Annotated in this window: 45 protein-coding genes (1 of these 45 running past the window's edge); 33 read left to right on the forward strand and 12 right to left on the reverse strand. The window is 57.0% G+C overall.

The genetic code is table 11. The features are described 5' to 3' along the window. Positions 1–36 precede the first annotated feature (36 nt). On the reverse strand, positions 37–1,251 hold the full coding sequence (alaA, locus tag B498_RS16735) for an alanine transaminase AlaA (RefSeq protein ID WP_008500204.1): 1,215 nt from the start codon (positions 1,249–1,251) through the stop codon (positions 37–39). 938 nt (positions 1,252–2,189) lie between these two features. Between alaA and lrhA the strand changes: the two genes are divergently transcribed. The 14 genes from lrhA (at position 2,190) to nuoN (ending at position 18,699) form a co-directional block, all read left to right on the forward strand. Further along, positions 2,190–3,128, forward strand: coding sequence for a transcriptional regulator LrhA (gene lrhA / locus B498_RS16730; protein WP_021241557.1), 939 nt, complete (start codon positions 2,190–2,192; stop codon positions 3,126–3,128). Positions 3,129–3,758: 630 nt separating this feature from the next. Further along, entirely contained in the window at positions 3,759–4,199 is a 441-nt protein-coding gene (gene nuoA / locus B498_RS16725; RefSeq protein ID WP_006176516.1) for an NADH-quinone oxidoreductase subunit NuoA, read from the forward strand. Between the two features lie 15 nt (positions 4,200–4,214). Then, positions 4,215–4,889, forward strand: a complete 675-nt coding sequence (nuoB, locus tag B498_RS16720; protein ID WP_003861482.1) for an NADH-quinone oxidoreductase subunit NuoB — start codon at positions 4,215–4,217, stop codon at positions 4,887–4,889. 89 nt (positions 4,890–4,978) lie between these two features. Further along, the gene (nuoC, locus tag B498_RS16715; RefSeq protein WP_008500207.1) at positions 4,979–6,781 is read left to right on the forward strand and encodes an NADH-quinone oxidoreductase subunit C/D; all 1,803 of its coding nucleotides are present in this window, start codon (positions 4,979–4,981) and stop codon (positions 6,779–6,781) included. Positions 6,782–6,783: 2 nt separating this feature from the next. Next, a complete protein-coding gene (nuoE, locus tag B498_RS16710; RefSeq protein WP_008500208.1) occupies positions 6,784–7,284 on the forward strand; it encodes an NADH-quinone oxidoreductase subunit NuoE in 501 nt (166 codons plus the stop codon). Further along, complete coding sequence (gene nuoF / locus B498_RS16705) at positions 7,281–8,618, forward strand: NADH-quinone oxidoreductase subunit NuoF (RefSeq protein WP_008500209.1); 1,338 nt, start codon at positions 7,281–7,283, stop codon at positions 8,616–8,618. The genes nuoE and nuoF overlap by 4 nt, the downstream gene beginning before the upstream one ends. A gap of 55 nt (positions 8,619–8,673) precedes the next feature. Continuing rightward, the gene (gene nuoG / locus B498_RS16700) at positions 8,674–11,397 is read left to right on the forward strand and encodes an NADH-quinone oxidoreductase subunit NuoG (protein ID WP_008500210.1); all 2,724 of its coding nucleotides are present in this window, start codon (positions 8,674–8,676) and stop codon (positions 11,395–11,397) included. Beyond that, positions 11,394–12,371 (forward strand): NADH-quinone oxidoreductase subunit NuoH, encoded by a 978-nt coding sequence (nuoH, locus tag B498_RS16695; protein WP_008500211.1) that lies wholly within the window; start codon positions 11,394–11,396, stop codon positions 12,369–12,371. Before nuoG ends, nuoH begins: the two co-directional genes overlap by 4 nt. 13 nt (positions 12,372–12,384) lie before the next feature. After that, a complete protein-coding gene (gene nuoI, locus B498_RS16690; protein ID WP_003861491.1) occupies positions 12,385–12,927 on the forward strand; it encodes an NADH-quinone oxidoreductase subunit NuoI in 543 nt (180 codons plus the stop codon). Positions 12,928–12,937: 10 nt separating this feature from the next. Further along, the gene (gene nuoJ, locus B498_RS16685) at positions 12,938–13,492 is read left to right on the forward strand and encodes an NADH-quinone oxidoreductase subunit J (protein ID WP_008500212.1); all 555 of its coding nucleotides are present in this window, start codon (positions 12,938–12,940) and stop codon (positions 13,490–13,492) included. Beyond that, positions 13,489–13,791: an NADH-quinone oxidoreductase subunit NuoK gene (nuoK, locus tag B498_RS16680; protein WP_003861496.1), complete on the forward strand. Its 303-nt coding sequence runs from the start codon at positions 13,489–13,491 to the stop codon at positions 13,789–13,791. Before nuoJ ends, nuoK begins: the two co-directional genes overlap by 4 nt. Beyond that, the gene (nuoL, locus tag B498_RS16675; RefSeq protein WP_008500213.1) at positions 13,788–15,629 is read left to right on the forward strand and encodes an NADH-quinone oxidoreductase subunit L; all 1,842 of its coding nucleotides are present in this window, start codon (positions 13,788–13,790) and stop codon (positions 15,627–15,629) included. The genes nuoK and nuoL overlap by 4 nt, the downstream gene beginning before the upstream one ends. Positions 15,630–15,705: 76 nt before the next feature. Continuing rightward, positions 15,706–17,235: an NADH-quinone oxidoreductase subunit M gene (gene nuoM, locus B498_RS16670; protein ID WP_008500214.1), complete on the forward strand. Its 1,530-nt coding sequence runs from the start codon at positions 15,706–15,708 to the stop codon at positions 17,233–17,235. A gap of 6 nt (positions 17,236–17,241) precedes the next feature. Continuing rightward, positions 17,242–18,699, forward strand: coding sequence for an NADH-quinone oxidoreductase subunit NuoN (gene nuoN / locus B498_RS16665; RefSeq protein WP_008500215.1), 1,458 nt, complete (start codon positions 17,242–17,244; stop codon positions 18,697–18,699). 98 nt (positions 18,700–18,797) lie between these two features. On the opposite strand, the gene B498_RS16660 is transcribed toward nuoN, so the two are convergent. Both B498_RS16660 and rbn read right to left on the reverse strand, forming a co-directional pair. Then, the gene (locus tag B498_RS16660) at positions 18,798–19,802 is read right to left on the reverse strand and encodes a chemotaxis protein (protein ID WP_008500216.1); all 1,005 of its coding nucleotides are present in this window, start codon (positions 19,800–19,802) and stop codon (positions 18,798–18,800) included. A gap of 64 nt (positions 19,803–19,866) precedes the next feature. Further along, positions 19,867–20,784, reverse strand: coding sequence for a ribonuclease BN (gene rbn / locus B498_RS16655; protein WP_008500217.1), 918 nt, complete (start codon positions 20,782–20,784; stop codon positions 19,867–19,869). A 71-nt stretch (positions 20,785–20,855) separates the two neighbouring features. On the opposite strand from rbn, the gene B498_RS16650 reads away from it, so the two are divergent. The 10 genes from B498_RS16650 (at position 20,856) to B498_RS16605 (ending at position 30,725) form a co-directional block, all read left to right on the forward strand. Continuing rightward, positions 20,856–21,317 (forward strand): GNAT family N-acetyltransferase, encoded by a 462-nt coding sequence (locus B498_RS16650; protein WP_008500218.1) that lies wholly within the window; start codon positions 20,856–20,858, stop codon positions 21,315–21,317. A 53-nt stretch (positions 21,318–21,370) separates the two neighbouring features. Continuing rightward, positions 21,371–21,676, forward strand: a complete 306-nt coding sequence (gene elaB, locus B498_RS16645; protein ID WP_008500219.1) for a stress response protein ElaB — start codon at positions 21,371–21,373, stop codon at positions 21,674–21,676. 86 nt (positions 21,677–21,762) lie between these two features. Next, positions 21,763–23,058, forward strand: a complete 1,296-nt coding sequence (menF, locus tag B498_RS16640; protein ID WP_008500220.1) for an isochorismate synthase MenF — start codon at positions 21,763–21,765, stop codon at positions 23,056–23,058. 88 nt (positions 23,059–23,146) lie between these two features. Continuing rightward, positions 23,147–24,817, forward strand: a complete 1,671-nt coding sequence (menD, locus tag B498_RS16635) for a 2-succinyl-5-enolpyruvyl-6-hydroxy-3-cyclohexene-1-carboxylic-acid synthase (RefSeq protein ID WP_008500221.1) — start codon at positions 23,147–23,149, stop codon at positions 24,815–24,817. After that, on the forward strand, positions 24,814–25,590 hold the full coding sequence (menH, locus tag B498_RS16630; protein ID WP_008500222.1) for a 2-succinyl-6-hydroxy-2,4-cyclohexadiene-1-carboxylate synthase: 777 nt from the start codon (positions 24,814–24,816) through the stop codon (positions 25,588–25,590). The genes menD and menH overlap by 4 nt, the downstream gene beginning before the upstream one ends. Continuing rightward, the gene (gene menB / locus B498_RS16625; protein WP_008500223.1) at positions 25,587–26,444 is read left to right on the forward strand and encodes a 1,4-dihydroxy-2-naphthoyl-CoA synthase; all 858 of its coding nucleotides are present in this window, start codon (positions 25,587–25,589) and stop codon (positions 26,442–26,444) included. The genes menH and menB overlap by 4 nt, the downstream gene beginning before the upstream one ends. Then, on the forward strand, positions 26,444–27,409 hold the full coding sequence (gene menC / locus B498_RS16620) for an o-succinylbenzoate synthase (protein WP_008500224.1): 966 nt from the start codon (positions 26,444–26,446) through the stop codon (positions 27,407–27,409). Before menB ends, menC begins: the two co-directional genes overlap by 1 nt. After that, positions 27,406–28,767, forward strand: coding sequence for an o-succinylbenzoate--CoA ligase (gene menE / locus B498_RS16615; RefSeq protein ID WP_008500225.1), 1,362 nt, complete (start codon positions 27,406–27,408; stop codon positions 28,765–28,767). The genes menC and menE overlap by 4 nt, the downstream gene beginning before the upstream one ends. A 124-nt stretch (positions 28,768–28,891) precedes the next feature. Further along, complete coding sequence (locus tag B498_RS16610; protein WP_008500226.1) at positions 28,892–29,431, forward strand: YfaZ family outer membrane protein; 540 nt, start codon at positions 28,892–28,894, stop codon at positions 29,429–29,431. A gap of 94 nt (positions 29,432–29,525) precedes the next feature. Beyond that, on the forward strand, positions 29,526–30,725 hold the full coding sequence (locus B498_RS16605) for a nicotinamide mononucleotide deamidase-related protein YfaY (protein ID WP_008500227.1): 1,200 nt from the start codon (positions 29,526–29,528) through the stop codon (positions 30,723–30,725). Between the two features lie 33 nt (positions 30,726–30,758). On the opposite strand, the gene glpC is transcribed toward B498_RS16605, so the two are convergent. From glpC to glpA, 3 genes are read right to left on the reverse strand one after another with little or no spacing between them, the layout of a single operon-like run. Then, positions 30,759–31,949, reverse strand: coding sequence for an anaerobic glycerol-3-phosphate dehydrogenase subunit GlpC (gene glpC, locus B498_RS16600; RefSeq protein ID WP_008500228.1), 1,191 nt, complete (start codon positions 31,947–31,949; stop codon positions 30,759–30,761). After that, entirely contained in the window at positions 31,946–33,163 is a 1,218-nt protein-coding gene (gene glpB / locus B498_RS16595) for a glycerol-3-phosphate dehydrogenase subunit GlpB (RefSeq protein ID WP_008500229.1), read from the reverse strand. The genes glpC and glpB overlap by 4 nt, the downstream gene beginning before the upstream one ends. Then, positions 33,153–34,781, reverse strand: coding sequence for an anaerobic glycerol-3-phosphate dehydrogenase subunit A (gene glpA, locus B498_RS16590; protein WP_008500230.1), 1,629 nt, complete (start codon positions 34,779–34,781; stop codon positions 33,153–33,155). Before glpA ends, glpB begins: the two co-directional genes overlap by 11 nt. Positions 34,782–35,032: 251 nt before the next feature. Here glpA and glpT point away from each other — a divergent pair, with 251 nt between their 5' ends. Beyond that, positions 35,033–36,385 (forward strand): glycerol-3-phosphate transporter, encoded by a 1,353-nt coding sequence (glpT, locus tag B498_RS16585; RefSeq protein ID WP_008500232.1) that lies wholly within the window; start codon positions 35,033–35,035, stop codon positions 36,383–36,385. An 11-nt stretch (positions 36,386–36,396) separates the two neighbouring features. After that, entirely contained in the window at positions 36,397–37,452 is a 1,056-nt protein-coding gene (gene glpQ / locus B498_RS16580; RefSeq protein WP_008500233.1) for a glycerophosphodiester phosphodiesterase, read from the forward strand. Between the two features lie 89 nt (positions 37,453–37,541). Here glpQ and yfaE read toward each other — a convergent pair whose 3' ends face one another. The 4 genes from yfaE to ubiG form a co-directional block, all read right to left on the reverse strand. Next, complete coding sequence (gene yfaE / locus B498_RS16575; RefSeq protein WP_008500234.1) at positions 37,542–37,796, reverse strand: class I ribonucleotide reductase maintenance protein YfaE; 255 nt, start codon at positions 37,794–37,796, stop codon at positions 37,542–37,544. Beyond that, positions 37,796–38,926: a class Ia ribonucleoside-diphosphate reductase subunit beta gene (gene nrdB / locus B498_RS16570; RefSeq protein ID WP_008500235.1), complete on the reverse strand. Its 1,131-nt coding sequence runs from the start codon at positions 38,924–38,926 to the stop codon at positions 37,796–37,798. The genes yfaE and nrdB overlap by 1 nt, the downstream gene beginning before the upstream one ends. Positions 38,927–38,980: 54 nt before the next feature. Next, positions 38,981–41,266 (reverse strand): class 1a ribonucleoside-diphosphate reductase subunit alpha, encoded by a 2,286-nt coding sequence (gene nrdA / locus B498_RS16565; RefSeq protein WP_008500237.1) that lies wholly within the window; start codon positions 41,264–41,266, stop codon positions 38,981–38,983. Positions 41,267–41,614: 348 nt separating this feature from the next. Next, the gene (ubiG, locus tag B498_RS16560; RefSeq protein ID WP_008500238.1) at positions 41,615–42,343 is read right to left on the reverse strand and encodes a bifunctional 2-polyprenyl-6-hydroxyphenol methylase/3-demethylubiquinol 3-O-methyltransferase UbiG; all 729 of its coding nucleotides are present in this window, start codon (positions 42,341–42,343) and stop codon (positions 41,615–41,617) included. Between the two features lie 146 nt (positions 42,344–42,489). Between ubiG and gyrA the strand changes: the two genes are divergently transcribed. Both gyrA and rcsC read left to right on the forward strand, forming a co-directional pair. Next, entirely contained in the window at positions 42,490–45,126 is a 2,637-nt protein-coding gene (gene gyrA, locus B498_RS16555; RefSeq protein WP_008500239.1) for a DNA topoisomerase (ATP-hydrolyzing) subunit A, read from the forward strand. Positions 45,127–45,261: 135 nt separating this feature from the next. Continuing rightward, positions 45,262–48,108, forward strand: a complete 2,847-nt coding sequence (gene rcsC, locus B498_RS16550; protein WP_008500240.1) for a two-component system sensor histidine kinase RcsC — start codon at positions 45,262–45,264, stop codon at positions 48,106–48,108. Between the two features lie 111 nt (positions 48,109–48,219). On the opposite strand, the gene rcsB is transcribed toward rcsC, so the two are convergent. Beyond that, on the reverse strand, positions 48,220–48,870 hold the full coding sequence (gene rcsB, locus B498_RS16545; RefSeq protein ID WP_003859405.1) for a response regulator transcription factor RcsB: 651 nt from the start codon (positions 48,868–48,870) through the stop codon (positions 48,220–48,222). 16 nt (positions 48,871–48,886) lie between these two features. Further along, positions 48,887–51,559, reverse strand: coding sequence for a phosphotransferase RcsD (rcsD, locus tag B498_RS16540; RefSeq protein ID WP_008500241.1), 2,673 nt, complete (start codon positions 51,557–51,559; stop codon positions 48,887–48,889). 743 nt (positions 51,560–52,302) lie between these two features. On the opposite strand from rcsD, the gene B498_RS16535 reads away from it, so the two are divergent. From B498_RS16535 to B498_RS16515, 5 genes are all read left to right on the forward strand, one after another. Then, the gene (locus tag B498_RS16535) at positions 52,303–53,415 is read left to right on the forward strand and encodes a porin OmpC (RefSeq protein WP_008500242.1); all 1,113 of its coding nucleotides are present in this window, start codon (positions 52,303–52,305) and stop codon (positions 53,413–53,415) included. Positions 53,416–53,530: 115 nt separating this feature from the next. Then, positions 53,531–54,586, forward strand: coding sequence for an FAD:protein FMN transferase ApbE (gene apbE / locus B498_RS16530; protein WP_008500243.1), 1,056 nt, complete (start codon positions 53,531–53,533; stop codon positions 54,584–54,586). 72 nt (positions 54,587–54,658) lie between these two features. Continuing rightward, complete coding sequence (ada, locus tag B498_RS16525) at positions 54,659–55,717, forward strand: bifunctional DNA-binding transcriptional regulator/O6-methylguanine-DNA methyltransferase Ada (RefSeq protein ID WP_008500244.1); 1,059 nt, start codon at positions 54,659–54,661, stop codon at positions 55,715–55,717. After that, entirely contained in the window at positions 55,717–56,373 is a 657-nt protein-coding gene (gene alkB / locus B498_RS16520; RefSeq protein ID WP_008500246.1) for a DNA oxidative demethylase AlkB, read from the forward strand. Before ada ends, alkB begins: the two co-directional genes overlap by 1 nt. 69 nt (positions 56,374–56,442) lie before the next feature. Further along, on the forward strand, positions 56,443–57,671 hold the 5' portion of the coding sequence (locus B498_RS16515; protein ID WP_008500247.1) for a multidrug ABC transporter permease/ATP-binding protein. Its footprint extends 415 nt past the window's final position; the window shows 1,229 of its 1,644 coding nt (coding positions 1–1,229); it begins with the start codon at positions 56,443–56,445; its stop codon lies beyond the right edge, outside the window.

Below are 57,671 nucleotides of genomic sequence, written 5' to 3' on the forward strand. Positions count from 1 at the left end.
CGGGTAAGCGCAGCGCCACCCGGCAGAAAGGCAACGTTACTGATGGTATCCGGAGAGGAAGCGGCCGAAACGGCTGATGGCCATTTCCAGGTCATCTTCGCGCGGCAGCGTCACGATACGCACGTGATCCGGCCACGGCCAGTTAAACGCCGTGCCCTGAACCAGCAGCACTTTTTCCTGCAGCAGGAAATCGAGCACCATTTTCTGGTCGTCGTGGATATTGAAGCGCTTTGCGTCAATTTTCGGGAACATATAGAGCGCCCCGTTCGGCTTCACGCAGGAGACGCCCGGAATATCGTTAATCAGTTCCCACGCGCGGTTACGCTGTTCGTACAGGCGACCGCCGGGCACGATAAACTCGCTGATGCTCTGATAGCCGCCGAGCGCGGTCTGGATCGCGTGCTGCGCCGGCACGTTGGCGCATAAACGCATGGAGGCCAGCATCTCCAGCCCTTCAATATAACCTTTGGCGTGCTTTTTCGGACCGTTTAACACCATCCAGCCCTGGCGGAAACCAGCCACGCGGTAGGTTTTGGACAGGCCGTTAAAGGTGACGGTCAGCAGGTCCGGGGCCAGCGCGGCGATGGAATGGTGCTGCGCCGCGTCGTAGAGGATCTTGTCGTAAATTTCGTCTGCAAAGATGATCAGGTTGTGCTGGCGGGCCAGCTCGACGATCTCCATCAGCAGCTCTTTTGAGTAGACCGCGCCTGTCGGGTTGTTGGGGTTAATAATGACGATACCGCGCGTGCGGGGCGTAATTTTTGCGCGTATATCATCCAGGTCCGGGAACCAGTCAGAGGATTCGTCGCACAGATAATGCACTGCTTTACCGCTGGACAGTGATACGGCAGCCGTCCACAGCGGATAGTCCGGCGCGGGTACCAGCATTTCGTCCCCGCTGTTCAGCAGGGCCTGCATTGCCTGCACAATCAGTTCGGAGACGCCGTTGCCGATATAGATATCTTCAACGGTAACATCACGCATACCGCGTGCCTGGTAGTGCTGCATAATGGCTTTACGTGCGGAGTAAAGTCCTTTTGAATCGCAATAGCCTTGTGCAGTCGGAAGGTTGCGGATCACATCAACCAGAATTTCATCCGGCGCTTCAAAACCAAATGGCGCAGGGTTACCAATGTTGAGTTTCAGTACCTTGTTGCCTTCTTCTTCAAGGCGTTTTGCCTCTTTCAGAACCGGGCCGCGGATGTCATAACAGACGTTATCTAGCTTGCTGGATTTTTCGATAGGGGACATGAACCTTTAACCTTTTCGCTATTATTGCCGCTCCCTGCCGTGGAAGTCAGCACGGAATAATGTACTCCCCCCTCGCTTCGTTTTGAAGGGTGTGCAGGAGAAGATTTTGTGCCCGGAGCAAATTATTGATGAATCTTTTTCGCTGCGCGTGCGCTTTTTCACTGTCTTAAAGTTGCGCGCTTAGCGAGAGGTTGGGTTAAATGTGCTATCCATTTGCCAAAATACTGTATAATGTGCTGTTAAAAATAAGTGGTAAGCTGGACAGAGGTGGCAATCACTCTGAGTGACTTTTCGTAAAACCTGAATGCTTGATACCTGTTTCTGTAATAGCATACTGTGGATAAAAGTTACTCATGTGAAATTAATGTTAAGTGCCATTAATGAATAGTCTTAATCTAAATTAAAATTTATTTATTATTAACCTATAAAATGCAACTTTAGTTAATTTTAATAAAATTAGTTTAGAAGCTTAACATTCTTCTTTAATCCTTAATATTGCAATAAGACTTATAAATAAAGTGGATTTGGGTTAAGATGTCTTCAAGGAAAGCAGAGGACAGATGCACGTTTTTTGTATATCTGACACTGGTTTTCTGAATTAATTGATTGTTATTGTTAGAGTTATCTCTGGCTGGAATGTGTCGCACATCTCCTGCTACGTTGACAGCGCTGCGATACAGATGGCAGAAAAGGTGTTATACCTTTAATGTAATTTACATAAACCTGCGAACATCTAAATATCCTGAACGTTTAAGAGAATAAAAATAACGTCATGAAACGTGCTTTCTGACTGTTGATATAAAGCAGCACAATAACTATCTGTCAGGCAGTCTGCCGGGCCGGGATGCGAGGGAAAATCTTCAGAGGGAATTGCTTAACTGTACACACACAGCTTCAACCCGGGCAGCTCCGCACGAGCAACCTGAAAGTGAATAGATATGATAAATGCAAATCGTCCGATAATGAATCTCGACCTCGATCTGCTGAGAACGTTTGTTGCGGTCGCCGATCTCAACACTTTTGCAGCAGCTGCTGCCGCCGTTTGCCGAACTCAGTCCGCCGTCAGCCAGCAAATGCAGCGGCTGGAGCAACTGGTTGGTAAAGAGCTATTTGCCCGTCACGGGCGTAATAAGCTCTTAACGGAACACGGTATTCAGCTTCTGGGTTATGCCAGGAAAATTCTTCGCTTTAATGATGAAGCATGTATGTCATTAATGTTTAGCAACCTTCAGGGCGTGCTAACGTTAGGTGCATCTGATGAGTCGGCGGATACTATATTGCCGTTTCTTCTCAATCGCATCAGTTCGGTTTATCCGAAGCTTGCGCTGGACGTTAGCGTAAAGCGTAATGCTTTTATGGTTGAGATGTTAAATGAGAATAAAGTCGACCTGGTGGTCACCACGCATCGTCCCGGGCAGTTTGATTGCCTGACGCTGCGTACATCACCTACGCACTGGTATTGCGCGGCCGAATACGTGCTGCAAAAAGGCGAGCCGGTGCCGCTGGTGTTACTGGATGACCCGAGCCCGTTCCGCGATATGGTGCTGACGGCGCTGAATGAGGCCAATATTCCGTGGCGTCTGGCGTATGTGGCGTCCACGCTGCCAGCGGTGCGTGCCGCCGTGAAAGCCGGTCTGGGTGTCACCGCCCGCCCGGTAGAAATGATGAGCCCCGATCTGCGCGTTCTGGGAAAATCTGATGGCCTGCCTGCGCTGCCGGATACGGAATATCTGCTCTGCCACAATTCGTCCAGCCATAACGAGCTGGCAAAGGTGGTGTTCGAGGCGATGGAAAACTACCATAACCCGTGGCAGTTCGAGCGCGTTACCTCCGAAGGGGGGGATGATTCCCTGATCGTTGAAGGGGATTTTGAGTGATCGCCAGCTCAAAATTCTGGTAACAAAATGTAAGTGTAAAAAAAAGCCACTCGTGTGATTTTCACATGCAGTGGCTTTTTTTTAGCAATAATACCCGCGTATGCCGCGTGGATTTCCGGGATATCCTCTATTTATCAATAAGCTAAATGCTTTTGATTAAAACTCATCCGTTTTCCGTTCTAACTTCATCCATATCCCCCCTATGTTAAAAAAACAGGAAATATGTTGCCGTTTTCCAGGTTGAATTAACAAAAGCGTGTCGCAGATCAAGAAAATACTCCTATTTGGGGGGAGGAATCGTTGGCAAATCCTGTCAAAATAGGAGGGTTATTTTTTTTACTTCCGAAACGGACACGATTCAACAACATACATTTGACGGAAAGTCATGTACCCACCAGGGTTAAAGGGCACCAAATGTTAATGAGAATCGCTCGATGTAATTTAATGTGAAGAAACCTTTGTTAAAGTTGACAATAGGTTATAGAAAGGAGTAAAAAACCCCATCATTTTGCTGTCTACGTCTCATTTCTGACAGTTAGTGTAAGGTTATTTGTTCCTCCCCATGAATCGATGTGATGCCCATCTGCCAGCAAGAGCAGTGTCGTTGGTATCACTTTTGATGAGTAAGCAATGAGTATGTCAACATCCACAGAAGTCATCGCTCATCACTGGGCATTCGCAATCTTTCTTATTGTAGCCATTGGCCTGTGCTGCCTGATGTTAGTCGGCGGCTGGTTCCTGGGCGGTCGCGCCCGTGCAAGGCACAAAAACACACCTTTCGAATCAGGTATTGATTCAGTAGGTACCGCTCGCTTACGCCTGTCTGCCAAGTTCTACCTGGTAGCCATGTTCTTCGTCATCTTCGACGTGGAAGCGCTTTACCTCTTCGCGTGGTCTACCTCCATTCGCGAAAGTGGTTGGGTGGGCTTTGTCGAGGCCGCAATTTTCATTTTAGTGCTACTGGCCGGTCTGGTTTATCTGGTGCGTATTGGCGCGCTTGACTGGACGCCTGCGCGTTCACGTCGTGAACACATCAACCCGGAAAACAGTATCTCTAATCGTCAGCAGTAACAGCGAGGCAATAAGATGGATTATACGCTCACCCGCATAGATCCTAACGGTGAGAATGACCGTTACCCCCTGCAAAAACAGGAGATCGTAACCGACCCCCTGGAGCAAGAAGTCAATAAAAGCGTGTACATGGGCAAACTCGAACATGCCATGCACGATATGGTCAACTGGGGTCGTAAGAACTCCATCTGGCCTTACAACTTTGGCCTTTCTTGCTGCTACGTTGAAATGGTGACGTCATTCACTGCGGTGCATGACGTTGCGCGTTTTGGGGCAGAGGTACTGCGTGCTTCCCCACGTCAGGCTGACCTGATGGTGGTGGCCGGTACCTGCTTTACCAAGATGGCACCTGTTATTCAGCGTCTTTATGACCAGATGCTGGAGCCAAAATGGGTTATCTCCATGGGCGCATGTGCTAACTCTGGCGGTATGTACGACATCTATTCCGTCGTACAGGGCGTAGATAAATTTATCCCAGTGGATGTGTACATCCCGGGTTGTCCGCCTCGTCCGGAAGCCTACATGCAGGCGCTGATGCTGCTGCAGGAGTCCATCGGTAAAGAACGTCGCCCACTGTCGTGGGTCGTTGGCGATCAGGGTGTGTATCGCGCGAACATGCAGTCTGAGCGCGAGCGTAAACGTGGTGAACGTATTGCCGTCACCAATCTGCGTACGCCTGACGAAATTTAATTTGCGCCTGTAGGCCTGGAGAACACCTTCGCATATCACTACTCAAATAGCGCGAAGCCAGGCTCAACAGTCACCACGGACCATTTGCAATGGTGAACAATATGACCGACTTAACCGCGCAAGAAGCCGCCTGGCAGACCCGGGATCATCTGGATGACCCAGTCATTGGCGAACTGCGCAACCGTTTTGGGCCGGATGCCTTTACTGTTCAGGCTACCCGCACCGGGGTACCCGTTGTTTGGGTGAAGCGTGAACAATTGCTGGAAGTTGTCGATTTCCTCAAGAAATTGCCAAAACCATACGTCATGCTGTTTGACTTACACGGCATGGATGAACGTCTCAGAACGCACCGCCAGGGTCTCCCTGCTGCGGATTTTTCCGTTTTCTACCACCTGATCTCAATAGACCGTAATACGGATATCATGCTCAAGGTGGCATTGTCTGAAAACGACATGCATCTGCCGACGATCACCAAACTTTTCCCGAACGCCAACTGGTACGAGCGTGAGACATGGGAAATGTTCGGGATGACCTTCGACGGCCACCCACACCTGACGCGCATCATGATGCCGCAGACCTGGACCGGCCACCCGCTGCGTAAAGACTACCCGGCACGTGCTACCGAATTCGATCCGTTTGAGCTGACCAAAGCCAAGCAGGATCTGGAGATGGAAGCGCTGACCTTCAAACCGGAAGACTGGGGCATGAAGCGCGGTACCGACAACGAGGACTTCATGTTCCTCAACCTCGGTCCGAACCACCCGTCTGCGCACGGTGCTTTCCGTATTATTCTTCAGCTTGATGGCGAAGAGATTGTCGACTGCGTGCCAGACATCGGCTACCACCACCGTGGTGCCGAAAAGATGGGCGAGCGTCAGTCCTGGCACAGCTACATTCCGTATACCGACCGTATCGAGTACCTCGGCGGCTGCGTCAACGAAATGCCATACGTGCTGGCCGTTGAGAAACTGGCAGGCATTACCGTGCCGGATCGCGTTAACGTGATTCGCGTCATGCTGTCAGAACTGTTCCGTATCAACAGCCACCTGCTGTACATCTCCACGTTCATTCAGGACGTCGGCGCGATGACCCCGGTCTTCTTCGCCTTTACCGACCGTCAGAAAATCTACGATCTGGTAGAAGCTATTACCGGTTTCCGTATGCACCCGGCCTGGTTCCGTATCGGCGGTGTGGCACACGATCTGCCGCGCGGCTGGGACCGTCTGCTGCGTGAATTCCTCGACTGGATGCCGAAACGTCTGGCGTCTTACGAGAAAGCCGCGCTGCGCAACACCATCCTGAAAGGCCGTTCCCAGGGCGTTGCTGCCTACGGCGCGAAAGAGGCGCTGGAGTGGGGGACGACAGGGGCAGGTCTGCGCGCAACCGGTATTGATTTCGACGTGCGTAAAGCCCGTCCTTACTCTGGCTACGAGAACTTCGACTTTGAAGTTCCGGTGGGCGGCGGCGTGTCCGACTGCTACACCCGCGTGATGCTGAAAGTGGAAGAGCTGCGCCAGAGTCTGCGCATCCTTGAGCAGTGCCTCAACAACATGCCGGAAGGCCCGTTCAAGGCGGATCACCCGCTGACCACGCCGCCACCGAAAGAGCGCACGCTGCAACATATCGAAACCCTGATCACCCACTTCCTGCAGGTTTCCTGGGGTCCGGTCATGCCGGCGCAAGAATCCTTCCAGATGATTGAAGCGACCAAGGGTATTAACAGTTACTACCTGACCAGTGACGGCAGCACCATGAGCTACCGTACTCGCGTGCGTACGCCGAGCTTTGCGCACCTGCAGCAGATCCCGTCCGCCATCCGCGGCAGTCTGGTCTCCGACCTGATTGTGTATCTGGGTAGTATCGATTTTGTTATGTCAGATGTGGACCGCTAATTATGCACGAGAATCAACAACCACAAACCGAGGCTTTTGAGCTGAGTGAAGCAGAACGTGCCGCCATTGAGCACGAGATGCACCACTACGAAGACCCGCGTGCGGCGTCCATTGAAGCGCTGAAAATCGTACAGAAACAGCGTGGTTGGGTGCCAGACGGGGCGATCTATGCGATCGCGAAAGTGCTGGGTATTCCGGCAAGTGACGTAGAAGGCGTAGCCACGTTCTACAGCCAGATCTTCCGTCAGCCGGTAGGCCGCCATGTGATCCGCTACTGTGACAGCGTGGTCTGCCACATCACCGGTTATCAGGGCATTCAGGCTGCGATTGAGAAGAAGCTCAATATCAAGCCGGGCCAGACCACGTTCGATGGGCGCTTTACTCTGCTGCCAACCTGCTGCCTGGGTAACTGCGACAAGGGGCCGACCATGATGATTGATGAGGACACTCACAGCCATCTGACGCCGGAAGCGATTCCTGACCTGCTGGAGCAGTACAAATGAAAACTGTAATTCGTACTGCTGAGACGCATCCACTGACCTGGCGTCTGCGTGATGACAAACAGCCGGTATGGCTCGACGAATATCAGAGCAAAAACGGCTATGCCGGTGCGCGTAAAGCCCTTGGCGGCATGGCGCCGGACGACATCGTTAACGCGGTAAAAGAGTCTGGCCTGAAAGGCCGCGGCGGCGCGGGCTTCTCCACCGGTCTGAAGTGGAGCCTGATGCCAAAAGACGAATCCATGAACATCCGTTACCTGCTGTGTAACGCCGATGAAATGGAGCCGGGCACCTATAAAGACCGCCTGCTGATGGAACAGCTGCCGCACCTGCTGGTGGAAGGCATGCTGATCTCCGCGTTCGCGCTGAAAGCGTACCGTGGCTACATCTTCCTGCGCGGTGAGTACATCGAAGCGGCGGAAAACCTGCGTCGCGCGATTGCCGAAGCCACCGAAGCGGGCCTGCTGGGCAAAAACATTCTCGGCACCGGGTTTGACTTCGAACTGTTCGTGCACACCGGCGCCGGGCGTTACATCTGCGGTGAAGAAACCGCGCTGATTAACTCCCTGGAAGGCCGTCGCGCGAACCCGCGTTCCAAGCCACCGTTCCCGGCAAGCTCCGGCGTATGGGGTAAACCGACCTGCGTAAACAACGTCGAAACCCTGTGTAACGTTCCGGCTATCCTCGCCAACGGCGTGGAGTGGTATCAGGGCATCTCCTCAAGCAAAGATGCCGGTACCAAGCTGATGGGCTTCTCCGGTCGCGTTAAAAATCCTGGCGTCTGGGAACTGCCGTTCGGTACTACCGCGCGTGAAATTCTTGAAGACTACGCGGGCGGCATGCGCGATGGCCTGAAATTCAAAGCCTGGCAGCCGGGTGGGGCAGGGACAGACTTCCTGACCGAAGCCCACCTTGACCTGCCGATGGAATTCGAAAGCATTGGTAAAGCAGGCAGCCGTCTGGGTACGGCGCTGGCGATGGCCGTCGACCACGAGATCGGCATGGTCTCGCTGGTGCGTAACCTGGAAGAGTTCTTCGCCCGTGAGTCCTGCGGCTGGTGCACACCGTGCCGAGATGGTCTGCCGTGGAGCGTGAAGATCCTGCGTGCAATCGAACGTGGCGAAGGCCAGCCTGGCGATATCGAGACACTTGAGCAACTGTGTCGATTCTTAGGCCCGGGTAAAACCTTCTGTGCCCACGCACCGGGTGCCGTCGAACCTCTGCAGAGCGCGATCAAATATTTCCGCGACGAGTTCGAAGCAGGCATCAAGCAGCCGTTCAGCAATACCCATGCGATCAATGGGATTCAGCCGAACCTGCTTAAAGCGCGCTGGTAACGACAAGAATTTTGATTAACGCTCGGTTTCGACCGAGCCAACTGGAAGCATGCTAATGGCTACGATTCATGTAGACGGCAAAGAATACGAAGTCAACGGGGCGGACAACCTGCTGGAAGCTTGTCTGTCTCTTGGCCTTGATATTCCGTACTTTTGCTGGCATCCGGCGCTGGGCAGCGTCGGTGCTTGCCGCCAGTGTGCGGTGAAGCAATATCAAAACGCGGAAGACACGCGTGGTCGCCTGGTGATGTCCTGTATGACGCCAGCCACCGAAGGCACCTTTATTTCGATTGATGACGAAGAAGCGAAACAGTTCCGCGAAAGCGTTGTGGAGTGGTTGATGACCAACCACCCGCACGACTGTCCGGTCTGTGAAGAGGGCGGAAACTGCCACCTTCAGGATATGACCGTGATGACCGGTCACAGCTTCCGTCGCTATCGCTTTACCAAGCGTACCCACCGTAACCAGGACCTGGGGCCGTTCATCTCTCACGAAATGAACCGCTGCATCGCCTGCTACCGCTGCGTGCGTTACTACAAAGATTACGCAGACGGTCAGGATCTGGGCGTGTATGGCGCACATGACAACGTCTACTTCGGTCGTCCGGAAGACGGTACGCTTGAGAGCGAATTCTCCGGTAACCTGGTGGAAATCTGTCCGACCGGCGTATTCACCGATAAAACCCACTCCGAGCGTTACAACCGTAAATGGGACATGCAGTTTGCGCCAAGCATCTGCCAGCAGTGTTCCCTCGGCTGTAACACCAGCCCGGGTGAGCGCTACGGCGAACTGCGCCGTATCGAAAACCGCTACAACGGTACCGTTAACCACTACTTCCTCTGCGACCGCGGTCGTTTCGGCTATGGCTATGTGAACCTGAAGGACCGTCCGCGTCAGCCGGTTCAGCGCCGTGGCGACGACTTCATTACCCTGAACGCTGAACAGGCGATGCAGGGCGCGGCAGATATTCTGCGCCAGTCGAAGAAAGTGATCGGCATCGGCTCCCCGCGCGCCAGCATCGAAAGCAACTTCGCGCTGCGCGAACTGGTCGGGGCGGAAAACTTTTATACCGGCATCGCCCAGGGCGAGCAGGAACGTCTGCAGCTGGTACTGAAAGTGCTGCGTGAAGGCGGTATCCATACCCCTGCGCTGCGCGAAATCGAATCGTATGATGCGGTCCTGGTGCTGGGTGAAGACCTGACCCAGACCGGCGCCCGCGCGGCTCTGGCGGTTCGTCAGGCGGTGAAGGGGAAAGCACGTGAAATGGCAGCGGCACAGAAAGTGGCTGACTGGCAGATTGCGGCGATCCTGAACATCGGTCAGCGCGCGAAGCATCCTCTGTTTGTGACGAACGTCGACAACACCCGTCTGGACGATATCGCCGCGTGGACCTACTGCGCACCGGTTGAAGATCAGGCGCGTCTTGGCTTTGCCATTGCCCACGCGCTGGACAACAACTCACCGGCCGTTGAGCTGGATCGCGACCTGCAGAGCAAGGTTGACGTGATTGTTCAGGCCCTGGCCGGTGCGAAGAAACCGCTGATTATTTCCGGTACCAACGCCGGTAGCGCAGAGATCATTCAGGCAGCAGCCAACGTGGCCAAAGCTCTGAAAGGCCGCGGTGCTGACGTTGGCGTGACCATGATTGCCCGTGCGGTGAACAGCATTGGTCTGGGCATGATTGGCGGCGGCTCGCTGGAAGCTGCGTTAAGCGAACTGGAGTCCGGTGCCGCTGACGCCGTGGTGGTGCTGGAAAACGACCTGCATCGTCATGCTTCTGCCGCTCGCGTTGACGCCGCGCTCTCCAAAGCGCCGCTGGTGATGGTGATTGACCATCAGCGCACCGCGATTATGGATAAAGCGCACCTGGTGCTCTCTGCGGCAAGCTTCGCAGAAAGCGACGGTACGGTTATCAACAACGAAGGCCGCGCACAGCGTTTCTTCCAGGTTTATGACCCGTCTTACTACGACAGCAACACCGTGATGCTGGAAAGCTGGCGCTGGCTGCACTCCCTGCACAGCACCGTGCAGAGCCGTGAAGTGGACTGGACGCAGCTCGACCATGTTATCGACGCGGTGGTGGAAAAACTGCCTCAGCTGGCAGGCATTAAAGATGCCGCGCCTGAAGCGAGCTTCCGCATTCGCGGCCAGAAACTGGCGCGTGAACCGCACCGTTACAGCGGCCGTACCGCAATGCGCGCCAACATCAGCGTGCACGAACCGCGCCAGCCGCAGGATAAAGACACCATGTTCGCCTTCTCCATGGAAGGGAACAACCAGCCGTCTGCGCCGCGTTCGCAAATCCCGTTCGCATGGGCACCGGGCTGGAACTCCCCGCAGGCATGGAACAAGTTCCAGGCTGAAGTGGGCGGCTCCCTGCGCCACGGCGATCCGGGCGTGCGTCTGATTGAAGCCTCCGAAACCGGTCTGGACTTCTTCACCACCGTACCGGCGAGCTTCCAGGCGCAGGACGGTAGCTGGCGTATTGCCCCGTACTACCACCTGTTCGGTAGCGACGAGCTGTCCCAGCGTTCACCGGTCTTCCAGACCCGCATGCCGCAGCCGTACATCAAGCTCAGCCCGGCGGACGCCGCGAAGCTTGGCGTTAACGCGGGCGCGAACATCGCCTTTAGCTATGACGGCCAGACCATCAGCCTGCCGCTGATTATTTCTGAAAGTCTGACAGCAGGGCAGGTCGGTCTGCCGATGGGTATGCCTGGCATCGCGCCGGTTCTGGCGGGTGCGCGTCTTGATAATCTGCAGGAGGCAAAAGCATGAGTTGGTTAACGCCGGATCTTATCGACATCCTGCTGAGCATTCTGAAAGCGATTGTTATCCTGCTGGTGGTGGTCACCTGCGGCGCGTTCATGAGCTTTGGTGAACGTCGTCTGCTCGGTCTGTTCCAGAACCGTTACGGACCGAACCGCGTGGGCTGGGGTGGTTCACTCCAGCTGGTCGCGGACATGATCAAGATGTTCTTTAAAGAGGACTGGATCCCGCGCTTCTCGGATCGCGTGATCTTTACTCTGGCACCGATGATCGCCTTCACCTCGCTGCTGCTGGCGTTTGCTATCGTTCCGGTCAGCCCGACCTGGGTGGTCGCTGACCTGAACATCGGCATTCTGTTCTTCCTGATGATGGCAGGTCTCGCGGTTTACGCGGTCCTGTTCGCAGGCTGGTCCAGTAACAACAAATACTCGCTGCTGGGTGCGATGCGTGCTTCCGCGCAGACGCTGAGCTACGAAGTGTTCCTGGGTCTCTCCCTGATGGGCGTGGTGGCGCAGGCCGGTTCATTTAACATGACCGACATCGTCAACAACCAGGCCGACATCTGGAACGTGATTCCGCAGTTCTTTGGGTTTATTACCTTTGCTATCGCGGGCGTGGCGGTGTGTCACCGTCACCCGTTTGACCAGCCAGAAGCCGAACAGGAACTGGCCGACGGTTACCACATCGAATATTCCGGTATGAAATTCGGTCTGTTCTTCGTGGGCGAGTACATCGGTATCGTCACCATTTCCGCGTTGATGGTAACGCTGTTCTTCGGTGGCTGGCATGGCCCGTTCTTACCGCCGTTCATCTGGTTCGCGCTGAAAACCGCGTTCTTCATGATGATGTTCATTTTGATTCGCGCAGCGTTACCGCGTCCGCGTTATGACCAGGTAATGTCCTTCGGCTGGAAAGTGTGCCTGCCGCTGACGCTCGTCAACTTGTTGGTAACGGCCGCTGTCATTCTCTGGCAGCAGCCATAAGGGGCAATAGACCATGACCTTAAAAGAATTACTGGTAGGCTTCGGTACCCAGGTACGCAGTATCTGGATGATCGGCCTGCACGCGTTTGCCAAACGCGAAACCCGGATGTACCCGGAAGAGCCGGTATATCTGCCGCCGCGCTACCGTGGCCGTATCGTGCTGACGCGCGACCCGGACGGTTCCGAGCGCTGCGTTGCCTGTAACCTGTGTGCGGTAGCGTGCCCGGTTGGCTGTATCTCTCTGCAGAAAGCCGAGACGGTAGACGGCCGCTGGTACCCTGAGTTCTTCCGCATCAACTTCTCACGCTGCATTTTCTGCGGTCTGTGTGAAGAAGCGTGCCCAACCACGGCGATTCAGCTCACCCCAGACTTCGAATTGGGTGAGTACAAGCGTCAGGATCTGGTGTACGAGAAAGAGGATCTGCTGATTTCCGGTCCGGGCAAATACCCGGAATATAACTTCTACCGGATGGCGGGTATGGCAATCGACGGCAAAGATAAGGGCGAAGCGGAGAACGAAGCCAAGCCTATCGACGTCAAGAGCCTGTTACCGTAAGGAGAGGGCAATGGAATTCGCTTTTTATATCTGTGGCCTTATCGCCATCCTGGCTACGCTGCGAGTGATTACGCACACCAATCCGGTGCATGCGCTGCTGTACTTAATCATCTCGCTGCTTGCCATTTCCGGGGTGTTCTTCGCACTGGGCGCGCACTTCGCCGGTGCGCTGGAAATCATCGTCTACGCCGGGGCCATCATGGTGCTGTTCGTGTTCGTCGTGATGATGCTGAACCTGGGCGGCTCTGAAATCGAGCAGGAACGTCAGTGGTTAAAACCGCAGGTGTGGATCGGCCCGGCAATTTTGTCGGCCATCATGCTGGTGGTGATCGTGTACGCCATTCTGGGTGTTAACGATCAGGGCATCGACGGCACGCCGATCGGCGCTAAAGAGGTCGGTATTACGCTCTTTGGCCCATACGTTCTGGCGGTTGAACTGGCCTCCATGCTGCTGCTGGCAGGTCTGGTTGTGGCCTTCCACGTTGGCCGCGAAGAGCGTGCTGGCGAGGTGCTGAGCAACCGCACTGACGACCGCGCGAAAAGAAAAACGGAGGAGCGCGCATGATCCCCTTAACACATGGACTGATCCTCGCTGCGATTTTATTCGTTCTGGGTCTGACTGGTCTGGTTATCCGCCGCAATCTGCTGTTTATGCTGATCGGGCTGGAAATCATGATTAACGCCTCCGCGCTGGCCTTCGTGGTCGCCGGAAGCTACTGGGGCCAGACCGATGGTCAGGTGATGTACATTCTCGCCATCAGCCTTGCGGCTGCCGAAGCGAGTATTGGCCTGGCGCTGTTGCTGCAGCTCCATCGTCGCCGCCAGAATCTGAACATCGATTCAGTAAGTGAGTTGCGTGGATGAACATGCTTGCCTTAACCATTATTTTTCCGCTGATTGGCTTCGTGCTGCTGGCGTTTTCTCGTGGCCGCTGGTCTGAGAATCTGTCTGCAACCGTCGGCATGGGCTCTGTTGGCCTGGCTGCGCTGGTGACAGCGTATGCGGGTATCGACTTCTTTAACAACGGGCGTCAGCCTTTCAGCGTGCCGCTGTGGACCTGGATGTCGGTCGGTGATTTCAACATCGGTTTCAACCTGGTGCTGGATGGTCTCTCCCTGACCATGCTCTCCGTGGTGACCGGCGTCGGCTTCCTGATCCACATGTTCGCCTCCTGGTATATGCGCGGTGAAGAGGGTTACTCCCGCTTCTTCGCCTACACCAACCTGTTTATCGCCAGCATGGTGGTTCTGGTGCTGGCCGATAACCTGCTGCTGATGTATCTGGGCTGGGAAGGCGTAGGTCTGTGCTCTTACCTGCTGATCGGTTTCTACTATACCGATCCGAAGAATGGCGCAGCGGCCATGAAAGCGTTCGTCGTGACCCGCGTGGGTGACGTCTTCCTCGCTTTCGCGCTGTTCATTCTTTACAACGAACTGGGCACGCTGAACTTCCGCGAAATGGTTGAACTGGCGCCAGCGCACTTCGCCGCAGGCAACAACATGCTGTGGTGGGCAACGCTGATGCTGCTGGGTGGTGCCGTGGGTAAATCCGCGCAGCTGCCGTTGCAGACATGGCTGGCCGACGCGATGGCGGGTCCAACCCCTGTCTCCGCGCTGATCCACGCTGCGACCATGGTCACCGCCGGTGTGTACCTGATTGCGCGTACCCATGGCCTGTTCCTGATGACTCCGGAAATTCTGCACCTGGTGGGTATCGTCGGTGCGGTCACGCTGGTGCTGGCAGGCTTTGCCGCGCTGGTGCAGACCGACATCAAGCGCGTTCTCGCGTACTCCACCATGAGCCAGATTGGTTACATGTTCCTCGCGCTGGGCGTTCAGGCGTGGGACGCGGCCATTTTCCACCTGATGACGCACGCGTTCTTTAAAGCGCTGCTGTTCCTCTCATCCGGTTCGGTGATTCTGGCCTGCCATCACGAGCAGAACATCTTCAAAATGGGCGGACTGCGTAAGTCCATTCCGCTGGTGTATGTCTGCTTCCTGGTGGGCGGCGCGGCGCTGGCGGCTCTGCCGCTGATCACCGCGGGCTTCTTCAGTAAGGACGAAATCCTTGCGGGTGCCATGGCGAATGGTCATATCAATCTGATGGTTGCGGGTCTGGTCGGTGCGTTCATGACCTCCCTGTATACCTTCCGTATGATTTTCATCGTATTCCACGGTAAAGAACAAATTCACGCTCACGCAGGGAAGGGGATTACCCATCACCTGCCGCTGATTGTGCTGCTGGTACTGTCCACCTTCGTTGGCGCGATGATTGTGCCTCCGCTGCAGGGCGTGCTGCCGGCGACAACCGAGCTTGAGCACGGTCGCGTTCTGACGCTTGAAATCACCTCCGGTGTGGTCGCTATCGCGGGCATCCTGATCGCCGCATGGCTGTGGCTGGGCAAACGTACGCTGGTCACTGCCGTGGCCAACAGTGCGCCGGGCCGCCTGCTGGGCACCTGGTGGTACAACGCGTGGGGCTTCGACTGGCTGTACGACATGATCTTCGTTAAGCCGTTCCTGGGCATCGCGTGGCTGCTGAAGCGCGACCCGCTGAACAGCCTGATGAACATCCCGGCGATCCTTTCCCGCTTTGCAGGCAAAGGCCTGCTGTACAGCGAGAACGGTTACCTGCGCTGGTATGTGGCGTCCATGAGCATCGGTGCGGTTGTGGTGCTGGCGCTGCTGATGGTGTTGCGTTGATCGTTAAGTGAATTTTATTCGAATTCGTTGAAAATCAGGCCCCTGCTGGGGGCCTTAAAAAGGAATGTAAATCGCCATGTTACTACCCTGGCTAATATTAATTCCCTTCATCGGCGGCTTCCTGTGCTGGCAGACTGAACGCTTTGGCGTGAAGATGCCGCGCTGGATCGCGCTGATCACCATGGGATTGACGCTCGCGCTTGGCCTGCAACTGTGGTTGCAGGGCGGTTACTCACTGACCCAGTCTGCGGGCATTCCGCAGTGGCAGTCTGAGTTCATCCTGCCGTGGATCCCGCGTTTCGGCATTACGATCCACCTGGCGATTGATGGTCTGTCGCTGCTGATGGTAGTGCTGACCGGCCTGCTCGGCGTTCTGGCGGTACTTTGCTCCTGGCGAGAAATCGAAAAATACCAGGGCTTCTTCCACCTGAACCTGATGTGGATCCTGGGCGGCGTGATCGGCGTGTTCCTTGCCATCGACATGTTCCTGTTCTTCTTCTTCTGGGAGATGATGCTGGTGCCGATGTACTTCCTGATCGCGCTGTGGGGCCACAAGGCGTCCGACGGTAAAACGCGTATCACGGCGGCAACCAAGTTCTTCATCTATACCCAGGCGAGTGGTCTGGTGATGTTGATTGCCATTCTGGCGCTGGTGTTTGTTCACCACAACGCGACCGGCACCTGGACCTTCAACTACGAAGACCTGCTGAAGACCCCAATGTCTCACGGCGTAGAATACCTGCTGATGCTGGGCTTCTTCATCGCCTTCGCGGTGAAAATGCCGGTGGTTCCGCTGCACGGCTGGCTGCCAGACGCGCACTCTCAGGCGCCAACGGCGGGTTCCGTTGACCTGGCGGGCATCTTGCTGAAAACCGCGGCCTACGGTCTGCTGCGCTTTGCACTGCCGCTGTTCCCGAACGCCTCCGCAGAGTTCGCACCGATTGCCATGTGGCTGGGTGTGATCGGTATCTTCTACGGTGCCTGGATGGCCTTCACCCAGTACGACATCAAGCGTCTGATTGCCTACACCTCCGTTTCCCACATGGGCTTCGTGCTGATTGCTATCTACACCGGCAGCCAGCTGGCGTACCAGGGTGCGGTGATCCAGATGATTGCGCACGGTCTGTCCGCAGCCGGTCTCTTCATCCTGTGCGGCCAGCTGTACGAACGTCTGCACACCCGCGACATGCGTATGATGGGCGGTCTGTGGAGCAAAATTAAGTGGCTGCCAGCGCTCTCCATGTTCTTCGCGGTGGCGACTCTGGGGATGCCGGGCACCGGTAACTTTGTCGGCGAATTTATGATTCTGTTCGGCAGCTTCAAAGTGGTACCGGTGATTACCGTGATCTCCACCTTTGGTCTGGTGTTCGCTTCCGTCTACTCGCTGGCGATGCTGCACCGCGCTTACTTCGGTAAAGCGAAGAGCGAAATTGCTGCACAAGAACTGCCGGGGATGTCGCTGCGTGAGCTGTTCATCATCCTGCTGCTGGTCGTACTGCTGGTGCTGCTGGGCTTCTTCCCGCAGCCGATTCTGGATACCTCGCACAGCGCGATGGGCAATATCCAGCAGTGGTTTGTTAATTCTGTTTCTACTACAAGGCCGTAATTCGCCATGACAATAACTCCACAACAACTGATCGCGCTGCTACCGCTGCTGATCGTCGGATTGACGGTGGTGGTTGTGATGCTCTCCATTGCGTGGCGACGCAATCACTTCCTGAATGCCACGCTGTCGGTCATCGGCCTGAACGCCGCGTTAGTCTCACTCTGGTTTGTTGGCCAGGGTGGGGCGATGGACGTCACCCCGCTGATGCGCGTTGACGGTTACGCCATGCTGTATACCGGTCTGGTGCTGCTGGCGAGCCTGGCAACCTGTACCTTTGCGTACCCGTGGCTCGAAGGCTACAACGACAACAAAGAAGAGTTTTACCTGCTGGTTCTGATTGCCGCGCTGGGCGGCATTCTGCTGGCGAATGCTAACCACCTGGCCGCGCTGTTCCTCGGCATTGAGCTGATCTCTCTGCCGCTGTTCGGTCTGATTGGTTACGCCTTCCGCCAGAAGCGCTCGCTGGAAGCAAGCATCAAGTACACCATCCTGTCTGCGGCGGCGTCCTCGTTCCTGCTGTTTGGTATTGCGCTGGTGTACGCACAGTCCGGTAACCTCTCCTTTATGGCGCTCGGCAAGAGCCTCGGTGACGGCATGCTGCATGAGCCGCTGCTGCTGGCGGGTCTGGGCATGATGATTGTTGGCCTTGGCTTCAAACTCTCTCTTGTCCCGTTCCACCTGTGGACGCCAGACGTCTACCAGGGCGCGCCAGCGCCGGTGTCGACCTTCCTGGCGACGGCGAGCAAAATCGCCATCTTCGGGGTGGTGATGCGTCTGTTCCTGTACGCGCCGGTGGGTGACAGCGAAGCGGTTCGCGTGGTGCTGGGCATCATCGCGTTCGTCTCCATCATCTTCGGTAACCTGATGGCGCTGAGCCAGACCAACATCAAGCGTCTGCTGGGCTACTCGTCTATCTCTCATCTGGGCTACCTGATGGTGGCGCTGATTGCGCTGCAGAGCGGTGAGATGTCGATGGAAGCCGTGGGCGTGTATCTGGCCGGCTACCTGTTCAGCAGCCTCGGCGCCTTCGGCGTGGTGAGCCTGATGTCCAGCCCGTACCGTGGTCCGGATGCCGATTCACTGTTCTCTTACCGTGGTCTGTTCTGGCACCGTCCGATCCTGTCCGCCGTAATGACCGTGATGATGCTCTCTCTGGCCGGTATTCCGATGACGCTTGGCTTTATCGGTAAGTTCTACGTGCTGGCCGTCGGTGTGCAGGCGCACCTGTGGTGGCTGACTGCGGGCGTGGTGATCGGCTCCGCGATTGGTCTCTACTACTACCTGCGCGTGGCCGTGAGCCTGTACCTGAGCGCACCTCAGCAGCTCAATCGTGATGCTCCAGGCAACTGGCAGTACAGCGCTGGTGGTATCGTGGTACTCATCTCCGCGCTGCTGGTGCTGATCTTCGGTATCTATCCGCAACCGCTGATTGATATCGTGCAGCGCGCGATGCCATTAATGTAAAAACAAAAACCCGCCTCGGCGGGTTTTTTATTGCCCAGCGTCGCTACGCTTGCAGGGCCTACGGGTTTTGTAGCTCGGGTAAGCGTAGCGCCACCCGACTAAGCCAGCTGTTTACGGCTAATCAACGGCCCGTCAATCTTCTTCATCGAGCGGTCCAGCACTTCCTCAATCACTGACGACAGCTCGTTCAGCTCAAACTTCGCGACGTAGCCATCCGCCTTCACCTTGCGAATATGGTCTTCGTTGGCGTTGCCGGAAAGGGAAGAGTGGATCACCACCGGAATATCTTTCAGTACCGGATCGGTTTTGATTTTGCGCGTCAGCGTAAAACCGTCCATCTCCGGCATTTCGAGGTCGGTCAGCACCAGCGCGATCTTATCGGTGATCGGCACGCCCTCAGCCTGCGCCTGCGCGGCCAGCACGCCAATTTTTTCCCACGCGTCTTTGCCGGTGATGTGCAGCTGCGCCGGGATCTCCATCGCCTGCAGACCTTTCTCCAGCATCGAACGCGCCACTTTGGAATCTTCCGCCACAATCGCGACCGCGCCCGGCTTGATATTGAACTTGGTGGTTTTCAGATTGGTGGCGTGCAGATCGTGGTTGGCCGGGGTGATGTCATACAGGATCTGCTCAACGTCAAGCACCATCGCCAGATCGTTGGTATCCGTTTTCTCATCCAGGCAGGCAATGCTGGTGATATAGCGACCGCTGACGGCGGTTTCTGCCGCGTGCACCTGCTTCCAGTCCAGACGCATGATGTTCTCAACCGACTCCACGGCAAACGCCTGCACGCTGCGTGCATATTCGGTGATCAGCAGGATATTCAGCCCGGTGGTGGGCTTACAGCCCGCCACGGCGGCCAGGTCAATCACCGGGATCACCTGATCGCGGATATTCACCATTCCCATCAGCGGTGATTTCATCCCGGCGGGTTTCGTGAACTCCGGCATCGGCACAATTTCACGCAGCTTAAAGACGTTAATGCCAAACAGCTCAGATTTATTTTCGTTAAGAGAGGTGCCAAGACGGAACAGCAACAGTTCAAAACGGTTCGACAGGGTCAGATTCGCCCTGTCATCAATATCTTTCTGGAAATTATCCATTCTACCCTCGAGAGAAATGCTGACCTTTTAATCGTTATCGGCATCCTGAGGGAAAAATGAAGGACTAAACGCTGACCTGAGCGAAATCTTCGGCCAGCTCACATTCCGGGAACAGCGCGCGGCACTCTGCCAGCAGCTTTTCACAGCCCCGCGCGTCGTAGCGCGAGCTGACGTGGGTGATGATGAGCCTCCCGACGCCCGCGTCACGTGCTAGCTGCGCCGCCTGACGCGTGGAGCTATGGCCCCGGCCGTTGGCTTTCTCTTCCATCGCCGTTTCAAGCGTCGCTTCATGCACCATCACGTCCACACCCTGGGCAAGCGTGAGCGCCGCCCGGCACGGGGCCGTGTCGCCAAAGATCGCCAGCTTCTTGCCGGGCTGCGGTGCGGCGAGATAATCCTGCCCATTGATGACGCGCCCGTCCTCCAGCGTGACGGTCTCGCCGTGCTTCAGGCGCTGGAACAGCGGCCCGGGTTTTACGCCATCGGCCATTAGCGCGGCGGCATCCAGCGCGCCGGGTTTGTCATGCGCGTCAATACGGTATCCATAGCATTCCACAGGGTGATTGAGCGGCTGAGCACTCACCTTATAATCGCCGTCATCGAAAATCAGGCCTTCGCTAATCTCAACGACCTCCAGCGGATAATCCGTCCACGACCCGCTCAGGCGCAGCGTGGTTTCAACAAATTCACGAATACCCGCAGGCCCGTAAATCGTCAGCGGGTTGGCGTTACCGGCCATCGAGCGGCTGCACAGCAGGCCGGGAAGGCCAAACAGATGGTCGCCATGCAGATGGGTGATAAAAATTTTATCCAGCTTGCCGGGGTGATAAGCGGTGTGTAGCAGCTGATGCTGCGTCCCTTCACCACAGTCAAACAGCCACAGCCCGCCGCGGGGGGGGTGTTTAAGATCCAGCAGTATCGCCGTCACATTCCGTGAGCGGGTTGGCACGCCCGCGGACGTACCCAGAAAAATCAGTTCCATAACGCAATCAGCCCTTTGCTGAACGGGGAGGGGTTTAGTATAACGTGATGAACCCCAGGAAGGAGACTGACATGATCCAGTGGCAAGATTTACACCATAGTGACCTCACCGTTCATTCACTTTACGCCCTGCTGAAACTGCGCTGCGAAGTGTTCGTGGTTGAACAGATCTGCCCGTATCAGGACATCGACGGCGACGATCTCGTCGGCGAGAACCGCCATATTCTTGGCTGGCGGGAAAACGAGCTGGTGGCGTATGCGAGGATTCTGAAAAGCGAGGACGAATTCGAGCCTGTCGTGATTGGTCGGGTCATCATCAGCGGCAAAGCACGCGGTGAAAAACTGGGCTATCAACTGATGGATAAAACGCTGGAGGCATGCCAGAAACAGTGGCCGAACAAGGCGTTATACCTGGGCGCGCAGGCGCACCTGCAGTCCTTCTACGGCCACTTTGGTTTCGTGCCGGTCACCGAGGTGTATGATGAAGACGGCATTCCCCACATCGGCATGGCGCGGGAAGCGAAGCAGGCGTAATGGCGAGTCGTTGGCTATAGTTAGCGAACTGGTGTACTAACATGGAGAAAAATATGTCATTTCAATCCTGGGATACCCGTATCGACGACGACCTGGCCTTACTGAGCGAAACGCTGGAAGAGGTGTTACGTTCCTCGGGCGACCCTGCCGATCAGAAATATATTGAGCTAAAAGCCCGTGCCGAACAGGCGCTGCATGAAGTGAAAAACCGCGTCAGCCATGCGTCTGATACCTACTACTACCGCGCCAAAAAAGCGGTGTACCGTGCCGATGATTACGTGCATGAAAAACCGTGGCAGGGTATTGGCGTGGGGGCTGCCGTCGGGCTGGTGCTGGGGCTGTTGTTGGCCCGTCGTTAAGCCGCTTAACCACTCCCTATACGTGGGTACTGCTATTTATGGCCAGTACCCCGTATAATATGAGGTTTTAACAGGGAGAGGCTCGCGTGAATTCGATTTTCCTCGCGCTGGAGCAATTGCGTACCCAGCTTTCGCAAGCGTTACCCGCAACGCCCGGCATACGTCATTTCGACGTCTCTTTCCCGTTAAACGACGCCTTCGATCCTCTCGCCTGGCTTGGGGCGCAGCAGTGCTATCCGCAGTTTTACTGGCAGCAGCGTAACGGCGATGAAGAGCTGGCCGCGCTGGGGGCGGTTATCACCTTTTCCTCTCTGGCGTTAGCCACGCAGTTTTTACGCGAGCAAAACGCGGCAGGTGATACCCGCATCTGCGGCCTGAACGCCTTTAATCCGGAGCAGGGCAACCTCTTTTTACCGCGACTGCTCTGGCGACGTACCGCCGGCACCGCTACGCTGCGCCTGCAGCTGTGGAGCGATTATTCACTTCAGGAAGATGCCCATGCCGCGCGGGATTTTTTACAGCAGCTCCAGCCAGCCAGGCCTATCCGTCCGCTGGCCGTTCAGGTTGAGCACGAAAACCATCAGCCTCAACGGGCCGAATGGCTGAGACTTGTCCGCAGGGCGACCGAAACCATCGCGCGCGGTGATTTTGAAAAGGTTGTCCTTGCGAGGGCCACCGATCTTCAGTTTACACAGCGCATTAACCCCGTCGCGCTGATGGCGGCCAGCCGCGCCCTCAATTTACATTGCTATCACTTCTGCATGGTATTCGACGCCAGCAACGCGTTTCTCGGCTCGACGCCCGAGCGTCTCTGGCGGCGACGCGGCACGCTGCTGCGCACCGAAGCGCTGGCGGGCACCGTCGCCAGCCATACCGATGATAAAAAGGCGCAGCGTCTCGGTGAGTGGCTGCTGAACGACGATAAAAACCAGCGCGAAAATATGCTGGTCGTGGAGGATATCTGTCAGCGTCTTCAGCACTACACGCGGACGCTTGAGGTACTGCCCGCCCAGGTGGTGCGCCTGCGTAAAGTGCAGCATTTGCGCCGCTGTATCTGGACCGAGCTCAAACAGGCCGACGACGAGCAGTGCCTGCATATGCTACAGCCGACGGCGGCCGTTGCCGGTCTGCCGCGACAGCCAGCGCGTGAGTTTATCCAGAAGGTTGAGCCCTTTAACCGCGAGTGGTACGCCGGTTCGGCCGGGTATTTATCGCCTGACCAGAGTGAGTTCTGCGTGGCGCTGCGTTCAGCCCGCGTCCATGAGGACTCGCTGCGGCTCTATGCCGGCGCCGGTATTGTCAGCGGATCTGACCCGGAGCAGGAGTGGCAGGAGATTGAAAACAAAGCGGCCGGATTGCGCTCTCTGCTCCTAAGGGATTAATACTGATTCGCGCAATCCCGATTCACATCAAAATTCCAATTTTTTCTATTATTTATACTGTGTCGCATTCTTGATACCGGACAATCTCATGTCAGTAAGTTCTTTTAACCGACGCTGGGCGGCGGTGATCCTTGAAGCCCTGACGCGCCATGGCGTCAGGCACGTGTGTATTGCACCGGGTTCTCGCTCAACGCCGCTGACGCTGGCGGCTGCCGAAAACCGGGCGTTGATTCACCACACCCACTTTGATGAGCGTGGCCTCGGGCATCTCGCGCTGGGTCTGGCGAAGGTCAGCAAAGAGCCCGTGGCGGTGATTGTCACTTCCGGTACCGCCGTGGCGAACCTCTATCCGGCTCTGATTGAAGCCGGGTTAACCGGTGAAAAGCTGATTCTGCTGACGGCCGATCGTCCCCCTGAGCTTATCGACTGCGGCGCCAATCAGGCTATCCGTCAGCCGGGACTCTTTTCTTCGCATCCTTCGCAGACGATTTCGCTGCCCCGTCCCACCCAGGATATTCCGGCGAGCTGGCTGGTCTCCAACGTCGATCACGCCATGGAAACGCTGCGCGGCGGGGCGCTGCATATCAACTGCCCGTTTGCCGAGCCGCTGTACGGCGAGCTGGACGATACGGGTCTTGACTGGCAGCAGACCCTCGGTGACTGGTGGCAGAGTGAAAAACCGTGGCTGCGCGAGCAGACGCACCTTGAGAGCGCGAAGCAGCGCGACTGGTTCTTCTGGCGGCAGAAGCGCGGCGTGGTTATCGCCGGGCGCATGAGCGCTGCCGAAGGCAAGCTGGTCGCCGAATGGGCGCAAACCCTGGGCTGGCCGCTGATCGGCGACGTGCTTTCCCAGACCGGGCAGCCGCTGCCGTGCGCGGATCTCTGGCTGGGTAATGCCAAAGCGGTCACTGAGCTGTCGCAGGCGCAGATTGTGGTCCAGCTTGGATCGAGTTTAACCGGCAAGCGGTTACTGCAGTGGCAGGCCACCTGCACACCGGACGAATACTGGCTGGTGGACGCGCTGGAAGGGCGTCTTGATCCGGCGCACCACCGCGGTCGTCGTCTGGTCAGCCGTATCGACGCCTGGCTGGCGCTCCATCCGGCTGAAAAACGCAAACCCTGGGCGGCTACCCTCCCGGACCTGTCGCGCCAGGCGTGGGAACTGACCCATGCGCGCTGTGAAGCGTTCAGCGAGGCCGGGCTGGCGCACCGTATTCGCCAGTACCTGCCCGAGCAGGGGCAGCTGTTTGTCGGCAACAGCCTGGTCGTGCGGCTGATTGACGCCTTTTCGCAGCTGCCAGCGGGCTACCCGGTGTACAGCAACCGTGGTGCCAGCGGCATCGACGGGCTGATCTCTACGGCGGCGGGCGTGCAGCGCGCCAGCGCAAAATCGACGCTGGCCATCGTGGGGGATCTCTCCGCGCTCTACGACCTCAACGCGCTGGCGCTGCTGCGTCAGGCGTCTGCCCCGTTCGTGCTGATCGTGGTTAACAACAACGGCGGACAGATTTTCTCCCTGCTGCCTACGCCGCAGAGCGAGCGCGAGCGCTTCTATCTGATGCCGCAGAACGTGCACTTCGAACACGCCGCGGCAATGTTCAGCCTGAAATACCATCGCCCGGAAAGCTGGGAACAGCTGGATACGGCGCTAAGCTCCGCCTGGAAGCAGCCGGGCGCGACGCTGATTGAGCTGGTGGTTAACGAGGCTGACGGTGCGCAGGCCCTGCAAAGCCTGCTGGCGCAGGTGAGCCAGCTGTGATCCTCACTGGCGTGCAGCAGGCTGGAAAACCAGGCTATCCCTGGCTGGTCTTTTTGCACGGTTTTTCCGGCGATTGCCGCGAGTGGCAGGGTGTTGGTGAGCGGCTTTGCGATTACCCCCGGCTGTATCTGGATCTGCCGGGACACGGTGGATCCCGGCACCTGGGCGTGACGGGCTTCGACGAGCTGAGCGCGTTGCTTACCCGAACTTTGATTAGTTACAACATACTGAAATTCTGGCTCGTCGGGTACTCCCTCGGCGGCCGCATTGCGATGTTCCATGCCTGCCAGCAGCCGAAGGGGCTGTTGGGCGTGACGGTAGAAGGCGGCCATCCGGGCCTGCAGGATGCCGATGCGCGACAGGCGCGGCTGGCATCAGACCGCCGCTGGGCGACGCGTTTTCGCAGCGAACCGTTGGAAAAGGTATTCGCTGACTGGTACCAACAGCCCGTGTTTGCCTCCCTGACGGACGCCCAGCGCGACGCGCTGATTACCCTGCGCAGCCAGAACAACGGCGCGGCGCTGGCGATGATGCTCGAGGCGACGTCGCTGGCCGTGCAGCCCGACCTGCGTACCGCGCTCAGCGCACGTGATTTCACTTTTGATTATCTCTATGGCGAACGTGATGAGAAGTTTACGGCCCTTGCTGCGGAGCTGAACGCCGTTTGCCATGCAATTCCCAACGCCGGACACAACGCCCACCGGGAAAACCCCGACGCGGTTGCCGCGAGTCTGGCTCAGATACTGCGTCTTCGAATAAAGGACACTCTATGATCTATCCTGATGAACACATGCTTTACGCCCCGGTTGAATGGCAGGACTGCTCCGAAGGCTACACCGACATTCGTTACCACAAATCCACCGACGGTATTGCCAAAATCACCATCAACCGCCCGCAGGTGCGTAACGCCTTCCGTCCGCTGACCGTGAAAGAGATGATTCAGGCCCTGGCGGATGCGCGCTATGACGACAACATCGGCGTGATTGTCCTGACCGGCGAAGGCGAGAAAGCGTTCTGCTCCGGTGGCGATCAGAAAGTGCGCGGCGACTACGGCGGATACCAGGACGATGCGGGGACGCACCACCTGAACGTCCTCGATTTCCAGCGTCAGATCCGCACCTGTCCAAAACCGGTGGTGGCGATGGTGGCGGGCTACTCCATCGGCGGTGGCCACGTGCTGCACATGATGTGCGACCTGACCATTGCCGCTGAAAACGCCATCTTCGGCCAGACCGGCCCGAAAGTGGGATCTTTCGATGGCGGCTGGGGTGCCTCCTACATGGCGCGCATCGTCGGGCAGAAAAAAGCCCGTGAAATCTGGTTCCTGTGCCGTCAGTACAACGCGCAGGAAGCGCTGGATATGGGCCTGGTGAATACCGTGGTGCCGCTTGCCGATCTCGAAAAAGAGACCGTGCGCTGGTGTCGCGAAATGCTGCAAAACAGCCCGATGGCGCTGCGCTGCCTGAAAGCGGCACTTAACGCCGACTGCGACGGTCAGGCGGGTCTGCAGGAGCTGGCGGGCAACGCCACCATGCTGTTCTACATGACCGAAGAGGGTCAGGAAGGGCGCAACGCGTTTAACGAAAAACGCCAGCCAGACTTCAGCAAATACAAACGGAATCCGTAATGCGTCGCGCGCAGGTTTACCGCTGGCAGATACCGATGGACGCGGGCGTGGTGCTGCGTGAACGGCGGTTAAAAACCCGTGACGGCTTCTTCGTGCATCTGCAGCAGGGCGAGCGGGAAGGCTGGGGCGAGATTTCGCCTCTGCCGGGCTTTAGCCTCGAGTCGCTGGAGGATGCGCATGCTGCATTGCTGGCGTGGGCAGACGCGTGGCGTGAGGGCGAGAACCCGGCGTTACCGGATGTCCCTTCCGCGGCCTTTGGTATCAGCTGCGCGCTGGCGGAGCTGGACGGCAGCCTGCCAGAAGCGGGGAATTACCGCGCGGCACCGCTCTGTACGGGCGATCCGGACGAGCTGTTCGCGCAGCTCTCCGCCATGCCGGGCGAGAAGGTCGCGAAAATCAAAGTCGGGCTTTATGAAGCGGTGCGTGACGGCATGGTCGCCAACCTGCTGCTGGAGGCGATCCCCGATCTGCATCTGCGTCTGGACGCCAACCGCGCCTGGACGCCGCTTAAGGCGCAGCAGTTTGCGAAGTACGTCAACCCGGCCTACCGGAGCCGCATTGCCTTCCTGGAAGAGCCGTGCAAAACCCGCGAGGATTCGCGCGCGTTTGCCCGCGAAACGGGGATTGCCATCGCCTGGGATGAAAGCCTGCGCGAGGCCGATTTTGAATTTGCTGCCGAGCCCGGCGTCAGCGCGGTAGTGATTAAACCGACGCTGACCGGCAGCCTGGCGAAAGTGCGCGAACAGGTCGCGGCGGCGCACGCCTTAGGGCTGACGGCGGTGATCAGCTCGTCAATTGAGTCCAGCCTTGGGCTAACCCAGCTGGCGCGCATGGCCGCCTGGTTAACGCCTGACACGGTCCCCGGCCTCGACACGCTGAACCTGATGCAGGCTCAGCTTCTCCGCCCGTGGCCGGACAGCGCGCTGCCGTGCCTCGACGTCGCGGCGCTGGAGCCGTTGCGATGAGTTTTACCGACTGGCCGTGGCGACACTGGTGCGCGCTGTTTGCCGATAAACCGGTCCTGAGGCTGAACGACGAGGTGCTCAGCTGGCAACAGCTGTGCGCGCGCATCGACAGCCTTGCGGCAGGCTTTCACCAGCAGGGCGTGGAGGAGGGCTGCGGCGTGCTGCTGCAGGCCCATAATCATCCGCAAACCCTGCTGGCGTGGCTGGCGCTACTCCAGTGCGGGGCGCGTATTCTTCCCGTTAATCCGCAGCTGCCGCGCCCGCTGCTGGACGTGCTGCTCCCGCAGATGACGCTGCGCTTTGCGCTGGTGCTGGACGGCAGCTACGACGGCCTTCCTGCCCTGAGCATGCGCGAGACCGCCAATGCGTATTGCGCTGCGTGGCAACCGGCGCGGCTGGCCTCCATGACGCTGACCTCCGGCTCCACCGGTCTGCCGAAAGCGGCGGTCCATACCTGCGAAGCCCATCTTGCCAGCGCGAGCGGCGTTTTGTCGCTGATGCCCTACGGTGAAGACGACGACTGGCTGCTTTCGCTGCCGCTGTTCCACGTTTCGGGCCAGGGGATTTTATGGCGCTGGCTGCAGGCCGGCGCGCGGTTAACCGTGCGCGAGAAACAGCCTCTGGAGCAGGCGCTGTGCGGCTGCACCCACGCCTCGCTCGTGCCAACCCAGCTCTGGCGTCTGCTTAATGCCCACCAGCCTGTCGCACTGAAAGCGGTGCTGCTGGGCGGGGCGGCCATCTCTGTGGAATTGACCGAACAGGCGCGAGAGCAGGATATACGCACCTTCTGCGGCTACGGTCTGACCGAGTTTGCGTCAACCGTCTGTGCGAAAGAGGCCGACGGCGAGCCGGACGTGGGCCGTGCGCTGCCGGGCAGAGAGGTGCAGGTCGTTAACGGTGAAGTCTGGATCAGAGCGCAAAGCATGGCCTCAGGCTACTGGCGGGATGGTGAACTGATTCCGCTGACCAACGCGCAGGGATGGTTCGCCACCCGCGATCGCGGCGAATGGCATGACGGCCGTCTGACGATCCTCGGCCGCATGGATAACCTCTTTTTTAGCGGCGGAGAAGGGATCCAGCCGGAATCGCTCGAGCGCGTTATCGCCACGCACCCGCAGGTTAACCAGGTGTTTATCGTTCCGCTGGACGACGCTGAGTTCGGGCAACGTCCGGTGGCGGTGGTGGAGTGCGAGCCGGGAACGGATATCACCACTTTACCCGACTGGGTCAGGGACAAGGTGGCGCGTTTTGAGCAACCCGTCCGCTGGCTGCTGCTGCCGACTGAACTCAAAAATGGCGGCATTAAAGTTTCGCGCCGCGCGCTGCAGGAGTGGGTTAACGCAACGCTGAAGGGATAATAGCCGTTTCAAATAGTTACAATCTACTGGCCTGCCGCACGCAGAGTGCTTGATCCCCGGAAGACCCAGGTTAAAATCTCGCGGTTTTGGGACTTCTCTATAAAAATTGTGCGGGATCACGACAATGAAAAAAGTGGCATTAGTGGGCTTCGGCCTGATGGTTGTATCTGCGGCGGCGAACGCCATTAGCATTAACGGCTCGGCGGGTCAGGATTATACCCACCTGGGCTTCGGCATGGGTACCGAGACATCCGGTCTGGCGATGACCGGCGGTTGGACGCATAACGATGACGACGGCGACGCGGCAAGCCTCGGCCTGGGCCTCAACATTCCTCTGGGCCCGTTCCTGGCGACCGTCGGCGGTAAAGGTATCTATACCAACCCAAATGACGGTGACGAAGGATATGCGGCGGCAGTGGGCGGCGGCCTGCAGTGGAAAATTGGCGACAGCTTCGGCCTGTTTGGCGAGTACTACTACTCTCCGGACTCCCTCTCCAGCGGTATCGACAGCTATGAGGAAGCCAACGCCGGCGCGCGCTGGACCATCATGCGTCCAATCACCATCGAAGCAGGCTATCGCTATCTGAACCTGGCCGGTAAAGACGGCAACCGCGACAACGCGCTGGCCGACGGTCCGTACGTGGGCGTGAGCGCAGGCTTCTAATCTCTCCGGCGCGGCATGCTGTCGCGCCAGTTTCTCCTCTTCTCCACCCCGCGTTTGCGCTATAGTGTTTTGACCAAATAAGCGGGAGAACACAATGATTAACGTGGAGATGTTATCCACCGGCGACGAAGTGCTGCATGGACAAATTATTGATACCAATGCTGCCTGGCTTGCCGATCTTTTCTTTGAGCAAGGATTACCGTTAACGCGCCGCAATACGGTGGGCGACAATCTTGAGTCACTGGTCGCTGTTCTGCGCGAGCGCAGTGAACAGTGCGACGTGCTGATTGTGAACGGCGGGCTCGGCCCCACCAGTGACGATCTCAGTGCCCTGGCCGCCGCGACCGCAAAAGGCGAAGGGCTGGTGCTGCATGAGGCGTGGCTCTCGCAGATGGCGCGTTTTTTCTCCGAACGTGGCCGCGTCATGGCCCCCAGCAACCGCAAACAGGCTGAAATTCCCGCCAGTGCTGAACTGGTCGATAATCCGGTCGGTACCGCGTGCGGGTTTGCCATGCAACTGAACCGCTGCCTGATGTTCTTCACGCCGGGCGTGCCCTCAGAATTTAAAGTGATGGTCGAGCAGCAGATCCTGCCGCGCCTTCGCCAGCGTTTTACCCTGCCGGAACCCCCGCTGTGCCTGCGTCTGACCACGTTTGGCCGTTCGGAAAGCGATCTGGCCCAGAGCCTCGATCACCTCTCACTCCCTCCGGGCGTCTCCATGGGCTATCGCTCCTCCATGCCGATCATTGAGCTTAAGCTGACCGGACCGGCCACCCAGAAAGAGGCGATGCTCGCGCTGTGGCCTGAGGTGCAGCGCGTAGCGGGTGAAAGCCTGATCTTTGAAGGCACGGAAGGGCTACCGGCGCAGATTGCGAAGCATCTGCAGTCGCGTCAGCTGAGCGTGACCTTAAGCGAGCAGTTCACCGGTGGCCTGCTGGCGCTGCAGCTGTCGCGCGTCAACGCGCCGCTGCTGGCCAGCGAAGTGGTGCCGTTCCAGCAGGAGACTCTCGCGCAAACCGCCCGCTGGGCGTCCGAGAGAAGGGTGAAGCATTTTGCCGGTCTGGGGCTGTTTGTCGGCGGGCTGGATGAGGAATACCTCAACTTCGCGCTGGCGACGCCCGAGGGCACCCACGCCCTGCGGGTAAAAATGAGCATTACCCGCCACAGCCTGGCGGTGCGTCAGGAGGTGTGCGCCATGATGGCGCTGAACATGCTGCGCCGCTGGCTGAATGGCAAAGAGGTGGCCAGCGAGCACGGCTGGATTAACGTGGTTGAATCGCTGTTCGTGGAGTAACGCCTGTGCCGGGGCCTTTCGCCCCGGCCATGTTCACCCGAGCGCCTTTGCCAGCAGCGTAATCGGATGCTCGCAGCGCTTGCTGGTGGACATCTCAATCTGCCACTTGCAGGTTTCGCAGTCCGTCACCACGATATCCGCGCCGCTCTCCTCAATCTGACGGAACAGCGGAGCGCCGATCGCCTGCGACGTTTCGTAGTTTTCACGCTTAAAGCCGTAGGTTCCCGCAATCCCGCAGCAGCGTGAATCCAGCACCGTCAGCTCCAGCCCCGGAATTAACCGCAGCAGCTCAAGCGTATAGAGTGACCAGCCCATTTTTTCCATATGACACGGCGTGTGGTACACCACTTTCAGGGGTAATTTCCCCAGTGGCAACGTCTGTCCGCAGTCCAGCTTACGCCACAGGAAGCGCGTCGCCAGCTCGATGTGCTCGCGCAGGCCGGTGTTGTCCACGTCCAGCAGATGCGGATACTCGTCGCGCAGGGTGAAGGTACAGGTGGATGAGGTCGCCAATACCGGTATGCCTTTCTCGACAATCGCCTCGCGCAGGGAGGTGACATTGCTTTGAGCCTGCCTGCGTGCTTTATCGGTAAACCCGTTGGCAATCAGCGGCACGCCGCAGCACTTTTCTTTATTCACTAGCTGAACGCCCGTTCCCATGGCGTTCAGCACCTTCAGCAGATCTTTACCCAGCTGCGGGTGGTTGTAATTCACGTAGCAGCCGTGGAAAAAAGCCACCTGTTCGGCAAATTGCGCCTGCTCTTTCGCGACGGATTTATACCAGCGGCGGAAGGTGCCGTGAGAATATTTCGGCAGGCTGCGGTGATGGTCTATCTTCAGCGTGGCATCCAGCAGCTGGCGCACCGGCTTGAGAGCGGTCGCGGCATTCACCAGCGGGGCAAACGGCGTCGAGACGCTACCCATCAGATCGGTATGGCTCAGAATCGCGTCCCGCAGCGACGGCTTTTGCGTGCTGTAGCGCGCCCGGGCGCGCTGGATAATATCGCCGATTTTCACATCCGATGGGCAGGCGACTTCGCAGCGTTTGCAGTTAATGCAGTATTTCAGCGCTTCATCGTACAGCTTGCCGTCCTTCAGGCGCAGACGCTCGCCGTCCGGCCCGGCCTGCTTTGGCCCGGGATAGCGTGGGTTCACGCCGCTGACCGGGCAGACGGTGGTACACACCGTGCATTTGATGCAGCTTTCAAAACGGGTATCGTTCATTGTTCAGCCTCCGTGCGCTGGCTAATCTGCTCTGCCACATACAGCGCCGTGACGGCGCAGACTCCGCCACCGCATCCCTGGGTAATGGGATCGTACCCGCCCAGCAGCGAGCCGATGGCAAAGAGATTACTGACGGGCTTACCGGCAAGCTGCGGATGCAGGTGGTTATCGACAATCACGCCGAACTGCTGCCAGGGCTGCGGCGAGAAGAAATCACTCTGATACCAGTCCGCGCGGGAGGCTCGCTGGCGAACATCCAGCCCCATAATGGCTTCCCGGATGCCCTCCCGGCTGCTCAGCAGCCCGTTGCTGAAGAAGCTGCCGCTTGCCAGCACCGTATAGCGGGCGCGAAGCGGAATATCGTCGTGGTTGCGCGTCCAGATTTCGCTCACCGCGCCGTCTGTCAGGATGATTTTTTTCACTTCATCACCTGCCATCCAGACGCCACCCTGCGCAACAAACTTACGCTGGAGCTGGGTATGCAGGCGAATGCCGGGGACAGACGGGGGCAGCGTGGGCAACAAACCGAGCGTGCTGGGCAGACGGTCTGAGAGCCAGCGCCAGAGTCGGTTGTCGTTCAGGCCAAAGCACGCGGGCATCAATAGCGCATCGCATCCTGCCGCAAGCGGGCTGAGCGCCTCATACAGCAGCGGCCATTTGTCCTCGTTATCCAGAAAACGGGCGATATTCACCGCGCGAAATTCGCTCGGGTTATCGCGCAGGACATCAAGCTCGGGCAGCTCTATCTCTGCCGTTTCGGCGTTAACGCCCTGGCGACAAAGTGACGCCGCCGCGAGATGGGGCTGAAAATCCAGAAAGCCGCTAATCCCTACCACCTGCACGCGTCCCGCGCGAATGGGGGCAACGGGCACTTCCTCCGGGCTGAGCCAGGCGGAACGCAGGGTGCCTAGCGGCGTAACGCGCTGGTGATTGAACCTGGCGCTGCCCTGCAGACGCGCGCCGCACTCCGCCAGCAGCGCTTCGGTTTCCAGCGCAAAGCGGTCAATATGCTGTGCGCCAACCAGGTGATACGGGTGCTCCGGCGGCAGCTTATCGCGGTACGCTTCGTCCACCAGATCCAGCGAGCCCGACGAGAAGTGCAGGGCGCTCTGCCCCCGGGTGATAATGGCGCAGCGCAGCCCCTGCTTCGTGAGCTTAATGCCGCAGAGCAGGCCCGCCAGCCCGCCGCCGACAATCACGGTATCAAATTTCATCGTGTTGCTCCTTCTCCAGACCGCAAAGCCCCTGGTAGACCCAGCGGGTAAATTCACTTTCACGCAGGGCATCGCCCCAGGCGACAGGCTGAATGCCTTTCCAGCGCTCGTTTAAAAACGCGCTGAGCTGATCGAGCGACTGGGTGGCGGTGGTGGTATGAAAGCGCTGCAGCAGCCCCGCAGCACGGCAGGCGCACAGCTCGCCCTGACAGGTGCCCATTCCGACGCGGGTGCGGCGGCGGAGATCGAGCAGGCTGTTGACCGTCAGGTTCTCCACCGCGTACTGCACCTCACCGGCCGTCACGGCTTCGCACTCGCACACCAGGCTGCGGCTCAATCTTCCTTCACCAAGCCACGGTGGCGTTCTGTCGCCGTGGCGGTATACCGCGGACCCGCGCAGCGGCGCGGGCAGGGAGATGATTTTCTGCAGCGTTTTTTCGGTGGACTGACGCGATCCCGGCAGCGGCTGTTCTGCCGTGACGCACGGCTCGGTATTTCCGAGCTTGCGGCAGACGGCATCGGTCGCCCACTCGGCCATCAGGCGATAGGTCATCAGCTTGCCGCCGGTGATGGTGATAAACCCGTCCATGCCGTCGCGCGCGGCGTGATCGAGCAGCACGATGCCCCGGCTGACGTTCCGTCCGCTCGGGTCGTTGTCGTTGGCGACCAGCGGACGCACGCCCGCGTAGGCGCGCAGAATCCGCGTCTGGGCCATCACCGGGGCCAGTTTTTCCCCTTCCCGCAGCAGGATATCTACCTCTTCAGCGGTGACGCGGTTGTAATCAATCTCGCTGTAGTCCACGTGCGTTGAAGTCGTCCCGATTAACGAAATGGTGTCGCCCGGAACGAGGATATCGGCGTCAGACGGCTTGCGGCAGCGGTTAATCACGTGGTTATTGATGCGGTGGTCGAGGATCAGCAGCGAGCCTTTCGCCGGGAACATGCGCACCGACAGGTCCGCATATTCCGCTATACGCTGGCCCCAGATCCCCGCCGCGTTGACCACTACGGCGGCATACAGCTCGCCGTGCTCGTTGTACTGCGTATCAAACACCCGCACCCCACAGATGCGATGACCTTCGCGAATAAGCCCGGTCACTTCATGTCCGGTCAGAATGCGTGCGCCATGCTCACGGGCGTCCAGCATGTTGGCGGCGGTCAGGCGGAACGGATCGACGGTACCGTCAGGGACTTTCACCGCGCCGATAAGCGCCGGGTTGACCGACGGTTCCAGCCGCCGCGCCAGCGCCGGATCCATGGCTTCAGCCTGAATGCCCGCGGCGCTGCAGGCGGTAATAAAGGTGTCCTGAAAGGCGAGGTCATCTTCAGGAAGGGTAATAAAGAGGCCGTCAGTCGGCTCAATGCAGTGGCGTGCGATACGCTTGAGGATCTGGTTTTCAGCAATACATTCGCGCGCGGATTCCGCGTCGGTGACCGCATACCGGGCACCGCTGTGCAACAGGCCGTGGTTCCGTCCGGTTGCGCCCGTGGCGATATCATGGCGTTCCAGAAGCGTAACGCTTAAGCCGCGAAGGGCGCAATCGCGCGCGATCCCGGCGCCGGTTGCGCCACCACCAATGATTATCACATCACTATAACGAGGATCGTGACTGGTCATTGTTTACCCTCTATGTTCGTTTTTTATCATTTAGCCATAGTAATTTTGTGGTTTGTTTGATTTCGAACATAAACGCGCGTAATTCGAAAGTGAAACGTGATTTCATGCGCTTTTTTGCGCATTCTGTCATATTTCTGTAACAATCTGTGCGTTGATTCACAGTAACAATCACCGTGATTTCTTAACATCCCCGCCTCTGGAATTCAGGTGCGAGCCACCTGCTCATTCATTTCAAGGCCACGGAGGCTGTTATGCTCAGTATCTTCAAACCTGCGCCCCACAGGGCGCGTCTGCCAGAGGCAGAAATAGATCCGCTCTATCGCCGTCTGCGTTGGCAAATCTTCCTGGGGATCTTCTTCGGGTACGCGGCGTACTACCTTGTACGTAAAAACTTCGCGCTCGCCATGCCGTATCTGGTAGAGCAGGGCTTCTCCCGCGGCGATCTGGGGTTCGCGCTGTCGGGGATATCCATCGCCTACGGTTTTTCCAAATTCATCATGGGTTCCGTGTCGGATCGCTCGAATCCGCGCGTGTTCCTGCCTGCCGGTCTGATCCTGGCGGCAGCGGTGATGCTGTTTATGGGCTTTGTGCCATGGGCAACCTCCAGCATTGCCATCATGTTCGTGCTGCTGTTCCTCTGCGGCTGGTTCCAGGGAATGGGGTGGCCGCCGTGCGGACGCACCATGGTGCACTGGTGGTCGCAGAAAGAGCGCGGCGGCATCGTGTCGGTGTGGAACTGCGCCCATAACGTGGGCGGCGGTATTCCGCCGCTGCTGTTCCTGCTGGGGATGGCCTGGTTCAACGACTGGCACGCGGCGCTCTACATGCCTGCCTTTGGTGCCATTCTGGTGGCGATTATTGCCTTCGCCCTGATGCGCGATACGCCGCAGTCCTGCGGCCTGCCGCCGATTGAAGAGTACAAAAACGACTATCCGGATGATTACAGCGAGAAGCACGAAGAAGAGCTGACCGCGAAGCAAATCTTTATGAAGTACGTCCTGCCGAACAAGCTGCTGTGGTACATCGCGGTCGCCAACGTGTTCGTTTATCTCCTGCGCTACGGCATTCTGGACTGGTCCCCGACCTACCTGAAAGAGGTGAAGCACTTCGCGCTGGATAAATCCTCCTGGGCGTATTTCCTGTATGAATACGCCGGTATCCCGGGCACCCTGATTTGCGGCTGGATGTCGGACAAGGTGTTTAAGGGCAACCGCGGTGCGACGGGCGTCTTCTTTATGACCCTGGTGACTATCGCAACGGTAGTGTACTGGCTCAACCCGCCGGGAAATCCGGGTGTGGATATGGCCTGTATGATCGTCATCGGCTTCCTGATTTACGGTCCTGTGATGCTGATCGGTCTGCACGCCCTTGAGCTGGCGCCGAAGAAAGCGGCGGGAACGGCGGCGGGCTTTACCGGCCTGTTCGGCTACCTCGGCGGTTCGGTCGCGGCGAGCGCCATCGTGGGCTATACCGTTGACTTCTTCGGCTGGGACGGCGGCTTTATGGTGATGATCGGCGGCAGCGTGCTGGCGGTACTGCTGCTGATTGTTGTGATGATCGGGGAAAAACGTCACCACGCGGAAGTGCTGGCGCGTCGTCAATAAGGAGCTTTGCGATGAAATTAACTCAGTTAGCAACCGGCCTGCTGCTGGCGGGCCTGATGACAGGCTCCGCGCTGGCGGCGGATAAAATCGTTATTGCCCACCGCGGTGCGAGCGGCTATCTGCCAGAGCATACGCTGCCGGCAAAAGCGATGGCCTATGCGCAGGGGGCGGATTACCTGGAGCAGGATCTGGTGATGACGAAGGACGACCAGCTGGTCGTCCTGCACGACCATTATCTTGACCGCGTGACGGACGTGGCAGAGCGTTTCCCGGATCGCGCCCGCAAAGATGGCCGCTTCTACGCCATTGACTTCACGCTGGCGGAGATCCGCTCCCTGAAGTTCACCGAAGGCTTCGAGATTGAAAACGGCAAGAAGGTGCAGGTCTATCCGGGACGTTTCCCGATGGGCAAATCTGACTTCCGGATCCATACCTTCCAGGAAGAGATTGAGTTTGTTCAGGGACTGAACCACTCCACCGGTAAAAACATCGGCATCTACCCGGAAATCAAAGCCCCATGGTTCCACCATCAGGAAGGGAAAGACATTGCCGCGAAGACGCTGGAGGTGCTCAAACAGTACGGCTACACCAGCAAGCAGGACAAAGTCTACCTGCAGTGTTTTGACGCCGCCGAGCTGAAGCGCATCAAAACCGAGCTGGAGCCGAAGATGGGGATGGATCTCAATCTGGTGCAGCTGATTGCCTATACCGACTGGAATGAAACCCAGGAGAAGCAGCCGGACGGCAAGTGGGTGAACTACAGCTACGACTGGATGTTTAAGCCGGGTGCGATGAAGCAGATTGCGCAGTACGCCGACGGCATCGGGCCGGATTACCACATGCTGGTGGCGGAAGGCTCAACGCCGGGACACGTGAAGCTGACGGCGATGGTGAAAGAGGCGCATGCCAGCAAGATGCAGGTGCATCCGTACACCGTGCGTGCAGACCAGCTGCCGCCGTATGCCACGGATGTGAATCAGCTTTATGAGGTGTTATATAACCAGGCGGGCGTGGACGGACTGTTTACGGATTTCCCGGATAAAGCGGTGAGCTTCCTGAAGGATTAACGCTGAAATTGCCGGGTGGCGGCTATACCTTACCCGGCCTACGAACTGCGGTTTTGTAGGTCGGGTAAGCGAAGCGCCACCCGACACCATCACATCTCGATTTCGATATCGCCTTTTGCCCGGCAGCAGCAGGGCAAAATTTCCCCTTCGTTGATAAAGGCCAGCGGTTCGGTCAGCCAGTCCACCTGGCCGGCGACCAGACGACAGCGGCAAGAGCCGCAGTAGCCGGAACGACACTGGTACTCTACTTCGACCTGATGCGCCTCAAGCGCTACCAGCAGAGAAGGGTGCTCTTCCCGACACAGAACCTCAGTGCCGGAAAGACTTAACGTGACGCGTGACATCAGAGCTGGAAGTCGCTCAGGTCGTCGGTGTTGACTTCAGAATCAATCTGACCGACCAGATAAGAACTTACTTCCACTTCCTGCGGCGCAACCTGCACGTTATCGGACACCAGCCAGGTGTTGATCCACGGGATCGGGTTAGAGCGCGTCTGGAACGGCAGGTCGAGACCGACCGCCTGCATGCGGATGTTGGTGATGTACTCAACGTACTGGCACAGGATGTCTTTGTTCAGGCCAATCATGGAGCCGTCGCGGAACAGGTAGTCTGCCCACTCTTTCTCTTGCTGAGCCGCCAGCACGAACAGGTCGTAGCACTCCTGCTTGCACTCTTCGGCGATTTCCGCCATTTCCGGATCGTCCGTGCCGCTGCGCAGCAGGTTCAGCATGTGCTGGGTACCGGTGAGGTGCAGGGCTTCATCGCGGGCAATAAGACGGATGATTTTGGCGTTGCCTTCCATCAGCTTGCGCTCGGCAAAGGCGAAGGAGCAGGCGAAGCTGACGTAGAAGCGGATCGCTTCCAGCGCGTTAACGCTCATCAGGCACAGGTACAGCTGTTTTTTCAGCGCGCGCAGGTTCACGGTGATGGTTTTACCGTTCACATGGTGAGTGCCTTCGCCCAGCAGGTGCCAGTAGCTGGTCATCTCGATCAGCTCGTCGTAGTAATGGGCAATGCCTTCCGCGCGCTTCTGGATCTGCTCGTTGGTGACGATATCGTCAAACACCACCGCCGGATCGTTCACGATGTTGCGGATGATGTGGGTGTAAGAGCGGGAGTGGATCGTCTCGGAGAACGCCCAGGTTTCCACCCAGGTTTCCAGCTCAGGAATCGAGATCAGCGGCAGCAGCGCCACGTTTGGGCTACGGCCCTGAATGGAGTCCAGCAGCGTCTGGTACTTCAGGTTGCTGATGAAGATATGTTTTTCGTGATCCGGCAGAGACTGGTAGTCAATACGGTCGCGGGAAACGTCCACTTCTTCCGGGCGCCAGAAGAAGGAGAGTTGCTTTTCAATCAGCTTTTCGAAGATGTCATATTTTTGCTGATCGTAGCGTGCCACGTTGACCGGCTGGCCGAAGAACATCGGCTCTTTGAGCTGGTCGTTTTTCGTCTGTGAAAAGGTGGTATATGCCATGAGTGTGTCCTAAAAACGTAGGCCGGGTAAGCGTAGCGCCACCCGGCATTTACATTAGATCTTACATGCGCCGCTTTCGCAGCCATCGTCCTGAATTGACGGAACCAGGTCATCCTGCGCGTCTTCCGCACCGTCACGGGTGTTGTGATAGTACAGCGTTTTCACGCCAAACTTGTAGGCGGTGAGCAGGTCTTTCAGCAATTGCTGCATCGGCACCTTGCCGGACGGGAAGCGCGTCGGGTCATAGTTGGTATTGGCAGAGATCGACTGGTCGATAAACTTCTGCATGATACCCACCAGCTGCAGGTAGCCGTCGTTGTTTGGCATTTCCCACAGCAGCTCGTAGTTGTCACCCAGCGTCTCGTAATCCGGTACCACCTGACGCAGCACGCCGTCTTTCGAGGCTTTGATGCTGACGTGGCCGCGCGGCGGCTCAATACCGTTGGTGGCGTTAGAGATCTGCGAAGAGGTCTCGGACGGCATCAGGGCAGAGAGCGTGGAGTTACGCAGGCCGTGAGTCTTGATGGACTCGCGCAGGCCTTCCCAGTCGAGGTGCAGCGGCTCGCTGACGATCGCATCCAGGTCTTTCTTGTAAGTGTCGATTGGCAGAATGCCTTTCGCGTAGGTGGTTTCGTTGAACCACGGGCACGCGCCTTGCTCTTTCGCCAGCTCGTTGGACGCTTTCATCAGGTAGTACTGAATCGCTTCGAACGTCTGGTGCGTCAGGTTGTTGGCGCTGCCGTCGGAGTAACGCTTGCCGTTTTTCGCCAGCCAGTAGGCGAAGTTGATCACGCCGATACCCAGGGTACGACGCCCCATCGCACCGCGTTTCGCGGCCGGGATTGGGTAATCCTGGTAGTCCAGCAGGGCGTCGAGCGCACGAACCGCCAGCACGGCCAGCTCTTCCAGCTCGTCCAGGCTCTTGATTGCGCCCAGATTGAACGCGGACAGCGTACACAGCGCAATTTCACCGTTTTCGTCGTTCACGTCTTCCAGCGGTTTGGTCGGCAGGGCGATCTCCAGGCACAGGTTAGACTGGCGCACTGGTGCAACCACCGGATCAAACGGGCTGTGGGTGTTGCAGTGGTCAACGTTCTGGATGTAGATACGGCCGGTAGAGGCACGTTCCTGCATCATCAGGGAGAACAGGTCCACCGCCTTCACGCGCTGCTTGCGGATGCTGTCGTCTTTTTCGTATTTGGTGTACAAACGCTCGAATTCGTCCTGATCGGCGAAGAACGCGTCATACAGGCCCGGGACGTCGGACGGGCTGAACAGGGTGATCTCTTCGCCCTTCAGCAGGCGGGTGTACATCAGCTTGTTGATCTGCACGCCGTAGTCCATGTGACGCACGCGGTTGCCTTCAACACCACGGTTGTTTTTCAGGACCAGCAGGCTTTCCACTTCCAGGTGCCACATAGGGTAGAACAGGGTCGCAGCACCGCCGCGCACGCCGCCCTGAGAGCAGGATTTTACCGCCGTCTGGAAGTGCTTATAGAACGGGATACAGCCGGTGTGGAATGCTTCACCGCCGCGAATCGGGCTGCCCAGCGCACGGATGCGACCGGCGTTGATGCCGATACCGGCACGCTGGGAAACGTATTTCACGATGGCGCTGGAGGTGGCGTTGATGGAATCCAGGCTGTCACCACACTCGATCAGTACGCAGGAGCTGAACTGACGGGTTGGGGTGCGCACGCCAGACATGATTGGCGTCGGCAGTGAAATCTTGAACGTCGATACCGCATCGTAGAAACGCTTCACGTAATCCAGACGGGTGTCACGCGGATAGTTAGAGAACAGGCAGGCGGCCACCAGAATATAGAGGAACTGGGCGCTTTCGTAGATCTCACCGGTTACACGGTTCTGAACCAGGTATTTGCCTTCGAGCTGCTTCACCGCCGCGTAGGAGAAGTTCATGTCGCGCCAGTGATCGATAAACCCGTTCATCTGCTCGAACTCTTCTTCCGTATAGTCTTCCAGCAGATGCGTGTCGTATTTGCCCAGCTCAACCATTTTCACCACGTGATCGTAAAGCTTCGGCGGCTCAAACTGGCCGTAGGCTTTTTTACGCAGGTGGAAAATCGCCAGACGTGCAGCGAGGTACTGATAATCCGGTGCTTCGCGGGAGATGAGGTCCGCCGCCGCTTTAATGATCGTTTCGTGGATATCAGACGTTTTGATGCCGTCGTAGAACTGGATGTGTGAACGCAGTTCAACCTGGGAGATAGATACGTTGTTCAGTCCTTCTGCTGCCCAGTCGAGAACTCGATGGATTTTGTCCAGATTGATACGCTCGGTAGTACCGTCGCGCTTTGTCACCAGCAGACTCTGATTCATGTGGGGTTTACCTGTCCGTGAAATAAAAAAATATCCCCCGCTTATCCACAGAACCGTCTTGTGACTAACTCTGTGGATAAATACTACATATAGGGGGTTTGCGATAAGAAAAACGCTATATGGTGAGTATTCTAGTAAGGATTCTTTTCAGTACAAGGGTTGATTTTGACGTTAAATTGAGGTTGTGAAAGGGTAAAAAAGGCTAAGTCCTCGTGCTGTAAGGCCTGGAAGACATGTCAATAATTAAGAAAAAAAATTCAAAATTTGATCGAGTGCTGATTTCTTCAACGGGCGGTCAGAATTGCGCAACATGATGTCGCGCAATCTTTATAAGAATAACGAATGACGTTAGTCGTTTTTGGCGGTTGTATGCAACATATAGTTAACATCAACGCCCGGTGCGAGTTTGAATTTATTGGTCAGCGGATTGTAATGCAGGCCGGTGATATGCTGCTCCTTGAGCCACGTTTGGTCTACCCAGCTTAACAGTTCCGCAGGCTTGATGAATTTCTTCACGTCATGCGTGCCTTTCGGCACCATGCGCAGCACATACTCCGCGCCAACGACGGCCATCAGCCAGGCTTTACCGTTGCGGTTGATGGTCGAGAAGAAGACCTGTCCACCCGGTTTCACCAGTTTTGCACAGGCGTGCACCACGGACTGCGGATCGGGAACGTGTTCCAGCATCTCCATGCAGGTCACCACATCGTACTGATGGGCATGTTTTGCCGCGTGTTCTTCCACGGTTTCCTGCACGTAGTCCACCTGTATGCCAGACTCCAGCGCATGAAGACGAGCAACCTGCAGCGGTTCAAAGCCCATATCCAGGCCCGTGACGTTCGCCCCTTCGCGCGCCATGCTTTCCGCCAGGATACCGCCGCCGCAGCCGACATCGAGCACTTTTTTACCGAACAGACCGCCGGAACGCTCCGCGATATAGCCCAGACGCAGCGGGTTAATACGGTGCAGCGGTTTGAACTCGCCTTCGAGATCCCACCAGCGGGACGCCACCGCTTCAAATTTGGCAATCTCTTCGTGGTCAACGTTGTGAGCCACCGGGGATTTTTCGGTATTCATGGGCGCTTTTACTCCTTATTTAGCAAGACGAATGAGTATATCAGGCAATCCCTGTGAATAAAGCGTATAGGTTTACCTCAATCACCTCGGCTGTGTTATAATTTGCGACCTTTGAATCCGGGATACAGTAGAGGGATAGCGGTTAGATGAGCGACCTTGCGAGAGAAATTACACCGGTTAACATCGAGGAAGAGCTGAAGAGCTCCTATCTGGACTATGCGATGTCGGTCATTGTTGGCCGTGCGCTGCCGGACGTCCGCGATGGCCTTAAGCCGGTACACCGTCGCGTACTATACGCCATGAACGTATTGGGCAATGACTGGAATAAAGCCTATAAAAAATCTGCCCGCGTCGTCGGTGACGTCATCGGTAAATATCACCCGCATGGTGATACCGCCGTTTATGACACCATCGTTCGTATGGCGCAGCCATTCTCCTTGCGCTACATGCTGGTAGATGGTCAGGGTAACTTTGGTTCAGTCGACGGCGACTCCGCTGCGGCGATGCGTTATACGGAAATCCGTATGTCGAAAATCGCTCATGAGCTGATGGCCGACCTGGAAAAAGAGACCGTTGATTTCGTCGATAACTACGACGGCACCGAGCGCATCCCAGATGTGATGCCCACCAAGATCCCGAACCTGTTAGTGAACGGTTCGTCCGGTATCGCGGTCGGTATGGCAACCAACATTCCGCCGCACAATATCACCGAGGTGATCAACGGCTGTCTGGCTTATATCGACGATGAAGATATCAGCATTGAAGGGCTGATGGCACACATCCCGGGCCCGGACTTCCCGACAGCGGCGATCATCAACGGTCGTCGCGGCATTGAAGAAGCGTACCGTACCGGCCGTGGCAAGATTTACATCCGTGCCCGCGCTGAAGTAGAAGCGGACGCCAAAACCGGCCGTGAAACCATTATTGTTCACGAGATCCCGTATCAGGTGAACAAAGCGCGTCTGATTGAAAAAATCGCCGAGCTGGTAAAAGAAAAACGCGTTGAAGGCATCAGCGCGCTGCGTGACGAGTCTGATAAAGACGGCATGCGCATCGTGATTGAGATCAAACGCGACGCGGTGGGTGAGGTTGTCCTGAATAACCTGTACTCCCAGACGCAGCTTCAGGTCTCCTTCGGTATCAACATGGTTGCGCTGCACCATGGTCAGCCGAAGATCATGAACCTGAAAGAGATCCTGAGCGCGTTCGTCCGTCACCGCCGTGAAGTGGTGACCCGTCGTACCATATTCGAACTGCGCAAAGCGCGCGACCGTGCGCACATCCTTGAAGCGCTGGCGGTTGCGCTGGCCAACATCGACCCGATCATCGAGCTGATCCGTCGTGCGCCAACCCCGGCGGAAGCGAAAACCGCGCTGGTTTCCCGTCCGTGGGATCTGGGCAACGTCGCCGCGATGCTGGAACGTGCGGGCGATGACGCGGCGCGTCCTGAATGGCTGGAACCTGAGTTCGGCGTGCGTGACGGTCAATACTACCTGACTGAACAGCAGGCCCAGGCGATTCTGGATCTGCGTCTGCAGAAACTGACCGGCCTTGAGCATGAAAAACTGCTCGACGAATACAAAGAGTTGCTGGAACAGATTGCTGAGCTGCTGCATATCCTGGGCAGCGCAGAGCGCCTGATGGAAGTGATCCGCGAAGAGCTGGAGCTGGTCCGCGATCAGTTCGGCGACGAGCGCCGCACCGAAATCACCGCCAACAGCGCGGACATCAATATCGAAGACCTGATCAACCAGGAAGACGTTGTGGTGACCCTGTCTCACCAGGGCTACGTGAAGTATCAGCCGTTAACGGACTACGAAGCACAGCGTCGTGGCGGTAAAGGTAAATCTGCAGCACGTATTAAAGAAGAAGACTTTATTGACCGCCTGCTGGTGGCGAACACCCATGACACGATCCTCTGCTTCTCCAGCCGCGGTCGTCTGTACTGGATGAAAGTCTATCAGCTGCCGGAAGCAAGCCGTGGTGCGCGTGGTCGTCCAATCGTTAACCTGCTGCCGCTGGAAGCGAACGAACGCATCACCGCCATTCTGCCGGTACGCGAGTACGAAGAGGGCGTGAACGTCTTTATGGCGACCGCCAGCGGTACCGTGAAGAAAACCGCGCTGACCGAATTCAGCCGTCCGCGTTCTGCCGGTATTATCGCCGTGAACCTGAACGAAGGCGACGAGCTGATTGGCGTGGATCTGACCTCGGGCTCTGATGAAGTCATGCTCTTCTCTGCGGCCGGTAAAGTGGTGCGCTTCAAAGAAGACGCCGTCCGTGCAATGGGCCGTACCGCGACGGGCGTTCGTGGTATCAAACTGGCTGGCGAAGACAGCGTTGTTTCTCTGATTATTCCGCGCGGTGAAGGGGCTATCCTGACCGTCACGCAGAATGGTTACGGTAAACGTACGGCGGAAGGGGAATACCCAACCAAGTCTCGCGGCACGCAGGGCGTTATCTCCATCAAGGTGACCGAGCGCAACGGTTCCGTTGTCGGCGCGGTGCAGGTAGACGATGCCGACCAGATCATGATGATCACCGATGCCGGTACGCTGGTGCGTACCCGCGTATCTGAGATCAGCGTGGTGGGTCGTAACACTCAGGGCGTGATCCTCATCCGTACAGCGGAAGATGAAAACGTGGTGGGTCTGCAGCGCGTTGCCGAGCCGGTGGATGACGAAGAGCTCGACTCCATCGACGGTAGCGTCGCGGAAGGCGATGAGGACATCGCGCCAGAAGCCGACACCGACGATGACGTAGCGGATGACGCTGACGAGTAATGTCTCCTGATGTAAAAAAGGGCCGGATTCCGGCCCTTTTCTTTTGCAGAAGCAGATAAGTCAACGTTGCGACCTGGCGCGTTTACCGCTACCTTAACCACATTCTTTTGACCCCGACGGCGGAGCCTCGCCCCCTTGAAATACCTCGTCTCCTTTCGTACTACGCTGAAAGTCTCTCGCTATCTGTTTAGAGCGCTGGCGCTCCTGCTTTGGCTGCTGGTGGCCTTGTTCTCGGTGTTTTACATCGTTAATGCGCTGCATCAGAAAGAAGCGGAGATCCGCCAGGAGTTTAACTTAAGCTCCGACCAGGCCCAGCGCTACATTCAGCGAACGTCTGACGTCATGAAGGAGCTGAAGTATATTGCCGAGAATCGTCTGACGGCGGAAAACGGTATTCTTGCGCTCCGCGGGCGTAACGACAAAACCGAAGTTCCGGACTTCCAGCCGCTGTTCCCGGATTCCGATTGCTCCACCATGAGCAATACCTGGCGCGGGTCGCTGGAATCGCTAGCCTGGTTTATGCGCTACTGGCGCGACAACTTCTCCGCCGCCTATGACCTGAACCGCGTCTTCCTGATTGGCAGCGAAAATCTCTGCATGGCTGACTTTGGCCTGCGCGACGTGCCCGTTGAGCGTGACAATGCGCTGAAAAGCCTGCATGAACGTATTGTGAAATACCGCAATGCACCACAGGACGAGCGCGGGAATAACATCTTCTGGGTGAGCCAGGGCCCGCGCCCCGGCGTGGGCTATTTCTATGCCCTGACGCCGGTTTATCTCGGTAATCGCCTGCAGGCGCTGATGGGGATTGAGCAGACCATCCGCATGGAAAACTTCTTCACCCCTGGCAGCCTGCCCATGGGGGTGACCATTCTGGATGAAAACGGCCATCAGCTGATCTCGCTTGCCGGGCCCGATAACCGGCTGAACGTCGAACCGCACTGGATGCAGGAGCGGTCGTGGTTTGGCTATACCTCGGGCTTCCGCGAGCTGGTGCTGAAGAAGAGCCTGCCGCCGTCGTCGCTGAGTATCGTCTATTCGCTGCCGGTGGATATGGTACTTGAGCGGATACGCATTCTTATCATGAATGCGATTCTGCTCAACCTGCTGGCGGGGGGGGCGCTGTTTACGCTGGCGCGCATGTATGAGCGAAAAATCTTTATTCCCGCCGAAAGCGACGCCCAGCGCCTGGAGGAACACGAGCAGTTTAACCGCAAGATTGTTGCCTCGGCGCCGGTGGGGATCTGTATCCTGCGTACCCAGGACGGGACCAACATCCTGAGTAACGAACTGGCGCATAACTACCTGAACATGCTGACGCACGAAGACCGGCAGAGGCTGACGCAGATTATCTGCGGTCAGCAGGTTAACTTCGTTGACGTGCTCACCAGTACGCACACCAACCTGCAGATCAGCTTTGTCCATTCCCGCTATCGCAATGAAAACGTGGCGATTTGCGTGCTGGTGGATGTCTCCGCGCGCGTGAAGATGGAAGAGTCGTTGCAGGAGATGGCGCAGGCGGCGGAGCAGGCCAGCCAGTCAAAATCCATGTTCCTTGCGACCGTCAGCCACGAGCTGCGTACGCCGCTGTACGGGATCATCGGTAACCTCGACCTGCTGCAGACTAAAGAGCTGCCGAAAGGCGTCGACCGGCTGGTGACGGCGATGAATAACTCCTCCAGCCTGCTGCTGAAAATCATCAGCGATATTCTCGACTTCTCTAAAATTGAGTCCGAGCAGCTGAAAATCGAGCCGCGCGAGTTTTCACCGCGCGAGGTGATGAACCACATCAGCGCCAACTATCTGCCGCTGGTGGTGCGTAAACAGCTGGGGCTCTACTGCTTTATCGAACCGGACGTGCCGCTGACGCTGCACGGCGATCCGATGCGCCTGCAGCAGGTCATCTCTAACCTGCTCAGCAACGCCATCAAATTTACCGATACCGGCTGTATTGTGCTGCACGTCTGCCGGGCAGGGGATTACCTGAGCATTCGCGTGCGGGACACGGGGGTTGGCATCCCGGCGAAGGAGGTGGTTCGCCTGTTCGATCCGTTCTTCCAGGTCGGTACCGGCGTGCAGCGTAACTTCCAGGGCACCGGACTGGGGCTGGCGATTTGTGAGAAGCTCGTCAGCATGATGGACGGCGATATCTCCGTAGATACCGAGCCCGGCATGGGCAGCCAGTTCACCATCCGCATTCCGCTCTATTCGGCGCAATATCCGGCAAAAGCCACGGTAGATGGCCTGAGCGATAAGCGCTGCTGGCTGGCGGTGCATAACGCCTCGCTGAATGACTATCTGACGGCGCTGCTGACCCACTGCGGCGTGAGGGTGTGCCGCTATGAAGGTCAAACACCGGACGTTGACGATGTGCTGATCGCCGACGAGATGCAGGAGCAGCCGTGGCAGGGGAGAGGGTCGGTGCTCTTCTGCCGTCGCCACATCGGCATTCCCGTCGAGCGCGCGCCTGGGGAATGGGTACACAGTGTTGCGACGCCGCACGAGCTGTTGAGCCTGCTGGCACGCATCTACAAAGTGGAGCTGGAAGAGCGCGACGGCGCGGGCGGATTGCCGTCACCGGAGTCTCTGGCGTCGGTGAATGACGATATGATGATTCTGGTGGTGGATGACCATCCGATTAACCGCCGCCTGCTGGCTGACCAGCTTGGATCGCTGGGCTACCAGTGCAAAACCGCCAATGACGGCGTGGATGCGCTGAACGTGCTGAGTAAGAATCATATTGATATCGTGCTGAGCGACGTCAACATGCCTAACATGGACGGCTACCGTCTGACGCAGCGCATCCGGCAGCTTGGCCTGACGCTGCCGGTGGTGGGCGTAACGGCGAACGCGCTGGCGGAAGAGAAGCAGCGCTGTCTGGAGTCAGGCATGGACAGCTGTCTGTCGAAACCGGTGACGCTGGACGTGCTGAAGCAGACATTGTCGATTTACGCAGAGCGCGTGAGAAAAACGAGAATATAAAAAAGGCCCGGAAGGGCCTTTTTTATTTGCCCGGCGACGCTGCGCTTGCGCGGGCCTGCGGGTTTTGTAGGCCGGGTAAGCGCCAGCGCCACCCGGCATTTACAGTGGAGATCAATCCTTATCCGTTGCGCTCAGCGTCACGGAGGAGAGATAGTTGAGCAGCGCAATATCATTGTCCACACCCAGTTTCATCATCGCTGATTTCTTCTGGCTGCTGATGGTTTTAATACTGCGGTTCAGCTTCTTGGCAATCTCGGTCACCAGGAAACCTTCTGCGAACAGGCGCAGAACTTCACTCTCTTTCGGCGACAGACGTTTGTCACCATAGCCACCCGCGCTGATTTTTTCCAGCAGACGAGAAACGCTTTCAGGCGTGAACTTCTTGCCTTTCTGCAGCGCCGCAAGCGCTTTAGGCAGATCGGTCGGTGCGCCCTGTTTCAGCACAATCCCTTCGATATCCAGATCCAGTACCGCGCTCAGGATCGCCGGGTTGTTGTTCATGGTCAGAACAATGATCGAGATATCCGGGAAGTGACGTTTAATATATTTGATGAGCGTGATCCCATCACCGTATTTGTCTCCGGGCATGGAGAGATCGGTAATGAGCACGTGTGCATCAAGCTTTGGGAGGTTATTGATCAGTGCTGTAGAGTCTTCAAATTCACCGACTACATTCACCCACTCGATCTGTTCAAGTGATTTGCGAATACCGAACAGTACAATCGGATGGTCATCGGCAATAATTACGTTCATATTGTTCATGTATAAGGCTACCTTGCTACAGCAAGCTTTTGACGTAGGCGTCAATGTCGCTGATGTATTTTTCAATGCCAGAGGCATCTTTCTCACGAATTAGATGTTCCAGCGTTTCACATAACTGCTTGCCGGGAACCAGATTAAGCATGGCAAACACCCCTTTAAGCCGGTGTGCTGTCTGTGCCAGCGCTGCAAAATCATTCGCAGCGGACTCAGTATACAACCGCTTAACATCATCTGGTACTGTATCAACAAAGAGTGAATAGTATCCGCTGGCGTGAAGCTCGGCATTTTCATTACCGCCAAGCGGGGATTCCGCTATCTCTTCCTGCGCCAGCTGCTCTTCTATTAGTTGTAGTACAGCTTCCTGCATCGCATTGCTTATATTAAAGTTGACGCGCAGCTGGCCAGGGCCGATTTTCCGCACGCCTGACTCATCATCGCTTAAAAGCAAGCCGGAGGCAGTAAGATTAGACGGATTATCAGTTAAAAACAGATCAAATTCTTGACTTGCAAGTCTTTCATCCGGCGTGATGCAGGCCGCCCCCCAGTTTTCTAACTGACGAACGACAATATTGCGGATCTCGTTCGAGGTCACATCGACCATCACCACGACATCATCCAGCAGACGTTCTTCATCTTCTTCCTGCGGATTGGCCGCCATTTTCACGTGCAGAGAATAGCGGGTGCCGAGGGATTCACGGGCTTTGATATTCAGATGGCCGCCGAGCTTACGCGCCAGCTGATCGCACAGCCAGAAGGTGAGGGCATTGGCCTTGCCGTAGCGATCGCTTTGCGTGTCGTTCAGGAACGGGAAGTGGAGATTATCAATTTCACTCGTGGTGACGCCTTCCCCGGTGTCGAGGATGCGGAACGTCAGGCGGTCTTCTGCCGACTCCTCCGTACTGACTTCGAGGGTGATCTTGCCGATCTGCGTGGTCGTCACCGCGTACTGAATGATCATCAACAGTATGCGGCGCAGCGCTTCACGATCGCCGTGGCGCTCGTCATTTGCCGGAAGATTGTTATTGATCAGCAGCTGCAACCCTTTACGCTTAATCACGGGCAGGACTTCCGGAACGACTTCATCGATCAGGTCCTGAATAGAGAAGAGGGTTGGTGTTCCTTTCCAGAAATCATTCTCCAGCATGTTCGCCAGCTGGATCTCGTCAACCATTCTGACCAGCGAGTCGGCCTGACAGGCAAGCTGGTGGCTTTCTGACGTATTTAACGCCGCCGCCTGGGTCGCCAGCGTTTTTAACGGCTGCTTGAAGGCATCGCCAATGTTCTGCATAAATGCGGCGCGCCCCTGCTGGTTTTTCTCATACAGTCTTTGCGCCTGCTTGAGCTTTTTATTCACCAGCACCTCGCGATCCTGATCGCGAATGATGAAAATTTGCGTGCGGGAGGCGACCTGGCTGCGGAACTGACGGATCTCGTACAGCTCATTGTTGATGGTGGCCTGGATCACCCCCTGGTGCTGATCCGCCATGGTGGTGATGTTCTGCAGGTTAAGATGCGGCAGCAGATGGTCGGCAATTTTATTGCTCATTACCGTACGATTCGCTTCCTGATCGTGAACTAAGACCCCAAGCGGCAGCACGGAAATAATCTCTTCATTTAGCGCACGTAACACGCGCAGTTCATTGCTGGTGCCTGCCGGGACCGCAGAGGCGTCGCTCTGACGCCCCGGCTGGAAGCGGAAGGTGCTGTAGCCAAACAGCGCCAGCGCCAGCAGACCGATATTCAGCAGCAGAGGCAGCAGGATATTTTGCAGCGTGTCGAGCAGCAGCGTGCCAAACGGCACTTGCCACACCAGACGCATACCGGTCGAGTTCAGGGATGAGGCAATTTCGATTTTTGAACCGTTAAAGGAGATCGAGACGCTCTCTGCGGCCTCTTTGTCAGACGCCGCACGCATGTTCTGGGTGCTGCTGTCGGGCTCCAGACGGAAGCTATCGAGCGGCATATCCGGCGGGATTAAATCATTAATGGGTAAATCGAAGGCGACCACCGTCGCCAGATGCCCTGGCTGGTTGAAGGTAGTGCGCAGAGTAAAATAATGACCGTTTTGCCAGGCCAGGCGGCGCAGGGAAGAGAAGCTTTCACGTTCATCAAGGGCGTTCGCCTGCTGCAGCATCTCTGCCCGGCGGGAATCGACGATGCTGCCCACGGTGGTCTCTTTAAACCCGGAAGAGAGATCTTTTAACGGCAGCGTTGAGATCAGGATCATGCTGTTGTCCTGACCGTTCAGATAGTACATCGACCACGGCACCGTTTCGGCCCCCCAGAGGGTATCCAGATAGGTCGAAATACGCTGCGTCATCTCAAGCGTCGCGCTGTCGTGAGAACCAAAAATAAGCGCCTCAGTCTTACGCTGCGGTTTTTCGAGGTAATAGACATCCTGCTTAAGCCGCGTCTCCTGAAGTCCATCTCCGGATGAGGAGGCCGGGGCGGCCGCAATATTGTCGTAAATCTGCCAGGTGGCGTAGCGCCAGGTATCGATGCGCTTATGCACGGCGTGGGTGATATCGACGACCTGATAGCTCTTATCCTTCAGCCAGGCGTTAACCGCGCTTTGTACCATCACCCCCATGGTCACTAACAGCACAACGATCAAAAGAAGAAAGAAACGGGTGATGCTCCCGGGGAGGAGGGAGAATTTGCTCGGGGCGGTGGTTTCAGTCTGACTCATTGATATCTTTAACCCGTCATGGTCATGCTCTGTGGCGATAGGGCAGTATAAAGGGTAATAACTGAATTTCCAGCGCCACCGTCCGGGAACAGGCGACTTTTTCAACGGACAATACCGGCGGCGGGTGGCGCGGTAAACATGTACAAACTCGTCCTGCGCGTACAAATAAAAAGTGCGGCTGGCCAGCAAATAGCACGAATTAACAAGAAATTAAGTTTTACATCAATTGTGTGTTAGCGAACGATCGCTGGGGAGAATTTAGTTAATAGTCGTTACAATTTCGGTGCGGTAGCACAAAAAATGAGGCGTTGCGTAAAGAAAGGTAAAAAAAAACCGAATGCGAAGCATCCGGCTCAATTAGGGATAAACAGACATTCAAAACTGAATGACGGTAATAAATAAAGTTAATGATGATAGCGAGAGATATTTTAGAGATTAGCCGCGATCTTGTTTTGTCATTCAGTGCTGTAACGATTTTTATTATAAGTTATTGATTACTATATGTATGATTTTTCTTTTTATTATAAGTGCTAAATTTATAAGCTATTTGTGCTTTGTAAAAGTTCCTTGATATTTACATTTTGAAACATCTTGATGGACAAATGAAACATCTTCAAAGTTTTCGTATCATATTCGCATTGGATTATTCTGTAATTTTGCGGAGAATGAAATTGCCGACTGGTTAATGAGGGTTAACCAGTAAGCAGTGGCAATTATAAGGCATATAACAGAGGGTTAATAAAATGAAAGTTAAAGTACTGTCCCTCCTGGTACCAGCACTCCTGGTGGCAGGCGCAGCAAATGCGGCCGAAATTTATAACAAAGATGGCAACAAATTAGATCTGTACGGCAAAGTCGATGGTCTGCATTATTTCTCTGACGACAAGGGTAACGACGGCGACAAGACCTACATGCGTCTTGGCTTCAAAGGTGAAACTCAGGTTAACGATCAGCTGACCGGTTATGGCCAGTGGGAATACCAGATTCAGGGTAACAAAGACGAAGGCGACAACCAGTCCTGGACTCGTGTGGCCTTTGCAGGTCTGAAGTTCGCGGAAGCAGGTTCATTCGATTACGGTCGTAACTACGGCGTGATTTACGACGTGACCTCCTGGACCGACGTTCTGCCTGAATTCGGTGGAGACACCTATGGTGCCGACAACTTCCTCCAGTCTCGTGCTAACGGCGTGGCAACCTACCGTAACCAGGACTTCTTTGGTCTGGTTGATGGCCTGAACTTTGCTCTGCAGTATCAGGGCAAAAACGGCAGCGTAAGCGGTGAAAACACCGACGGTCGCAGCCTGCTGAACCAGAACGGCGATGGCTACGGTGCATCCGTGACCTATAACCTGGGCGAAGGTTTCAGCGTGGGTGGTGCGATGTCCTCCTCCAAACGTACCGCCGATCAGAACGCACTGGGCGTATACGGTAAAGGGGATCACGCAGAAGTCTATTCTGGTGGCCTGAAGTACGATGCCAACAACATCTATCTGGCAGCACAGTACTCTCAGACCTACAACGCAACCCGTTTTGGTACCTCTAACGGCAGCAACCCAACTACCGCTTACGGCTTTGCTAACAAAGCGCAGAACTTCGAAGTGGTTGCTCAGTACCAGTTCGACTTCGGCCTGCGTCCATCCGTGGCTTACCTGCAGTCTAAAGGCAAAGACATCGAAAACTTCGGCGATCAGGATCTGCTGAAATATGTTGATGTGGGTGCGACTTACTACTTCAACAAAAACATGTCCACCTACGTGGATTACAAAATCAACCTGGTTGATGAAAATGAATTCACCCGTCAGGCGGGTATCGGTACTGACGATATCGTCGCGCTGGGTCTGGTTTACCAGTTCTAATCGCGCCATCGTGTGACGTAAGGGGCCTGATGGCCCCTTTTTTTGTGCCTTTCTGATTCTCACAACTCACCCGTTTTGGTGTACTCTTGCCGCCCTGGCATGAGGATAATAATGAATGGACATGACTTTTTTACGCGCCAGCTTTCTGGCTATGCTTTTTTTCCTGACCGCGTGTAACGATCCCGCGCCCGTGGCGAAAACCGACGCACCTGCCGCGACGGTGCTCGAAGGCAAAACGATGGGCACCTTCTGGCGCGTCAGCGTGATGAACCTCGATAAAACGCGCACGGATGAGCTTCGCGGCAAAATCCAGGCACAGCTGGACGCCGACGATCAGCTGCTGTCGACCTATAAAAATGACTCGGCGCTGATGCGCTTTAACCTCTCAACCAGCACCTCTCTGTGGCCGGTGAGCGAGGCGATGGCCGATATCGTGACCGAGGCAATGCGCGTAGGTTATAAAACCAACGGTGCGATGGATGTCACCGTCGGCCCTCTGGTGAACCTCTGGGGATTTGGCCCGAATAAACAGCCGGTGAAGACGCCCGAACAGGCGGCCATTGATGACGCCCGCGCCCGGACCGGGCTACAGCATCTGACCGTCATCAACCAGTACGGGCAGCAGTACCTGCAGAAAGATATTCCCGATCTGTTTGTCGATCTGTCGACGGTCGGGGAAGGCTATGCGGCGGATCATCTTGCTGCACTGATGGCGCAGGAGGGGATTTCCCGTTATCTGGTCTCCGTGGGCGGCGCGTTGGTCAGTCGGGGCATGAACGCCAGCGATAAACCGTGGCGCGTGGCGATTCAAAAACCGACGGATCGGCAAAATGCCGTGCAGGCGATAGTGGATATCAACGGACATGGCATCAGCACTTCCGGAAGCTATCGCAACTATTACGAGCTTGACGGGAAGCGTATTTCGCACGTGATTGATCCGCAGACCGGTCGCCCCATCACGCATAACCTGGTCTCGGTGACGGTCATTGCCCCCACCGCGCTCGAAGCGGATGCCTGGGATACCGGATTAATGGTTCTTGGCCCGGAAAAAGCCAAAGAGGTGGTCCGTCAGGAAGGGCTGGCGGTTTATATGATCACCAAAGAGGGCGACGGGTTTAAAACCTGGAGCTCGCCGCAGTTCAACAGTTTCCTGGTCAGCGACAAAAATTAAAAAGCAAGGTTGCGGGTTTTTTATCGGTGGCGCTCAGGCACGCTCTATGTATGCTTATACGAGGAGCCGATCATGAAAAACCCAACCTTCACTACCGACGAGGATCGCTGGCAGGCCGTGCTGGCCCGCGATCCGCTCGCTGACGATCAGTTTGTCTTCGCCGTGCAGACGACCGGTATTTTCTGCCGTCCGTCATGCCGCGCCCGCCACGCGCTGCGTAAAAATGTCCGCTTTTATCCCGATGCCCGGCACGCCGCTCAGGCGGGCTTTCGTCCATGCAAGCGCTGCATGCCGGACAAGCGCGATCCGCAGGCGCAAAAGCTGGCAAAAGTGGAACACGCCTGTCGGCTTCTGGAGCAGGATCCTGCGCTAACTCTGGAGAGGTTGGCGGAGCAGGTTGCCATGAGTCCTTTCCATTTCCACCGCCTGTTTAAATCCGTGACCGGCATGACGCCAAAAGCCTGGCAGCAGGCGGCGCGGGGTCAGCGTCTGCGCACCGCGCTTGCGCAGGGAGACAAAATTACCGATGCCGTGCTGGCAGCGGGATTTCCCGACAGCAGCAGCTATTATCGTAAAGCCAACGATGCGTTGGGCATGACGGCGAAGCAGTACCGTAAAGGAGAGGTGGCCGTACGGTATGCTATCGATGACTGTTCGTTAGGACGCTGTCTGGTCGCCGAAAGCGAGCGGGGGATCTGCGCGATTCTGCTGGGTGACACCGATGCTGAATTAACCGCAGAGCTTGCAACGCAATTTCCAAAAGCAACGCACGCGCCGCGGGACGACGCCTTCGTACAGCGGATCCACCAGGTCATTGCCAGTATTGATAACCGCGACGTACCGCTTGCGCTGCCGCTGGATATTCGCGGTACCGCGTTCCAGCAGCGCGTCTGGCAGGCCCTTCGCGCAATTCCCTGCGGTGAAACGGCAAGTTACCAGCAGGTGGCGCAGGCGATTGGTCAGCCCAGTGCGGTACGCGCCGTCGCCGGAGCCTGTGCGGCCAACACGCTGGCGATTGTGATCCCCTGTCATCGCGTGGTTCGCAACGACGGCGCGCTGTCGGGCTATCGCTGGGGGGCGGCGCGAAAAGCGCTATTACTAAAACGTGAGGCGAAACGCCGGGAGGGATAATGCTCGATCTTTTTGCGGATGCTGAACCCTGGCAGGAGCCGCTTGCGCCGGGGGCGGTTATCCTGCGCCGCTTTGCTCTCTCCCGTGCGGAGGCGTTGCTTGCCGGTATTGAAGAGGTCACAGCGGCTTCACCGTTTCGCCATATGGTGACGCCGGGCGGCTACACCATGTCGGTGGCCATGACCAACTGCGGCGAACTGGGCTGGGCGACAAACGAACGTGGGTATGTGTATGCTCCGAACGATCTCACGACAGGTCGGCCGTGGCCTCCCATGCCTGCGGTTTTCCAGGCACTTTGTCACGAGGCTGCCGTGGCGGCGGATTATCCTGACTTCCGTCCTGACGCCTGTCTGATCAACCGCTACGCCGTCGGGGCGAAGCTCTCGCTGCATCAGGACAAGGATGAGCCCGATCTGCGCGCGCCTATCGTTTCGGTATCGTTAGGCCTGCCCGCCGTCTTTCAGTTTGGGGGATTACGCCGCAACGATCCGCTCAAACGCATCATGCTGGAACATGGCGATGTGGTGGTGTGGGGCAGGGAATCGCGGCTTTACTATCACGGCATTCAGCCGCTGAAACCCGGCGTTCACCCCCTCACGGGCGAGTACCGCTTTAATCTGACCTTCCGTCAGGCGGGGATGCGTAAACTAAAATAAGAATTATTCTTGATGTCCGCGCAGGGCAGTTTACACTGCTCGCTGATTTTTATTGTCCGGATTGCCTGCATGCAACTACTTCTCCTTGTCTGGCGTCAGTACCGCTGGCCCTTCGTCGCCGTCATGGCGTTAAGCCTGGCCAGCGCCGCGCTGGGTATTGGCCTGATCGCGTTTATTAACGTGCGGTTGATTGAGATGGTCGACACCTCGCTCTCCGTATTGCCGGAGTTTCTTGGCCTGCTGCTGCTATTGATGGCGGTTACGCTCGGCTCCCAGCTGGCACTGACTGCGCTCGGCCACCATTTCGTTTTCCGTTTGCGCAGCGAGTTTATCAAGCGCATCCTGGACACTCAGGTCGAGCGCGTCGAGCAGCTCGGCAGCGCCTCCCTGCTGGCGGGGCTGACCAGCGACGTTCGCGCCATTACTATCGCGTTCGTTCGTCTGCCGGAGCTGGTGCAGGGGATCATTCTGACCTTCGGCTCGGCGGCCTATCTCGCCTGGCTCTCCAGCAAAATGCTGGCGGTGACTGCGCTGTGGATTGCCATCACCATCTGGGGCGGTTTTGTGCTGGTGTCCCGCGTCTATAAACACATGGCGGTCCTGCGCGAAACCGAAGATAAGCTCTATAACGATTACCAGACGGTGCTGGAAGGGCGCAAAGAACTCACCCTGAACCGCGAGCGCGCCGAGTATATCTTTAACCATCTCTATATTCCGGACGCGCGCGAATACCGGCACCATATCATTCGCGCCGATACCTTCCACCTGAGCGCGGTGAACTGGTCAAACATTATGATGCTGGGTGCCATTGGCCTGGTGTTCTGGATGGCGAACAGCCTGGGCTGGGCGGATACCAACGTCGCGGCAACCTACTCACTGACGCTGCTGTTTTTGCGCACGCCGCTGCTCTCGGCGGTGGGCGCATTGCCCACCTTGCTGAGTGCGCAGGTGGCCTTTAATAAACTCAAAAAATTCGATCTCGCGCCGTTTAAGCCCGAATTCCCGCGCCCGCAGGCCTTCCCGAACTGGCAGACGCTCGAGCTGCGTAACGTCACGTTCCATTATCAGGACAGCGCCTTCTCCGTGGGGCCGCTCAATCTGACGATCCGCCGCGGCGAGCTGCTGTTCCTGATTGGCGGCAACGGCAGCGGTAAATCGACGCTGGCGATGCTGCTCACTGGCCTTTATCAGCCGCAGTCGGGCGAGATTTTACTGGATGGCAGAGCGCTGAGCGCGGAGAAGCCCGAGGACTACCGCAAGCTTTTCTCGGCGGTGTTCACCGACGTCTGGCTGTTTGA

The organism is Enterobacter sp. SST3 (assembly GCF_000286655.1).
Classification (GTDB): Bacteria; Pseudomonadota; Gammaproteobacteria; order Enterobacterales; family Enterobacteriaceae; genus Enterobacter; species Enterobacter roggenkampii.

Coding starts and splice junctions, on each gene's coding strand:
- alaA (WP_008500204.1), bottom strand. CDS start 1,251: ATGTCCCCTATCGAAAAATCCAGCAAGCTAGATAACGTCTGTTATGAC.
- lrhA (WP_021241557.1), top strand. CDS start 2,190: ATGATAAATGCAAATCGTCCGATAATGAATCTCGACCTCGATCTGCTG.
- nuoA (WP_006176516.1), top strand. CDS start 3,759: ATGAGTATGTCAACATCCACAGAAGTCATCGCTCATCACTGGGCATTC.
- nuoB (WP_003861482.1), top strand. CDS start 4,215: ATGGATTATACGCTCACCCGCATAGATCCTAACGGTGAGAATGACCGT.
- nuoC (WP_008500207.1), top strand. CDS start 4,979: ATGGTGAACAATATGACCGACTTAACCGCGCAAGAAGCCGCCTGGCAG.
- nuoE (WP_008500208.1), top strand. CDS start 6,784: ATGCACGAGAATCAACAACCACAAACCGAGGCTTTTGAGCTGAGTGAA.
- nuoF (WP_008500209.1), top strand. CDS start 7,281: ATGAAAACTGTAATTCGTACTGCTGAGACGCATCCACTGACCTGGCGT.
- nuoG (WP_008500210.1), top strand. CDS start 8,674: ATGGCTACGATTCATGTAGACGGCAAAGAATACGAAGTCAACGGGGCG.
- nuoH (WP_008500211.1), top strand. CDS start 11,394: ATGAGTTGGTTAACGCCGGATCTTATCGACATCCTGCTGAGCATTCTG.
- nuoI (WP_003861491.1), top strand. CDS start 12,385: ATGACCTTAAAAGAATTACTGGTAGGCTTCGGTACCCAGGTACGCAGT.
- nuoJ (WP_008500212.1), top strand. CDS start 12,938: ATGGAATTCGCTTTTTATATCTGTGGCCTTATCGCCATCCTGGCTACG.
- nuoK (WP_003861496.1), top strand. CDS start 13,489: ATGATCCCCTTAACACATGGACTGATCCTCGCTGCGATTTTATTCGTT.
- nuoL (WP_008500213.1), top strand. CDS start 13,788: ATGAACATGCTTGCCTTAACCATTATTTTTCCGCTGATTGGCTTCGTG.
- nuoM (WP_008500214.1), top strand. CDS start 15,706: ATGTTACTACCCTGGCTAATATTAATTCCCTTCATCGGCGGCTTCCTG.
- nuoN (WP_008500215.1), top strand. CDS start 17,242: ATGACAATAACTCCACAACAACTGATCGCGCTGCTACCGCTGCTGATC.
- B498_RS16660 (WP_008500216.1), bottom strand. CDS start 19,802: ATGGATAATTTCCAGAAAGATATTGATGACAGGGCGAATCTGACCCTG.
- rbn (WP_008500217.1), bottom strand. CDS start 20,784: ATGGAACTGATTTTTCTGGGTACGTCCGCGGGCGTGCCAACCCGCTCA.
- B498_RS16650 (WP_008500218.1), top strand. CDS start 20,856: ATGATCCAGTGGCAAGATTTACACCATAGTGACCTCACCGTTCATTCA.
- elaB (WP_008500219.1), top strand. CDS start 21,371: ATGTCATTTCAATCCTGGGATACCCGTATCGACGACGACCTGGCCTTA.
- menD (WP_008500221.1), top strand. CDS start 23,147: ATGTCAGTAAGTTCTTTTAACCGACGCTGGGCGGCGGTGATCCTTGAA.
- menB (WP_008500223.1), top strand. CDS start 25,587: ATGATCTATCCTGATGAACACATGCTTTACGCCCCGGTTGAATGGCAG.
- menC (WP_008500224.1), top strand. CDS start 26,444: ATGCGTCGCGCGCAGGTTTACCGCTGGCAGATACCGATGGACGCGGGC.
- menE (WP_008500225.1), top strand. CDS start 27,406: ATGAGTTTTACCGACTGGCCGTGGCGACACTGGTGCGCGCTGTTTGCC.
- B498_RS16610 (WP_008500226.1), top strand. CDS start 28,892: ATGAAAAAAGTGGCATTAGTGGGCTTCGGCCTGATGGTTGTATCTGCG.
- B498_RS16605 (WP_008500227.1), top strand. CDS start 29,526: ATGATTAACGTGGAGATGTTATCCACCGGCGACGAAGTGCTGCATGGA.
- glpC (WP_008500228.1), bottom strand. CDS start 31,949: ATGAACGATACCCGTTTTGAAAGCTGCATCAAATGCACGGTGTGTACC.
- glpB (WP_008500229.1), bottom strand. CDS start 33,163: ATGAAATTTGATACCGTGATTGTCGGCGGCGGGCTGGCGGGCCTGCTC.
- glpA (WP_008500230.1), bottom strand. CDS start 34,781: ATGACCAGTCACGATCCTCGTTATAGTGATGTGATAATCATTGGTGGT.
- glpT (WP_008500232.1), top strand. CDS start 35,033: ATGCTCAGTATCTTCAAACCTGCGCCCCACAGGGCGCGTCTGCCAGAG.
- glpQ (WP_008500233.1), top strand. CDS start 36,397: ATGAAATTAACTCAGTTAGCAACCGGCCTGCTGCTGGCGGGCCTGATG.
- yfaE (WP_008500234.1), bottom strand. CDS start 37,796: ATGTCACGCGTCACGTTAAGTCTTTCCGGCACTGAGGTTCTGTGTCGG.
- nrdB (WP_008500235.1), bottom strand. CDS start 38,926: ATGGCATATACCACCTTTTCACAGACGAAAAACGACCAGCTCAAAGAG.
- nrdA (WP_008500237.1), bottom strand. CDS start 41,266: ATGAATCAGAGTCTGCTGGTGACAAAGCGCGACGGTACTACCGAGCGT.
- ubiG (WP_008500238.1), bottom strand. CDS start 42,343: ATGAATACCGAAAAATCCCCGGTGGCTCACAACGTTGACCACGAAGAG.
- gyrA (WP_008500239.1), top strand. CDS start 42,490: ATGAGCGACCTTGCGAGAGAAATTACACCGGTTAACATCGAGGAAGAG.
- rcsB (WP_003859405.1), bottom strand. CDS start 48,870: ATGAACAATATGAACGTAATTATTGCCGATGACCATCCGATTGTACTG.
- rcsD (WP_008500241.1), bottom strand. CDS start 51,559: ATGAGTCAGACTGAAACCACCGCCCCGAGCAAATTCTCCCTCCTCCCC.
- B498_RS16535 (WP_008500242.1), top strand. CDS start 52,303: ATGAAAGTTAAAGTACTGTCCCTCCTGGTACCAGCACTCCTGGTGGCA.
- apbE (WP_008500243.1), top strand. CDS start 53,531: ATGGACATGACTTTTTTACGCGCCAGCTTTCTGGCTATGCTTTTTTTC.
- ada (WP_008500244.1), top strand. CDS start 54,659: ATGAAAAACCCAACCTTCACTACCGACGAGGATCGCTGGCAGGCCGTG.
- alkB (WP_008500246.1), top strand. CDS start 55,717: ATGCTCGATCTTTTTGCGGATGCTGAACCCTGGCAGGAGCCGCTTGCG.